This is a genomic window from Candidatus Methylacidiphilales bacterium, assembly GCA_033875315.1.
GTDB lineage: Bacteria > Verrucomicrobiota > Verrucomicrobiia > Methylacidiphilales > CAZTYG01 > JANRJG01.
Genome location: JANRJG010000001.1, coordinates 1 through 52,085, shown reverse-complemented (window position 1 = coordinate 52,085; position 52,085 = coordinate 1). Strand labels below are relative to the sequence as shown.

Here is a 52,085-nt window from a genome sequence, read left to right as displayed (position 1 = left end):
TTACGCCGGGCTTGTGCAAGAACCTACGAAGAACTCATGCGGGCGGTCGCAGACTGCTTGTCACTGTTCACTCCACAAGAATGTATCAACTACTTCACTCATGCACATTATGTGTCTATATGATCCGGAAATGCTCTAGTTTTCCGAGCAAGCTTTCAGTTGACCAAGGTATTTGTAATCCATTAACATATAAGCACATGGGTGAACCGGAAATCATCGCTGACTTGACTCAGACGGGTATTTTGCAATACATCGGCTACTCTGATCTGGAGGCGCTCAAGTTTTATGGTGCCTTTGGCGAGTACGGAGAGGGTGAAGTGATCATCACCCAAGACCAGCCCAACGACCGCCTCTACATTGTTGTCCATGGCGCCCTGGATGTCCTGGTTTCCCACCAAGGCAAGGACACCAAAGTCGGGGAGATCTCGACGGGCGACAGTATCGGTGAAGTGGCCATCTTGGAACCGGGTGAGGCGTCAGCCACCGTCGTGGTGCGCGAACGGGCCATTCTTTGGAGCATGGATGTCGAAGCGCTGCAGCAGTACTTCGAGGCCGTGCCCGTGGGAGGCGCTTATCTTTTGTTAGGTATCAGCCGCTTGCTTTGTCGCCGCTTGCGCCATGCCAACCAGACCATCATCGAAAACCGCATCATCCCGGGCCACCTCGGGGTCCGTTCCGGGCTCATCCGCGAACCGATCAAGGCGGACAACGTCAACTCCAAGGGTGGCAAAGGCCTGCTGGGCGGCCTGCTGGGCGGCAAAAAAGAAGAGCCCAAGTTCAACCCCAAGGTCAAAAGGTAGCGCATCACGCTTGTCCGCCCGCGGAAGGACAAGCCGGCTGACAGACTTCCGTTCATGGACGTGTTCCGGATCAAAATCTGCGGCATGACGCATCGCGACGACATTCGCATCGCCGTGGATGCCGGAGCCGATGCCATCGGGATCATTTTCCATCCGCACAGCCCGCGCTATGTGGCTCCCTCCGATGCCGGGAATCTTTTGCAGGCCGTGCCCGCCGGTGTGGCCCGGGTGGCAGTCGGGGTCGACTGGACGGAGGCGCGCATCCGCGAAATCGAATCCTACGGGACCTTCGACTACTGGCAGTTGCACGGCTCGGAGAGTCCCAGTCTGGCGCGCACTTTCCGGCCCCGCCGACTGATCAAGGCTTTCGGACTACCCCGGCCCGGGGTGGCTGAAGAAGCATCGAGCTACGACGTTGAAGCCTTCCTGCTCGACAAAGCGAGTGTGCGCCATGGGGGCACGGGCGAGGCCTTCGACTGGAATCTGGCGGTGGATTTTATCCGTTCCAACAAACGCCCCGTCCTCCTTTCCGGCGGCCTCCGGGCGGATAATGTTGAGCAGGCCCTCAAACTTGTGCAACCTTGGGGGGTCGATGTTTGCAGCGGGGTCGAGGTGCGGCCCGGCCGCAAAAATCCAGACACCCTCGCCACCTTCATCCGCTTATGCCGCCAACACTTCAAGTGAGCCTACCCGACGCTTCCGGTTATTTCGGTCCCTACGGCGGGAAGTATGTGCCCGAAACTCTCGTCCATCCGCTGGAAGAACTGGAAAAAGCCTACCATGAGGCCATGGCCGATCCGGAATTTGACCGCGAACTGAAGAATCTCCAGCGGGATTTCACCGGACGCCCGACGCCGCTCTACTTTGCCGAGCGCCTGACCCGGCACCTGGGAGGTGCGAGGATCTATCTCAAGCGCGAGGACCTGCTCCACACCGGAGCGCACAAGATCAACAACGCCCTCGGCCAGGCGCTGCTGGCGGTGCGAATGGGCAAAAAACGAGTCATCGCCGAAACCGGAGCTGGCCAGCATGGGGTGGCCACCGCCACTGTGGCCGCCCGGTTCGGGCTCGAATGTGTCATATACATGGGCGAGGTGGACATGGTCCGCCAATCGCTCAATGTCGCCCGCATGCGTTTCCTGGGGGCCCAGGTGGTCCCGGTCACGGCTGGGCAACGTACCCTCAAGGAGGCGGTCAATGAAGCCATGCGCGACTGGGTGACCCATGTCCGCGGAACACATTACATCCTCGGCACCGCATATGGTTCCCATCCCTATCCGATGATTGTGCGTAATTTTCACCGCATCATCGGGGAAGAAGCCCGCAGGCAGATTCTGGAGCGCGAGGAGAAACTGCCCGATCTCCTGGTGGCCTGTGTGGGAGGCGGGAGCAACGCCATCGGCCTGTTCCATGCCTTCCTGGAGGACAAGAACGTGCGCATGACCGGGGTCGAGGCCGGAGGCGAGGGGATCGAACCCGGGAAGCATGCCGCCCGTTTCCAAGGAGGGACGCTTGGGGTGTTGCAGGGGGCCAAGGCCTACATCCTGCAGAATGCGGACGGCCAGATCGAACTGACCCATTCCATTTCCGCCGGATTGGATTACGCCGCTGTCGGGCCGGAGCATTGCTACCTCAAGGATTCGGGGCGGGTGGCCTACACCTACGCCACCGACACCGAAGCCTTGGGTGCATTCCAGACGCTCGCCTCGATCGAGGGCATTATTCCCGCCCTCGAGTCAGCCCATGCCGTGGCCGAAGCCATCAAACAAGCGCCCAAGATGGCCCCGGATGAAATCGTGTTGATCAACCTTTCTGGCCGCGGGGACAAGGACGTCCAAGAAGCCAGCCGTTATTTGCTGGAAAAGAAATAGCGGGGCGAGAGCCCGACTTCGCCAAGCCTACGTCGCGGCAGCCTTCGGTTTCGGGTAAACCCTCAGCGAAGGCTGGAGGCGGCGGGGATCGAACCCGCGTCCTCAAGGCGGCTACGACGTGCCTCTACAAGTTTAGGAGCTGTTGGATTTTCGAGCCGCCCGTTGCCCAGCCCCGAGCCGGACGGCCTTAGTCACCGCGTTGATTCCCCCGGACAGGTCGGTGTCCCACCTGTCCAGTGACCCGGCTGATGGCGTTCCGGTCCCCCCAGCCGGGGTCAGGGGCGGAACGTCACGGCACTTTAGGCCGCGAGAGCCAACTCTTCGTTAGCAATTAATGTTTGGATACCCGGGGATTTAACGAGGCCAACAGGTCCAGTCCTCGACTTGCCACACGCCACAGAAACCAAGAGTCGAATCCAAATCGCCCCCAATCCTATGACCATTCTAATTTACCACGACCGGGACCCCGGGCAAGGGTCAATAATCCCCCCATAAGTCGGAGTTGTCAGTTGGGGGCAGCTTGCTACATTCCCCCGCTGACCATGGTCCGATTCCGTCATTTCTTGCAACGCGTCCTTCTGCGCACCGCGGATATGGTCTACCACCATCCCCGTGCCGTGGTGACGGTGTCCGCCATCCTTTTCGTCGCGGCCTCCTACGCCGCGGCTTTCCACCTCGGCGTCATCAACAACATCAACGACCTCATCCGCGCCGATTCACCCGTCCATAAATTCTACCTCGACTACAAGAAGGAATTCTCCGTCCGCGAGGAAATGGTGGTCATCATCACCTCCGACGACTTCGCCAAGAACGCCGCCGCCGCCGATGACATCGGTGCCATTCTGCAGCAACGCACGGGGGATTTCGACCGGGTCTACTACCGGCACGACTTCAGCAGGCTGCAGGACAAGTTGCTCAACTTCCAGACTCCCGAGGAGCTGGCAGGAATCCAGAAGGACCTGCTCACCCTGCGCGACGTGCTCAAGCGCAGGGGAAACAGGCTCAACCTCAACACCATGTTGGAGGAAGCCATCGCGGGCTTCGATGAAACCCGGTTGCGCAAAGAGGCCAACTGGAAGGATTTTGAATCGGAGATCAATGAGTTCGTGGCGCGCTTGGACAAGCTGGCCGATGTGCTGGAAAACCGTAGTACGACCGAGGCTCAACAAACCGGGGCCAAGCGCCAGGACTTGGCGGAAATGCGCCGGCAGTTGGCCCTCAACAGTTACCTCAGTTTTGATGAAGGCAAAATGATCCTGGTTCTCCTGACGCCAACGGAGGGCGACCGCAACTCATTCTCGCCTTACGGGGATAGCATCGGCCGTTTGCGCAAGGACCTGGAAGGTCTGCGGCTGCGCCATCCCGGGGTGGATATTGGCCTGACCGGGGAGCCGGTTTTGCTGGACGATGAAATGCGCCAGAGCACGCACGATTCCGCCGTCGCCTCGATCCTCACCCTCGTTTTGATCGCCGTGCTTTTCTTCTTTGCCTACCGCGAATTGGCTCGCCCGGCCCTGGCCATGATGGTCTTGATCGTGGTCATTGCCTGGACCATGGGGTTGACAGTCGTTTTCGTCGGGCATCTGAATGTCATCTCCCAGGCCTGTGTCATCATGATCATGGGATTGGGCATTGATTTCGGTGTGCAGATCCTCGGGCGTTATGAGGAGGAATTGGCCCATAAAACCGGGGTGCACCATGCGGTTCGCAGGACGCTGGAAAACACCGGATTGGCCGTGCTCACCGGTGGCAGTACCACGGCCATAGCCTTTTTCACCATGTGTTTCAATGACTTCATCGGTCTGGCCGAACTCGGCATCATCGCCGGGATGGGAATGGTCGCAGCTGTGGTGGCCTACATCATTCTCCTGCCCGCCTTGTTTGTGCTGCGTGACCGGCACCGCGAGGAGGTTTTTGCAGCCCGTCCGACCCCGACGCCGGGTTTCCGCTCGCGCTTGGATGAGAAGCTATTTGCCCGCCCCGGGCTGGCACTGGCAATGGCCGCCGTGTTGGTGGTGGTGGCCATAGTTGGCATGGGCCGTATCCGCTACGACTACAACCTGCTCAACCTCCAGAATCCAAAAATGGATTCTGTGCAATACACCTTGAAGCTGGTCAATTCCCCTGCCGCCACGGTGATATTCGGGGTCATTGTGGCCGATGATCTGGCCGATGCGCGGGTGAAAACGGCCAAACTCAAGGAACTGCCCACCGTGCGCAATGTGCGCAGCCTCGACCAAGCCCTTCCCCCGGACCAGGAAGCCAAACTTCCCCTGCTGCGCGACATCGGAAAAATCGTCGCCACCCTGGAATACAACCCGGATTTTTCCAATGAGATCGATGTGGCCAAGGCCCGCGCCCATATCCGCCAGCTTCTCGAAATGGCCAGGGAGGGGCGCATCCAGGCCGCCAAGTACAAGACCGCCGCCAAATTCGCCGGCAAGGGCAGCCTGGTCGAAAAGGCCATCGAAGTTTTCGACCGCATGATTCCTCCTCTGGAGCGGGCGGTGGCCAATTTCGACAAACTCAGCCAAGATGAAGTCAACGAACGTCTCAGACGTTACCAAGCGGCCACATTCGGCAACTTGGGCGAAGAAATCGCCTTCCTCCGCAGCCAGAAATTCGGCGATGTCATCACCCTGGATGACCTGCCTTTCCAAGTTCGCGAACGCTATCTTTCCCCCTCGGGGAAAGTGCTGATCGAGGTGGATCCCAAGGAAAATGTCTGGGAGGAGGAGCCCAACCGCCGTTTCGTTGAGGATATTCGAAAAGTTAGTGAGCGGGCGACCGGCACACCGGTGCAGAATTTCCAATACATCAACCTGCTCAGAGACAGTTACATCCAGGCCGGAGGGCTGGCCTTTATTGCCATCGTGTTGTTGGTGTTCCTGCACTTCCGCAGTCTGTTCAAACTGGGTCTGACCCTGCTGCCGCTCGGATTGGGCATCCTTTACACCTTTGGATTCATGGGCTGGTTTGATATTCCCTTCAACCCGGCCAACATCATCACGCTCCCGCTGGTCATCGGCATCGGCGTGGCTTTTGGCGTCTATGTGGTGGATCGCCATGATGAGGAAGGGCGGGTGGCCTTGTCCTCCTCGAGCACCGGCAAGGCTTTGTTTTTGTCCGCTGCCACGACCATCATCGGATTTTCCACCATGATGACGGGCGAATATCGGGGGCTGGCCAGTCTAGGTCTGGTCATGACCCTGGGGGTCCTGTTCTGCTTCCTGTGTTCGACCCTGATCCTTCCGCAGATCCTCACGCTGATGGACCGGCGCAAGGCGAAGAGGACATCCCAAAGCTGATCTTTTGCCCCACGCGAATTTGCGGGCGATTCTCCGCCATGCGACCTTTGCAAGGGGACGGCCTGTATATGGAACACCTGTTTCGTGTCGTGTCCTCCATCATTTATTAGCGGTATTCGTTGGATAAGATTGGGCTGATGACTTTGGCTTGACGCCATCCGGGGGCCTCCGAGGATGGACCCATGGCTGATTCCTCTTTTTTCCAGTCCGTGCGCGCTTTTTTCGGCAAATTTGCCGTCTTGTTCAAATTGGCGGTGATTGGCTTTTTGATCCTGATTCTGCTCATCCCGCTCTCCATGATCGGCTCGGTATTGCAGGAGCGCTTGGGGCGCCGCAATGAAGCGGTGGCTGAAATCACCTCCTCCTGGGGTGATTCCCAGAAAATCATCGGCCCGGTTCTCCAGATTCCCTACAAAGTCCGCAGCAAAGTCTGGCGCGACCAGCCCCAGAAGAATGGCACCAGCAAGCGGGTCGAGGTGGAAGTGGTCGAGATGGCCCTGGCCACTTTCCTGCCCAAGGAGTTGAAGGTGGATGGCGAGATCCTGACCCAAAAGCTCCACCGGGGAATTTATGATGCCGTGGTCTATTCGGGCAACATCACCCTTTCCGGAGCCTTTTCCCAACCGGACTGGCAGGCCCTGAAAATCGATCCCAAGGAGGCGGTCTATGAGGATGCGGTCGTCGTTGTCGGTGTGTCCGATCTCCGCGGCACGCGTGGGCGGTTGGTATTGGATTGGGGTGGCCGGGCCTGCCCGATGACCCCGGGTACCAACACCGATCTTCTCCCGGCCGGGGTATCCGCATCGGTGAAAGGTTGGCTGCCGACCGATCAGCCCACGTCTTTCTCCCTGCCGGTTACTTTCAATGGCAGTCAGCAGGTGCTCATCGCGCCCCTCGGGGTGGAGAGCAGGGTCCATCTCAGTTCGGACTGGCCCGACCCCGGATTCCGGGGGGCCTTTCTGCCCACCAGCCGGGAGATCAGTGCCCAGGGTTTCACCGCTGCCTGGGATGTTTCTTACTACGGGCGCAGCTTTCCCCAGCAATGGGCCCGTCAGAATGAAGTTTCCTCGGCCACGCTACACAAATCTCTATTCGGTGTGGAATTTGTTTCGCTGATCGACTTCTACCGAAATGTCGAACGCGCCATCAAATACGCCATGCTCTTCCTGGTTCTGGTCTTCACCGCATTCTTCCTCTTTGAAGTGATCTCCAAGCTGCGCATCCATCCCTTCCAATACATCTTGGTCGGCGCGGCACTCTGTCTCTTTTACCTCGGGTTGCTCTCCCTTTCGGAATTCCTGCGTTTTGGCTGGGCTTACCTGGTCGCGGCCGCGGCCTCGTGGGCCTTGGTCTCGCTGTACAGCCTGTCCGTCCTGCGATCTGGAAGCCGCACGCTCATCGTGGCCGGGCTGTTGGCGTTGATCCAGGGTCTCTTGTATGTCGTCCTCCAACTCCAGGATTACGCCCTGTTGGTGGGGACCATCGGGCTTTTCCTGGCCCTGGCCGCGGTGATGTTTGTCACCCGACGGGTCGACTGGTACGGTGGGCGTGAAGAACCCGTTGCGCCCGCTTCCCCGGCTCAGCCGCCCCCGCTTCCGTGACTGATCCGATAGGATCTAATCTGGAAACAACCTGCCCTGCAGTTGGACCGGAGGCTCGGGGCCTGCTTCCGGGATGACCCCGGGATAAAGCGGGGACTCGATCAATGGCAGGCGGTCGTGGCCAAAATGGGCCGCTTCTTCCGGGGTGGCGGCCCGTGTCACCACCTTGATCAGTTCCTTGCCGGGCCCTTTCGATGGGTCGATCAACGCGCGCAACACGGTCCCCGCAGGCACCTCGCCCCAGACAATCCGGCCATCGCGGCTCGATCGCTCGGCGAATTTCTCCGCATGCAGATCGGCCAGCAAGGCTCCACGTTTTTTCCACCACTCGAGGATTTCCCCGCGCGCACAGCCGGCCCATACATGGTCTTTCGGCCGCCCGTCCGCCACCACCCGGATGGGGCGGGCCGGCTTAAACGTCTGACCCTTGAATTGGAAGGCAATGCACATGGCAAACATAGACCTAGCACATCGGGTCTTGGAATCACATTCCAATTCCCGGTTGAAATGCCACGGATTTCGGGCATTTTCTCCCGATGGCCGCTGAAACATTTGACGTTCCCAACCTCGAAGCCCGCACCAAGCAGCTCCGGAGGTTTCTTTGACGTACCAAAATTGACCACCCAGCTCGGCGAGCTCGAGCAAAAGATGTCGGCCCCCGGATTCTGGGACAACACCGACGCGGCGCAAAAAGTCATGACCGAGGCCAATGCCTTGCGCAACCGCATCAACGGCCTCGATGCACTGGAAAAACGGGTGGCCGATCTTTCCGTGCTGCTGGAATTGACCGAGGAAGAAAACACGGCCCAGGCGCGTGCGGATTTTTCCGCGGAATACCAGGCCGCTGAAAAAGCCTTGGACGACCTGGAGATTTCCGTCCTGCTCAGCGGTGAACAAGACCCCAACAACGCCATCGTTTCCATCCACGCGGGTGCCGGGGGCACCGAGGCCTGTGACTGGGCCAATATGATGCTGCGCATGTACAACCGCTGGGCCGAGCGCCACGGCATGAAGGTCAACATCCTGGATTACCTCGGGGGCGAAGAAGCCGGGGTCAAAAGCGTCACGCTCATGGTGGAAGGACCGATGGCCTACGGACTGCTCAAGGCCGAACGCGGGGTGCACCGATTGGTCCGTATTTCACCCTTCAATTCCGCCGGGAAGCGGCAAACTTCCTTCGCTTCGCTCGATGTCCTGGCCGAGGTCGACGACACCATCGTGATTGAAATCCCGGACAAGGACATCCGTGTTGATGTCTACCGCGCCGGAGGCCACGGTGGGCAGGGGGTCAACACCACCGACTCGGCCGTCCGCATCACCCACATGCCTTCCGGTTTGGTCGTGACCTGTCAGAACGAACGTTCCCAGATCAAGAACAAGGCCACGGCGATGAAAGTCCTCCAATCACGCCTTTACGAAATCGAGATGGACAAGAAACGCGCCGAGCAGGAGAAGCACTACAGCGAGAAGGGGGAAATCGGATGGGGCCGCCAGATACGTTCCTACGTCCTCCAGCCCTACCAGATGGTGAAAGACCTGCGCACCGGCGAACAGACCAATGACGTCCAGGGGGTCCTTGACGGAAAGCTGGATGACTTCATCAGTGCCTTCCTCAAGGGCAAGAAGCGCACCGACAAAGATGAAGATGAGGAGGATGACGGTTGAGCACCTTCCACAACAAGCTGGCCGAGATCCTCGCCACCAAGCGCGACGAGGCAGCCCGTCTGGAACCCCTGGCCGCGGAGCTGCGCAAAGCCGCGCTCAAGCGGAATGATTTCCGCGGCTTCCGACGCGTGCTTTTCCAGCCGGGCGCGGCCACGCTCATCGCCGAGATCAAAAAAGCGTCGCCCTCGGTCGGGGTGATCACGGATGACTTCAATCCGGTCCAACAGGCCCGCGAATACATCCATGCCGGAGCCCATGCGCTGTCCGTGCTCACGGACGAGAAGTATTTCCAGGGAAACCTCGGCTACCTCCAGGACATCCGCGACCAAGTGGACGTGCCGCTCCTGCGCAAGGATTTCATGCTGACCGTGCCCCAGATTTATGAATCGGTCATCGCAGGGGCCGATGCGGTCTTGTTGATTGTCGCCGCCTTGGAGGATGACCAACTGGCCCGCCTGTACCACACCGCCCACGACCTTCAACTCGATGTCCTGGTTGAAGTACACAATCTGGCCGAAATGGACCGAGCGGTCGATCTCGGGGCCGACATCATCGGAATCAACAACCGGAATTTGAAAACGTTCGAGGTCAACCTCGCCGCCACCGAGGATCTGGCCCCGGAAATTCCGGCCGATGTCCTGGGCATCACCGAAAGCGGAATCAAGACCCCGGCCGATGTCGACTATTGCCGCGGGCAGGGGATCGATTGTTTCCTCATCGGCGAGACCCTCATGCGCTCGGCCAACGTGAAGCAGACCGTGGAAGAGCTTTTCGGCGAAGGCCTGCACCGGCCCTGAGTGGATTTTTTTGCAGCGGCGGTCACAGACCGCCGCTGCAGGAGGAGGGTCAGAGCATCTCGATTTTTACCCGGGTCACGCCCTGGTTGAGCATGCCGATCTTTTTGGCGGCGGCGTAGGAAATGTCGATTTCGCGACCCCTGATGAACGGGCCGCGGTCATTGATGCGGACAATGACGGATTTCCCGTTGGCGAGATTGGTGACGCGCACCCGGGAATGGAAGGGCAGGGTTTTGTGGGCCGCTGTCAGGGCGTATTGGTTGAACTTTTCTCCCGATGCGGTGGGTCCGCCGTGGGCCCTTCCTCCATACCACGAAGCCCTGCATTCAAGCTTTTTGGGAAAAGCCGGGGAATGGGGGGTGCTTTTGCTTTTTTCCGATTGGGGCTCACTCGCGGCGGGGCAGAGCGAAACCGAGAAGATCAAGATCAACAGAGAAAGCCAAGGTTTGAAGGGATTCATGTTCTCTAGCATGGGGGTTGAACCCAAGCCGTCTATGGGGAGAACACCCCTGCTGGAAGCCTTTTAGGCGGGACAGAATGCCAGAAGTCTGCTGACAGGAAACGGGGCGGACTTCAATAGCCCGCTCCACCCACTGATCCTTTGACGATGGCGACCCCGGCCGAGGTGCCGAGCCGGTTGGCCCCGGCGACCACCATGGCCTCGGCGGCGGCCAGATCCTTGATACCCCCGGAGGCTTTGACTCCCATGGAGGGGCCCACGGTTTTCCGCATCAAGGCAACGGCCTCGATGGTGGCCCCGCCGGAGCTGAATCCGGTGGAGGTTTTGACGAAATGGGCCCCGGCTTTCTGCGCGGCCTTGCAGCATTCGACGATCTCGTGGTCGGTCAGGAGGCAGGTTTCCAGGATAACCTTGACGGTTTTACCCTGCGCGGCCGAGACCACTTCGTGGATCTCATGTTCGATGAAGTTCCAGTGGGCTTCCTTGGCGGCGCCGATGTTTTGGACCACGTCGACTTCGTCGGCTCCTGCCTTGATGGCGTCCTGGGTGGCGTGCATTTTCGACTGGGGGAGTCCCGCGCCAAGGGGGAAACCGATGACGGTGCAAACCTTCACGCCGGAGCCGTTGAGGAGCTTCTTGGCGTCGCTGATCCAGTAGGGGTTGATGCAGACGGAAAAGAACCCGTGTTCGCGGGCTTCGGTGCAAAGCTGCTCGATTTGGGTGCGGGTGGCCTCGGGTTTGAGGAGGGTGTGGTCGATGAGGGTGGCGATTTCCATGGAAGCATTAACCCGCAAGCCCAACACTTTAGCAAGGTTGGAAATCTATCCCGGCGGGCGGGATCAGAAGTCGAAATGACTCCGCAATTCGTTCAGGTAGGAATGGCCATAGCTATCATGCTGGGGAGCAAGTTATCAGTCACGTCTTCGCATAGCTTTTGGGTTGCCCATCATGGCTGGGGAGCAGAGGTCCATTCACAGGCAGATCGAGGAGTCGCTTCATCCGGTTTTTGAAGGCCATGATGACGGCTCAAGAGTGGAAGGAACAGGATTGCCGAGAACGGCCGCTTCTCTAGATTACCACCATGTCCACGGAAGCCGTCAGCCAAGCCCAAGCCGCCAAAATTGCCCTCGGGCAGGAAGTCCTCGCCAAGGTGATGGATTTTGTCGTGAAGTATTTTTTCCAGATCCTCGGAGCCGCGGTGGTTCTGGCCCTGGGATGGTGGGCGGCGGGCAAGGTTGGGAACTTCGTCACCCGCTTCTGTGAGAAAAAGAATTTGGATGTATTGCTGGCGCGGTTCATCGGCAGCGGAGTGAGGTTCGCGCTCATTGCGTTCATCGTGCTGGCGGCGCTCGACCTGGTCGGCATCTCGGTCACGCCTTTGGTGGCCATCGTGGGCGCCGGCACCCTCGGCATCAGCCTGGCCCTGCAGGGACCCATTTCCAATTATGGCGCCGGGCTGATCATCATCCTGACCCGCCCGTTCACCTTGGGCGACCTGATCCGGGTGGGCGAGTATTCCGGGGTGGTCGAGGAGGTCAAGCTGGGGTTCACCCGCCTGCATACCGAGGACGGCGAAATCATCACCATCCCCAACAAGCAAATCGTGGGCGAGGTCCAGACGAATTCGAAGGGCAACCGGGTGGTGGAATCGGTGGTAGGGGTGGATTACGCCGCCGATATGGACCGCGCGGTTGAAGCGGTGCGGGCGGCGGTATGGTCCGTGCCCGAAGTCGTTCGTGAACCCGTGCCGCAGGTTGGCATCGACAACTTCGGCGACTCGGCCGTGGTGATTGGTTATCGCTACTGGGTGCCTAGCCGGAATTATTTCAATACACGTTATGCGGTCAACCGGGCGGTTTTTGCGGCGTTGAACCGGGCCGGAGTCGCCCTGCCTTTCCCGCAGCGGGTGGTTCACCTCAAGACTGGAAACCCGGGTCGGGAGCCCTTGTCCTTGTGAATCCGCGCCCGCATTCGGCTGGGGGTTGTTCATGCTGCCTGAGATCCTGAGTGGAATTCCCGGACCGCGTTCGCTGGATCTGGCGCGGCGCTTGCGCGCGCATGAGTCGCCCAATGTGACTTTTCTTTCACCGAAGTTCCCGGTTTTTTGGGAACGGGCCGAGGGGGCGAATGTCTGGGATGTGGACGGCAATCGATTCCTTGACGTGACCAGTGGCTTCGGCGTGGCCACGGCGGGCTATGGACGCACGGAGCTGGCGGCCGCTCTGGGCGGGCAGGCAGCCCAGCTGAACCACGGGATGGGCGATGTCCATCCGACCGAGCTCAAGGTGAGGGTTTGCGAGGGGTTGAGCCGGGTGACCTTCGAGCGTTGGGGGCTGGGTTCGGGGAAGGTTCTTTTGGGAAACTCGGGGTTTGAGGCGGTGGAGGCCGCGCTGAAGACAGCTGCGTTGGTGACCGGGCGTCCACGGGTCATTGCCTTCCGCTCGGGTTACCATGGGTTGGGGTTCGGATCACTGGCGGTGACCGGCTTGGAGGCATTCCAGTCGCCCTTCCGCCAGCAACTGGCTGATTTGGCGGAATGGGCACCGTTCCCCGCCAAAGCGGCGGAAATGCCCGACGCCATCCACGCCGTCGAGGCCCTGTCCCGACGACGGGATATTGGTGCGATCTTGGTGGAACCGATCCAGGGGCGGGGGGGCGAGATCATCCCGCCGAAGGGCTTTTTGCCCGAACTGCGCCGCATCGCCGACGCGGCGGGGATTCTGTTGATTTACGACGAGATATACACGGGCTTCTTTCGCACCGGGCGATTCTTTGCCTGCGAATATGAAAAGGTTTATCCGGACTTGATTTGTCTGGGAAAGGCTCTGACGGGATGTCTGCCGGTTTCTGCTTGTGTGGGCCGGGCGTCGGTGATGGATGCCTGGCCGGTTTCGACTGGAGAAGCCCTGCACACCAGCACTTTTCTGGGTTCGCCCCTGGGGATGCGGGCGGTGTTGGAATCACTGGCTTTCTGGGAACAACCGGGGCGGGATAACGAGGCCCGTCTGGCCGAGGCGCGGTGGTGTGAGGCCCTGGCCCCATTGATGGCTTCGGCCAAGGTGCGGGAAATCCGCGGACGGGGATTGCTTTGGGGGGTGGAATTGAAGCGGAAAGTTGCGGCGGGCAAGCTGATGGAGTCCTGCCTTGCCGAAGGGTTGATTGTGCTCGGTGGCGGTCCGCTGGGAAATGTCCTCAGTCTCTCGCCGCCGTTGGTGATGACGCCGGAGCAGGTGGCTTGGGCGGGCCAATGCTTGGGACGCAGTCTGCGCGTAGCCGGATAAATTCAGTCAACCCTCATTCCGGGCCGGCAAGTCCGGGAAAGTGTGTCCGGTCCGTTTTCCGTTCAGGAATAGGCCACGTCTTTGCCGGGATCCATTTCGTAGTCGAATTCGGTCAGGGTGGTGACATTGGGTTCGATGACCTGTTTTTCATACTGCACCCAGAGGGCGCTTGCCCGGGCGGTGTTCAACTTGGACATGTTTTCGAAATCCATCGAAACAAAGACGTCATGGGGGTTCTTTTTGACGTCGATCTTCTTGCCGCAGCGGAGGTTCATGACCTCGGCGATTTTCAGGAGGCGGATGCGAGTTTCGACCATGATGTTTTCGGTCTGAGCAGGGGTGACGTCGGACTTGAGTTTGAAGAGCATGAGGTGGTGGACCATGGCGGCAGGAAGCATGGACTCGCGGGCAGGGGGGGGTCAACCCGGATATTTGCCCGCAATCCCCATGCGAATCCGCTCGACTCCCCCGGTAAATGCGTTTGAATCCGCTCATGTTCACGGACGTGTTCAAGAAAGGCGCCGAATTGGCAGCCGAAGACAAACTCACCTTTCCCCCACTCAAAGGAGTCAAAGAAGCCATGGAACCCACCCGCAGCACCAAGTCCACCAACGCCCACATTTCCGAGGATGTCGAGTTCAAGGGCACTCTGTGTTTTTCATCGAGCATGGAGATCAACGGACGCTTTGAAGGCGAGATCATTGCCGACGGACCGCTGATCATCGGCGAGAGCGCGGTGGTCAAGGCGGATATCCAGGCCCAGTCCACCGTGGTCATCCGTGGCAAGATGCAGGGCAACATCGATGCCAAGGACAAAGTGGAGGTGGCGGCCAAGGCCCAGCTTTACGGCGATGTGGTGTCGCCGCGTTTCAGCCTGAGCGATGGGGCCACCTTTGTCGGCAATTCACGCACGACAGAAAAGACCGCGCCCCCGGCCGACTTTGGCAATCTCTTCAACCGGCTGGAAAAGCCGGCCCGCAATACCCCGTCCCCGATTGTCTGAAGATTCCTCCTCTTTAGGGGGTCCGGATCATCCATTCCGAACGAACCGCTGAACCAGAGTATGTTCCGACAAGGGATCATGTTCATGGCATGCGTCGCGGCGGTTCTGGCTGCTCCGGCAGGCGCGCAATCCCAGATTTTTGCCGACGTCCAGCTCACGGGCGGGGTGGTTGGGAACTTCACCATCACCTTGGAGCCCGTCAAGGCTCCGGTGGCCGTGGCCAATTTCATCGGATTGGCCACCGGTCGCAACGCCTGGATTGATCCGGCCACCGGCCGCCTGCGCAACGATCCTTTTTACCAAGGACTGACCTTCCATCGCGTCGTGGCCAACTTTGTCTCGCAAACCGGTTCCCGCAATGGCCAGGGCACCGACGGGCCCGGCTATTCCTTTGCCAACGAGATTGATCCCAGTCTCAGCCATGCCACACCCTACACCGTGGCCATGGCCAATTCCGGCGGCGCGTATTCCAACGGTTCCCAGTTTTACATCACCACGGGAAACGCCACGGCTGCACCGACGGGCCTCGATGGCAGTTACACCATCTTTGGCCGTGTCACCTCGGGGGCCGCTGTCTGCGATGCCCTGAATGCCGTGACGACGAACGCCACTTCCGTCCCGCTGACCCCGGTGACGATTGCTTCGGTCAACATTTACGGCCCGTCTTATTCCAGCTTCAACCTCCAGCCCAACGGACTTCCCAAGGTCGTGGGGGGGCGTCCCTCGCTGACCCGGAACGGCACGGCCACCACCCTGGGCTACGACCGGCAGCCCTATTCCTCATACTTCGGGTCCAACAGCACCGATCTGGTGAGTTGGACGCGGTTCGTCAATGATGTCTATTTCCACGGTGTTGCCCCCACGGGAGATGTCGATGTGACCGGCCAAGCCTCGGGTGCGAGGGCTTTTTTCCAGTATTCCCGGGTGGATTACAGCTTGGCCCGCAACCCCTTCATACCGGCTTCGGTCGCCAATAAAACCTTCACCTTCCCCGGGCTCTTCGGCACCCAACAGGTGCAGATGACCATCAACGCCGCCGGTACGGGTGGGAATTATAGTTACACTTTTGACGGCATCTCGAGCCAGGGCGGCAACCTAACCCAGGTCTTCTACGCGGTGGGCAATTCCACTTACAGCCTCCGCCCGGCCTATGCTCCCTATCTTTTTGTGCAGTGGGATGGGACCAACCCGGTTCAGATCGCCTTTGACCGCTTGGAATACTCCTCCTCCAGCAGCGGCAAACATTATGGCCGGAGCAATGTCGGGGGTTTTTCGAATCTCTCCGGCATTTTCAACTCTGTACCCTAGGTGCGGTAATGGCCGCATCAGCGGACTTCGGTCGCCGTCATGAGGGATTTGAGCGTCTTCGGAGCTGCGGATGATGCGGTTTTTTGGAAATGGGCATGGGCGGCCGGCGCGGTGGGGTGGGGATGGTAGCTGTGGCAGGTCTCACAACTGGCGACAATACCCCCCTGGGCGCTGTGGCACTTCTGGCAACTGACCATCGTGGGCATGAGGATGTCGCTCGTCAGATGGCTGGCTTCGGCCTGATGGCACTCGCTGCAGCTCACATGCTGGTGTTTGGCGTGATTGAAAAAGGCACGTCCCAGCCAGCGATCCGGGGTGGTTGGGGCTTTGACAACCGGCGTATTGGTGGCCTGGCCGCCAACCTGGTGGCAGTAGGCACAACCGGCAAAGCGGGCCCGGCCCTCCTCGGGCATACCCTTGATCGCACCGGTCGGACCTTTGTCGGCATCGCTGAAGAAAACTTTCTTGGTCAGGTCATCACCGGAACGCACATCCTGTCGTAGGGCTTCGATCTGGGCCATGACGTAGGCCCGGAGTTCGGCCTCGCCGGAAATGCCCCGGGCGCGGCCTTTCTTGGCATATTGGAGCGGTAGACTGGCCAGGTAGGCCTGCACGGCCTCGACACTGCCATGGGGGATGGCGAGGTCGGGATTGCGGGGGTCGAATTGGAGGGAGTGGCAGGCTTGGCAGTTTTTCTCGAAGACCATCGGTTGGAGGTAGGATCCGCTGGGGTCGGGTTGGTGGCAGTAGTTGCAATCCAGCTTCTTTCCCCCGACGAGGGGGATGCCGTCGCCCTTGAGGTGCAGGGCGTGGTTGAAGGCCAGGGAATTCGGGTCTTTGAGTTTTTCCCGGTGGATCTGCCACTCGGGGTGGCCTTTTTCAAAAGAGGTGAAAACGGCGGGCGGGGTGGCCGAACGGCCCGGTTGGAAATGGGTGTGTCCGTCGCGCGGGGTCAGATCAAGGGCCGAGGGTGGCAGGGATCGGGCTGTCGTTTCGGCTGCCCTCATGGTTTGGGTGTTGCCGTGGCAGGAAGCGCAATTGGCGTCGGCCACGGGTTTCATCGGCCCGGCGGTGAGGTGTTCGTGGTGGCAGGCGGTGCAGGAGTGGGTGCGGGGCGACTGGCTGGCGTGGAAGTCGTGCTGCTGGTGGCACTTCATGCAGGCGGTGTCGACGGGCGAATTTTCGACCGATACCTGGAAGATGGAATTGGGCCGACCGTGGCAGGCGGCACAGTCGTTGGCCAGATCGGCGTGGGCTTGCGAAACCGGGCCCGGATTGTAGATGCGGGATAAGAGGTATTTTCCGGAGACGGAGGATTCCCAAGTGGTGATGATGGTGGCCGCGAGCACGAGCAACAGGGCGGCCAGGGTGCTGTACAGGAAGAGATGCTTGCGCAGGGTGCGAAAGTAGTGGTTCTCCTTGAAATAGGACAGATTGCCGGCGTAGCGCTTGGCGATCTGTTTCAGGCTGGGTTTGGATGAAGACATATCGGACCACTAATAAATACGGATCAATGGGGGTATTCTTTGTTGTGGGGATTTTGTGGTTATGGACCGGTTCAGTAGGCGAAGAGGGCGACACCGATGTGCCAGACAGTCAGGATGATGAGGATGAAGGAAAAGGGGGCGTGGGCCAGAATCCAGCCGTGGAGCCAGTGTTGGAGTTTCGTCTGGAGGTCGAGTTTGCGACGTTCCACGCACAGGTCTTTCAATTCCTCCAGTTGCGGGTGCCAGTGGGCGTGGGTCTGAACGCGCAACTGGATGAAAAAATCCTCGGTTGACTGGACATTGCCGAGGGCGTGGCGGTCGCCGCGGTCCAGTTCCAGGTAGGGCAGGATCGATTCCCGGGTTCCCCGGAGCAGGATGTCTGGGGGTGTGCCGGTTTGGGCCGGCTCCGGGGTGGCGGTGGCTGATGTGGCTGCGGAATCAGCGTTCGGATCCGGTTCCTGAACCGTTTCAGCAGGCGCGGGCGGGTGGCAGGCCTCGGCAAGGGACTTTTCGATGGCCTGGGCCCGGCTGACGATTTGGCCGCGAAGGAAAGGGATTTGCTCGAAGACGACCTCATCCGGCAGGCGGTCGATCATCATGCGGGGAAGCACATGTTGGAGCAGGAGTCCATAGACACCACTGAGCATCACGGCTAGGTAGATGCCCATGAGGAGGGACGTTTGAAAACCACCGAAGCGGAACCCGCAGTGGAAGAGGATGAGCGGAACGGTGAGGAAAGTCAGCCAGATGTGGCCCTTCATCCAGAACTGCATCCGTCCGATGCGCCAGCTGGGGTGTTTGCGCCGCCAGCCCAAAAGCGCGGCGAAAAGGAAGATGAGAAAGGACACCATGCCAAAGAACAGACCCAGCAGACTGCCACCGAAACTTTCATGGAGCGAACCGGGGATGAGGCCCGAGTAAAAAGTCAGGTAATAGGCAAGCCCGGCCAGGAAGGTGGCGATGCCCGTGGTGACGGCCCAGATGCGGTGGCTTCGGTCGATGATCATGGGAGGGTCAATGGGTGGTGCGGAAATGGGCGCGTTGGATGGGTTTTTTCTCGCCCATCAGCAATCCGGACAGACCGGGCATTCTCCGGGAGAAGAAGTCGACCGGATTGACGCGCATGGCGGCGTCGTGCGGACAGGCATAGACGCAGCTCGGAGTGGCCAGGTCGGTGCAGAGGTCGCAGGTGGTGGCCTTGCTTGTGGCGGCGGGTTTCTTGGCCGCCGGGGTGGCTGTGGCCGGTGGTGTTTCCGGTTTTTTGTTTGCCGTTTCCGCTTTGTCCAGCTTCCACTCGATGGGATGCATGGTGATGTTGCCGTAGGGACAGAGCTCGGCGCACTTGGTGCAACCGATGCACCAGTCCTCAATGACGATTTCCAGGCTTTCCTTCCGGCGGATGGAACCGACCGGGCACTGGGTCATGCAGAGCGGGTCCTGGCAGGATCGGCAGGCGGTGGCCACGAGGTAATTCTGGTAGCGGGTGCCGTCGCGGAGGAGACGGGTGACCCCTTCATGGGCTTCGGCACAGGCCTGCACGCAAAGATCGCAACGGGTGCACTTTTCGAGATCGATGAGGAGGAGGTTTTGCGCCTGGAGGAGACCGAGGTCGAGGGCTTCCCGCAGAGTGGAACTCGCGGGGAGCGAAGCCGGGCGCTCCCGGCTGGAAGGAGCCAGACGCTGGTCGACGACGGCCTCGATCGTTTGCGCCACCGAGGGATAGGCGGCCAGCATGGCATGGAAGTCGTCGGCGCCGATGACCACGAGGTCGACCGTGTCGGTGGCGGTGCAGGTGGCGGTGCGGGGGAGACGGCGGACCAGCCCGATTTCCCCGAAGTAGTCGCCACGGGAAAGATAGGTGAGGACCATTTCGCCCCCGGGCATGCCCTGGCTCACCTTTACCATCCCCTGGCGGATGAGGTAGAAGCGGTCGGCGGGGTCGTTCTCACGACAGATGACCTGGCCCTTGTAGAAGGTTTGCAGTCCGGCCCGGGCGCAGAGCTGTTGGACGAAGGATTCATCGAGCGATTCAAAGATCGGGACGTTGCGGATGTGGTTGAGCAGGGCGCGCTCGCGGTATTTTTTGTCGAGTTCGGCTTTGAAGGAGGTGCCCTTGAAGGTGGGGGCTTTGACCTTGGTGGTCGATTTGATCTCCTCCATGATATCGCGCGTGCCCACGAGCATATCGAGGACGACCCGGAGCATCTCGACCATGACGCAATCCTCGCGTGCGCGCACCGTGGCGGACCGGGGTTGGAAGGTACGGCAGGTCATCTCCCCGAAAAGTTCCCCCGCACCCAGTTGGGCGATGGGGGAGCCGACGGCGAGGTCGACACTGGCATCGACGGGGATCCAGCGGCGACGGGGAGGGGTGTCCTTGCGGCCATCGTTGGTTTCAGGCCGGAGCGCACTCTTCATGCGGGCGATGGTGCGGCCGAAGAATCCGCCGGTTTGCAGGGAAGTGGTGATGTGGGCCTGGGGTGAGGCGATGAAGATGTCCACACTGCCCGAGACGATGTAAAAGGCGGTGGAACCGAAGTCACCCTCGCGGCAGACGAGGTCGCCGGCCTTGAAATGGCGGACGGAGGCGGCGCCTTCGGCGAATTTGGTGAAGACTCCCTTGGGAACCTCGCCGAGGGCGGGAAGGAAGCCGAGCAGCCGATCGCAGCTCAGGGCCTCTCCCTGACCAAGTTTGCTTTCCATTGGAACGGTGACCATCTATGACTTTGGTAACAGAGTACATGCCAATCTCAAGGACGCTTGTGTGAGAATTTCAAAAAATTGCCCGGACCTGAACATCGGCCATAAGCGCCCACCAAAGCTGGAAATGAAGGCGTTCGTCCTGTTTTCATCGGCGTTTGCGTTTGGGCCGTTGCTGTTGGCAGCAGCCCCCGACTTTGTCGGCTCCAAGAATTGTTCGACGAGCGGATGCCACGGCGGTGCGGGGGACCTCTCCAAGCAATACACCGTGTGGTTCCGGGCTGATCCGCACTCGCGTGGCCACAGCACACTGACCACGGCACGTTCGGCCCGGATGGCCGAGGCGTTGGGCATGGCCGATGCGGCCCGGGATGCGCGTTGCACCACTTGTCATGCCCCATTTGCCGCAGTGGCACCGGAGAGGCTGGCGGCCTCGGCCCGGATTGAGGAGGGGATATCCTGCGAGTCGTGCCACGGAGCTGCGGAGGGTTGGTGGCGCTCGCACACCCGGAAAGACTACAGCCGGGGGCAGCGGGTGGCGGCAGGGATGCGTGATTTGCAGGATCTCTATCTCCGGGCCAATACCTGCGTGGCCTGCCACCAAGTGATTGATCCGGAACTGGTCAGGGCCGGACACCCCCGGTTGCATTTTGAATTGGAGTCGCACCAGGAACGCGAGCCGCGGCATTGGAAAGAAATCTGGGGCGGACCCCAGGCATGGATCACCGGTCAATTGGCGGTGCTGCGTGAATTGGCCCATCGCCGCAAGACTGCGGAGGATGACGTGGTGCGCGAGGACTGGGAATCCACCCTGTGGGTTTTGAAGGAAATCCTGCCAGCGGCAGAATTCGCACGTGTCTTGCCTGAGCAGCCCGACGCGGTTGTCTGTGATGATTTTGCCCGCCAGTTGGCCGGGGGAAAATGGAATGACAACCAGACCGAGGCGGTTTTCAAACGGTTGGGCCAGTTGGCCGGCGGGATGGCATCCCGGCCGGCATGGACGGCGATGGATGCCGCCCGCTGGCGCAAGCTTGCCGGTGGTCTGGCAGCGGTCGGGGCCTCGATGCCCGGAGCCAAAGAAGAACGGTTCCGCGAGGCCCTGGAACGCTTGCGTAAACCTCTCGACCCCGGAGCCAAAGGACCGAGGGTCTCGTTGGCGGATGATTTGAAGATTGTGGCGGGGCGTTGACTTCACTCAGCAGCTGAAAACCCTTGATCTGGCCAATGGGAGAGGGGCAGGCGGTGCCGAGCGGCAAAACTCCCCAAAAAATCTTCTGGAAGTGCTTGCCTCTGTCGGGCATCCCTATTCGATGCGCGTCTTGTCGGGAATCCAGCCTTCGGGGGCAGCCCATCTCGGGAATTACTTCGGGATGATGCGGCCGGCCATCGAGCTCCAGGCCCGGCACGAGGGGTGCTTTTATTTTATCGCGGACTACCACGCCCTGACCTCGGCCGGAGAATCCGGTGGATTGGAACAGAGGGTGCAGGATCTGGCCGTGGACTTCCTTGCCTGCGGTTTGGACCCTTCGCGGACGGTTTTTTACCGCCAGAGCGCCGTGCCCGAGGTGCATGAACTCGCCTGGTATCTTTCACAGGTCACCCCGGTGGGCTTGCTCGAGCGTTGTCACAGCTACAAAGACAAAACATCCCGGGGCCTGGCCGCCAATCACGGTCTCTTTGCCTACCCGGTCCTGATGGCCGCGGACATCCTCTTATACGACGCCGACCTCGTCCCGGTGGGAAAGGACCAAAAACAACACCTCGAAGTCACCCGCGACATCGCCCAGAAGTTCAACGAAGCCTTCGGTCCGGTGTTCAAGCTGCCCGAGCCATCGATCCGCGAAGAAACCGCAACGCTTCCGGGATTGGATGGCCAGAAGATGTCCAAGTCCTATCATAACACGCTCGACTTGTTCGCCCCGGAAAAGGAATTCCGCAAAAAGATCATGTCGCTCAAGACCGACTCGACTCCGGTCGAAGCGCCCAAACCCATCGAGGGTTCGCTCCTGCTGGCCTTGGCCAAACCAGCCGCCTCGGACGAACAGTTTGCGGCCTTGGTTTCCAGCATGCAGGCGGGAGGCAGGGGCTACGGCGACTACAAAAAGGAACTGTTTGAACTGCTCTGGGAATTCCTGCGTCCGATGCGGGAAAAACGCGCCGAACTGGCCGCCGACCCCGGCTGGGTCGCGGGGGTTCTCCAGCAGGGCGGTGAGAAAGCACGCGTGGTCGCGGCCACCACCCTCGAACGTGTGCGGAAAGCGGTCGGTATCCAACCATGAGTGAAATCACCGATCTGCCGACAGACCCCTGGCGTGTCTCCCTGCCCTCATTCGAGGGCCCCCTCGACCTTTTGCTGTACCTCATCAAGAAAACCGAGGTCGACATCTACGACATCGAGATTGCCAGCATCACCGACCAGTACCTTTCTTATCTCGATCACATGGTGAAACAGGATCTGGAAGTTGCGGGCGAGTTCCTGGTCGTCGCGGCCAACCTGATCTATATCAAAAGCCGCACCCTTCTGCCCGAAGACCAGCAACCGCCCGAGGAGGATGCCGAGGAGGAAGACCCGCGCTGGGAGCTGATCAAGCAATTGGTCGAATACAAGAAATTCAAGGATGCGGCGGGTAACTTGGGCGAACGGGAGCGGCTCCGGGAGCTCATCTTCCACCGCGAAGCCAAACCGGTCCTTGCCGTCAGCCAGGAACCCGCGGCCAAGCCGGGGCTCGGGCGGGTCGGGGTCATTGACCTGGTCAAGGCCTTCCAGACCGTGCTCCAGCGGGCGCGTGAGCGCGACGGCTTCAAGGAAATCTACGAGGACAAATACACCGTCAGCGACAAGATCCAGTCCATCCTGGCCCTGATCGAGAAGCAGGCGCGGCTTCGTTTCTTCGAACTCTTCCATGACATGACCTCACGCACCGAAATTGCCGTGACCTTTCTTGCCTTGCTGGAGCTGATCCGGCTAAAACAACTCAAGTGCGTCCAGTCGGATGTCTTTGGAGACATCGACATCCTGCGCGCTTGAACGCATCCCGTCTTTCCCATGGAACTGCCCACACTCCTCGAAGCCATCCTTTTTGTTGCCGACAAGCCGGTCCCGGTGGGCGACCTCCTCGAACTCGTCCGCAAGAATGGGAGGGAAGGGGAGCCCTCGCCATTTGCCTCGGCCGTGGAATCGGACATCCGTTCGGCCCTGGCGGTGCTGGATTCCTCGCTGGCCCCCCGGGCCATCCAGCTGGAGGAAGTCGCGGGTGGATTCCGACTGGCCACCCGACCGGACTACGGTCCCTGGTTGGGTCATCTTTTCGCACACGAATCCAAGCCACCCAAACTCAGCCAGCCCGCGCTTGAGACCCTGGCGGTCATCGCCTACCGCCAGCCCATTTCGCGGGCGGAAATCGAAGCGGTGCGCGGCGTGGCCGTGGGGGGTGTGTTGGAAACCCTGTGCGACCGCGAAGTGGTCCGTGTGGCCGGGCGTGCGGATGTTCCCGGTCGGCCCTTGCTTTACGAAACCACCCCGTATTTCCTTGAACACTTCGGCCTGCGCGACATCAACGACCTACCGAACGTGGAAGAACTCAAGCGCGTCAAGCTGCCGGACCCGCCTGAGCCGACCTCCGAGGTACAACAGGACCTGATCCATGAACCTTCAGAAATTGCGCCTGCAGATCGACAAGATTGACGCCCGGCTGCTCGCCCTGCTGAATGCCCGCACCCGGCTGGCTGAACGGGTGGGCAAGCTCAAGCGTTCGTCCGGACAGGCTGTCTTCGCACCCGAACGCGAGGAAATCCTCCTGCGCAGCCTGGCCAAATCCAATCCGGGTCCCCTGACCAACGATTCCCTTCGTGCCATCTACCGGGAGATCCTCTCCGCCTCCCGCAGCCGCCAGAAGCCACTCACGGTGGGCTATTTTGGTTCCGAGGGCAGCTACTGCCACCAGGCGGCCCTCAGTCGTTTTGGGGCGGGAGACAGCTATGTTTCGGCCCCGACCATTCCGGAAGTCTTCGCCCTGCTCGATCGCGACGAAATCGACACCTGCGTGGTTCCGGTGGAAAATTCGATCGAAGGCGGGGTCAATGCCACTTTGGACATGCTGGTGCAGACCGACCTGAAGATCTGCGGTGAAATCTGCATCCGCATCCGCCATGTTTTGATGGCCCGTCCGGGCACGCAAAAGATCAACAAGATTTACTCCCATCCCCAGGCCTTTGGACAGTGCCGCCAATGGTTGCTCCGCCATTACCCGGGCGTGCGCTTGGTCGAAAGTTCCAGCACATCCCACGGGGCCGAATTGGCCGCAAACGAAGCAGGCAGCGCCGCCATCGCCAGCCAGTTCGCCGCCCGCCGGTGCGGACTCGAAGTGCTCCACACCAACATCCAGGACGCACGCCGCAACATGACCCGGTTCCTCGTCCTCAACCGTACGCCCGCCGGACCCAGCGGCGACGACAAAACCAGCCTCCTTTTTTCCGTCTCGCATGAAGTGGGGGCACTCGGTAAGATTCTACGTGTCTTCTCGGATCGCGAAATCAACTTGGAAAAAATCGAATCTCGGCCGGCTATGCAGAAGGAATGGGAATATCTTTTTTTCGTGGATGTCTGCGGTCACAGCCAGGATGCGGACTTGGCGGCCACCTTGGATGCCATCCGACCCAAGACCCTTTGGTTGAAAGTGCTCGGTTCATATCCCAGGGCGCACCGACATGACTGACGAAACCAATAAACCCCCGGGCCAGCCATCGGTGGTTCCCGATCCCTTTACCGCGGATGGAGCTGCTCCGGCCAAGCCCTCTTCTTCACCGACGGCAGTTCCGATTCCTCCGCCCTCCGCCAAAAGCAAAGAGACTTCGGGCAAAGGGGAGTCCCGTTTCCTGCGCAACTATCAATCCAAGGGTGTCGGAGGAGAGGCCTTGCCTCCTGCACCTGTTGACGATCTGTTCAATGGAACAGCCGCCACGGACCAAGTCCCCAAATCCCAACCATCTGGGACTCCCGTGCCGCAAGCCCCGGCCTCTTCCAGAGCTAAAGTTGCTCCCGCGACCGAATCAGTTGCACATGATGCGGGCCCTCCTTCATCGCCTGCAAGCCCTGCCGAGGCGCGCTTGCGCTCTACGGTGTGGATTCCCTCTTCCGAGCTCCCGCCTCCACCCCCCCCCGTTCCGACCCTTGTGGTTCCCACGGGGGTTATCACTGGATCCCAAATAACCCCCACTGTAGAGCCCGAATCCAAGGCCCAAGTCCAATTGGAGAAGTCCGCGCCTGAACCGGATACGGCACGCGTCGCTACCACTCCTCCGGAAGCGGGACGCTCAAGCGGTGTGGTTCCCCCGCCGCCCCCCGCTGTTCCGCAGATTCCTCCGCTCTCCGCCCCCCCGCAAGAAAAAGTCCCGCTTCCTCCGCTTCCAGTAGTAACTAACGAGTCAGTTGAAACAAAAGTCCCCCCTCCGACTCCAAAGTTGCCCGCCACTCCACCCCCGCCGGTGGCTCCGCGTGTGGCCGCGCCCGAAGCCGGACGCCCGGTTTCAGCATTGCCGCCCCCCCCTCCAGGTTCAAAATCTGTCGCTGCCCCTATCCCGGGACCATCCGCCAAGCCCAAGGCGTCCGTGGCCTCTGAGACCCCGGCTGCAAAAGAAGCGAAACCAGGCCCGGGCAATGAGACTGCCGCATCCCGGCCGACCCCGGTCCGTGATTTGCGCCGTCCGCGGGTCACCCTCAAGCCGGTGCCCGTGGGACAGAACCGGGCCAGTTGGAAAACCCCGGCAGCCATCGTTGGCATTCTTGCCTTCCTCGTGATCAGCGCGGTAAGCATTTACCTGCTCAACCGCGAGACGATCCTTGATATCAACGTCGAGCCCGGACAATACCAACTCCAGCCAAAAGCATTCGTTGTCTTCAACTTCGCCGGAAAAACCAGCATGTTGAAACGGGATTTCCTGGCCCGCCAGGCCCCCTTGCTTGAACAGCTCGACCAACAACGCGAACAACTGGCCTCGGCCAAGAGCGACCTCGCTTCCCGCCAACAACGCCGCGACCTGCTCAGCGAGTCCAGCGACCAACTGCAGAAGGAAATCCCCCAGATCCTGGAGCGAAGCCAGAAAGAATTGGACCAATTCTGGGAAAAGCAGGGCATGGCCCTCAAGGAGGAGTACAATTCCTTCCGCGACAGCCTCCACCAGGAAATCCAGGACCGGGCCAAACAGCTCGGTCTGAAGTATCAGAAAAACCTCGAACTCGATGCCATCGAGGTCGCCGCGAACGCCTTCAGGCTTTCCCTTTACAACGCGCCAACGGGCGTGGCGGTTGACGAGCAGCGCAAATGGTCCGAAGCCCTGTTGAAACGATGGAACGAATTCGAGAAAAAGTGGAACGACAAGCAACTGGAACTGAAGAACAAGGCCATAGCGATCAAACAGGAGCCCGGTCCGCAGGTCGCCGCCGCCCAGGAGCGCATCGAACAACTCCGCTCGGAAATTGCGGCCCTTGATATCGAATTGGGCGCCCTGCGTGATGAGGTCGCCACCTATGAGCAACGACTTCAAGAAGCCCGTCAGGCTTTGGAGGACACGGTGGCTCCTTTCCTGCGCGAATTGCTCAATGTTCCGGGTGACTTCGAGAAGATGACCCTTGATCTTCCCGCGGATGGCCATCTTCTCGTGCGTGACGTGCAAGAGCGCACCGAACTGCCGCCGGGTGAGTACACCCTGTTGGTGCGCGGATTGCTCCAAGACGATGAATACTGGGCCGTGCGCGACTTCACCGTGTTGGAGTACAAAAAGAACGACATCCAGGTTTTGTCCACGGATTTCAAGCCCGCCCGCGATTACCTGATTCCCAAGGACAAGTGACCCGGCGGCACATCTCCCAACACCGGATCCCAGACCGCAAAACAACCGGCACTGTCCACCAATGGCGCCGGTTCATCCCGGTTGGAAGGGTGGAGGCTTGGCTGGACGATCTGGCGGTATTTCCTGATTTGACCCCGGTGGTGACCGAGAAGCCTGGTGCCCGCAGGGCCCTGCTGACGGTTTGCGCGGCACAAGCCTCCATCTTGCATCCGCTCCTTGCTGCTATGGGCGGCTCTGTCCGGGCTTTGCAACCGAACGACTGGCTCCAGCGGCAAAAAAGAAATTTTGTCCTCAGGGTGGGCAGGCAACTGGCGGTCGTCTCCGAATCCGGCCCGGCTCCAGATGGGGTTCCGGTTCTGCGCATACCCGCCGGCATGGCCTTTGGCACAGGAGAACACACCACCACCGCATTGTGCCTCCGCCAGGTGGCGGAGGTCATCCGGAGACGCAAACGTTCCGGCGACTCCTGTCTGCGCTTGATCGATGCTGGTACGGGCAGCGGCATTCTCGCACTGGCCGCGGCCCTCTTGGGCGCAAGGGTCGAGGCCTTCGATGCCGATCCCATTTGCCTGAAGGAGTGCCGGGCCAATGCCTCCCGTCATCCCCAGGTGCCCAAGGTGGAATGGAGACGGGGCGATGTGCTCACTTACCGTCCCCGGCATCAGGCGGATGTGGTGGTGGCCAATCTCTTCGCCGACCTTCTGCGGGCAGCCCTGCCAAGAATGCTCCGGTGGGTCAGACCGGGTGGACTCTTGATCATGTCCGGCATTCTGCGCACGCAGGAAACGGACATCCGGAACGCGCTGGCCCACGGCGGTTACCGGGTGACACGCACCCTGCGACGCGGCAAATGGGTCTGTCTGGTTGCCTCCAAGTGAGCTACGGCAAAACGAGTATTCCTTGGGCCGGTTTCAACCCCGGGCATTTCTGCTCGACGCAAGCCGTCGCATCCTGATGATGTCCGTTGCACGCCAGACGAACGATCCCATTAAACCTATGTCCGATTCCGAAATGCCCTTGGCCAATGCCTACGACTCGGTAATCCAATTTCCCGAACTGAAGGGATTGGGGGGGGGTGAGAAGTCGGCAACTGATGGCGAAAGCAGTGTCCTGCATTGCCGTGGCCTCCATCATTATCTGGGGGAGGGGGAAAGCCGGGTGCATGTCCTCAAGGACGTCAGCATGACCCTTTATCCTGGGAAGATCTATTCGGTCATGGGGCCTTCCGGTTGCGGAAAAAGCACCCTTCTCTACCTTCTCGGGCTGCTGGACCGGCCCTCAGAGGGGAATGTTTGGATAGGTGAACGAGAAACTTCGGCTCTCAACGACGAGGAAATGTCGAACCTGCGCAACCTCCACATCGGCTTTGTCTTCCAGTTCCATTTTCTCCTCCGCGAGTTCAGCGCGCTGGAAAACATCATGATCCCGATGCGCCGGGCCGGACTGTTGGATGAACCGGAGATGCGCAAGCGTGCCGCCCATCTGCTGGACTTGGTCGGACTGGGCGACAAGACCCACCGCCACCCCCATCAGTTGTCCGGTGGGGAGCAGCAACGGGTGGCCATCGCCCGCTCACTGGCCAACAACCCGCGAGTGGTCCTGGCCGACGAACCCACCGGCAATCTGGATACGGCCAACTCCAAAAAAGTTTTTTCCATGATGCGCAAGCTGGCGCATGAGACGCGCCTGAGTATGTTGATTGTCACCCACAACGCCCAGATCGCCGAATCTTCCGACCACACCTACGAGATGCGCGACGGCGTCATGCACTGAACGCAGGCGGCTCAACGGGCCACTCCTCGTCGGAGAACCTTGATGATCCGTTCCTGAATCGATGGGTATGGACGATAACCCGGTGCCCGCGCAACTGCCAATCCGCCCAAAAACAGCAAGACCCAATGGGTGGGAGTTGATTGAAACTCAAAGGGTTTTTTTCATGGAGAAGCCACAATCGCATCGCATGACGGCTCTTGCACATGTTGACAATACCCCGATTTCCAGCAGCCTGAGCCACGGTAACCCGGGCAAACGGACCATTCCGATGACATGAAACTGGTGATCGATTTGCAGTCTGCCCAGGGGCAGAGCGGCCAGAGGGGTATCGGTCGACAGTCGGTTTCCTTGGCCAAAGCCCTGGCGGCGGACTCCCGCGGCCACGAGGTTTGGATACTGCTCTCAGGACTTTTTCCAGATACGATCGAACCGCTGCGAAACAAACTGCAGCCTTGGATCTCCCCGGAACGGATCGTGGTCATGGATCTCACAGGACCCGTGGCCTGGAGGCATCCAGCTAGCGCGCGCATGCGGTTGCAGGCAGAAAATGAACGGCAAAAGATCCTTTCCTCGCTCCGTCCCGACGCGGTGCTCCTGAGCAGTCTCTTTGAGGGATTGGCGGATGAATCCGTGACGTCATTGGCGGCAGGGGACCCTGGTTATCTCCAGGTGGTGAGTCTTCACGACCTCATGCCCCTCATCCACCCGCAAATTTTTTTGAACAGCCCTTTGCTGAGGGCGTGGTACGCAGAAAAACTGGGGCATCTGTCGCATGCCGGCCTTTTTTTGGCGATTTCGGAATCTTCGCGCAACGAAGGTATCCAACAGATGAATCTTCCCCCAGGGCGTGTGGTTTCGATTTCCTGTGCTGCCGATGCACTCTTCCGCCCCCGTTCCTATACGGAAAGGGAGCGCTGCTGTCTCTTGGGCAAATTCGGGATCACCCGGCCCTATGTGATGTTCTGTGGGGGGGACAGTCCCCAGAAAAACATCGAAACACTATTGAGAGCCTACGCCTCACTGCCTCCGGAACTGAGGAAGCAATTCCAATTGGCTGTCGTGTGCGGTATCGAATCCAGACGGCGTTCCGCTCTGCAACAACTCGCCACCCAACTGGGTTTGGAAGACGCCAATGTGGTCTTCACCGGTTATGTCAGGGATGAGGAACTTGCGGCCTTTTACCAGTTTTCCAGCCTGTTTGTTTTTCCCTCGTGGCACGAGGGCTTTGGGCTTCCTGTGCTGGAAGCCATGTCGTGCGGCGCGGCCGTGATTGGCTCGAACACCACCAGCATCCCGGAGGTGCTCGGCCTGTCGGATGCCATGTTCGATCCCCACGATGTGCCCTCGCTGAGTCTCTTGCTGCAGCGTGCCTTGCAGGACCCGGCATTCCGCGAACGCTTGGTGGCCCATGGTTTGGCCCGGGCCGCGCAATTCAGCTGGGCTGCCTCCGCCCTCCTGGCCTGGCAGGCACTGGAATCGGCCACCGGTATGCCTGCTGCCCCATCCGCCTCCTCTGGACCGGCTGTTCCGCCCCACCCCGGGGAGAAATCTGCTTTGATTGCCGCCCCCCTCGTGCCTGAGGTGAATTATCAGCTCCGCACGCCCCATTCGTTTGGCCCCTATTTGGGCCCAGGCTGGTCCGCCCGTGAATCCTGGGGAGCTTGGACTGATGGACCTGAGGCCTCGTTGTTCTTTGAAGTGACCGCCCCCGATGGACAGTCCATCGTTCTGAAGCTTCGGGGGCGGGCATTCGTCAATCCAAGGCTGCTCTGGAAGCGGATCAAGATCAGTGTGAACGGCCGGCAGGTCCGGGACTTTTTATTTTTTTTCCCGTGCCCAGTTCGAAATCTTAGTGTGCCACTGGGCCCCGCGGATGCAGAGGGTTTTTACCGTGTCGCTTTGTCGATCCACCCGGTGTGTTCTCCCGCCTCGATCGGACAAAATGCGGATGACCACCGGCAGTTGGGTTTCGCTCTGAAGGGGCTGAGGTTGGATCATCCGGTGCGCAGTGTTTCGCTGGCCGGGATCTGGCACTGGTTACTGCACCGCAGGGGACCCACCGCCAGATTGGTTGCCTCGATGGCTCTTCCCGAAGCGATGCGAGACGATTTGCGCCAATTGGCCCTTCGTGGAACCCGCACCTGTACAAGTCCATCCCGGCCAAAGGTCCGAACGGGTGCCGTGAGCGTGGTGATTTGCACCCTCAACCGCGCGGCCATGCTCGAGCAAACCCTCCGTGGCCTGGAACAGCTGACCGGTCCGGAATTCGAAGTGGTGGTGGTCAATGGACCATCCAGGGACGGTACCGCCGGTGTTCTGGAGGGCAGGCGGGGCAGGATCAAGGTTGCCCAAACCGACCTGGCCAACCTCTCGGTCTCCCGCAACATCGGATGGTCGATGGCAGCCGGCGAATTCATTGCCTATCTCGACGACGATGCGGTGCCGGACCCATTATGGTTGATCCAAGTATTGCAGGGCTTTGATCATGCCGGTGTGGGTGCTGCTGGAGGCAAGGTGCTCGACCGGACAGGCAAATCCTTCCAATACGAGTATGCCTCCTCTGACCGCCTAGGTAGAAGCAATTGGCTGTTGAAGGCGGCCTGCTCCGAACGCAATTACCCGGGCAGTTACCGATTCCCCTACCTCCAGGGCACGAATGCCGTGTTCCGCCGTTCGGTGTTGTCGGAATTGGGTGGATTTGACGAAAATTACGCCTACTACCTCGATGAGACCGAGCTTTGTCTCCGGGTCAATGATGCGGGGTTTGTGATCCGCCAGTTGCCGGGGGCTTGGGTGACCCACCACAACGCGTCCTCGGATTTGCGCCAGGATGATGTAATCGTGGATCATGGCCCGATTCTTTTTTCGAAAATATACTTTGCCAACCGCCATGGCCGGTTCTTCCACAGCCAGTCGGAGATTGACGAGGAATGCCGCAGGTTCGTCACGGATCATCGCAACGGGATCGCCCATCATTTGCAGGCGGGGCGCGTGGATGCCCGCCTTGCCCGTGAGTTCGATACTCGCGCGGAGCTTTGCTGGCGCAAGGCATTGGAAGCCGCCGACCTGCCGCCCCGCCTGGCTGTCCGTTCCGGACCGGTTCTGGAGCCCGCACCGTTCCTCAACTATCGGCTTTGATGGTTCATTGAGGGGCCACGGTCAGGCGTCCTCTTTGCGCGGGTAATCCAGCGCGGTAGCCACCCTGGCGCGTGCCTGTTCCATAAGCTTGGAGGCATACACCATCTCATCAGGTGTTTTTTCCGGGAATAGGGGAGGGTGGATGACGACTTCCACATTTCCGCGCAGTCTGGGAAGGCGGTCCAGCTCCTTGAACAGTGGCTGCACTCCCCGGAGAGTGATGGGAACCAGGGGTGACCCCGTGCGGATGGCGACAATGCCCGCGCCCGGTTGGAATGTTCCCAGGACGTCGCCCCTTCGTCCTTCAGGCAAAATCAGCAGATGGCGTCCCGCTTGGATCTGCTCGATCATGCCACGCAGATGGATGGAGCGCTGGCTCATGAAATCGGCCTCATGGCTGATCGGGACGGCGCGCAGGCATCTCAAGATGGGTCCGACGATGGGATACTCCAGCATGCGGAACCAGACCACCGGCACCACCCCCCTGTCACAGATTCGGAGCAGCACGGCAAAGAGAAAAAAACCGTCGTAATGGGAGCCGTGATTCGAAATGAAAATACAAGGGCGATCCACAGGCAGGTGCCCGGCACCGGTTAGGCGCATACGAAAAAGCATCGTGACAAACGCCGAATACAGGCGCTGCAGGGGCAGGCAGAGGCTCACATGCCTCCAGAAATGCGATACCCCGGGAATGTGTTTGGAGTCCACATGGTCGGGATGCCAAAACCATGCGTTCATGCCGGGAAAAAATGCGGGGCAATGGCTTCTGGGACAAGTATATTCCGCGCGACGATAAGCGTTGCGCCCGGACGGTGGTCCCCATAGATTTGACTGCTTCGTCCCATGGATTGGAAGCGTTATTGGAACATCATCCTTTACCGGGCCTACGCTGAAATCAAAGCGGAGGCCCAGATCAATTACATGGGCTACGTCTGGTGGTTCTTGGAGCCTTTGGTCAACACCATACTGTTTTACGCCATTTTGATCCTGGTCATGCAGCAATCGAATGTGGGGGCTGTCTCTTTCCTTCTCGTGGGCACCATTGTTTGGCAATGGTTCAGCGCATCCGTGGTCAGTTCCTCCCAGTCCATTTTTGAGGCCAGCATGATGCTGAAGTTGGTTTACCTTCCCAAAATCGTATTACCCCTTATTTCCATCCTGGCCGGTATCTGGCGGTTCATGTTTTTGTTCGGACTGCTGCTCCTGTGGTGTTTTTTCTCGGGCAACCCCCCGAATATCCATTATCTCGCCCTTCCCTGTCTCTTCGTCACCCAGTTGATTCTGATCCTCGGCTTCAGTCTCCCTGTGGCCGCCCTGATCCCTTATTTCCCGGATGGGAGGTTCGCCGTCGATGCGGTTCTTCGTTCGATCATGCTGGTGTCGGGAATATTCTTCTCGGCCGACCAGGTGCCGGTGCAGTATCACTCCTTGCTTTATTTGAACCCCATGGCGGTTTTGGTGGAATCCTACCGCTCCATTCTTCTTCACGACTCGTGGCCGAATTTTCTCCGCTTGGGATGGGCCTGCGCGTTCGGTTTGCTCCTCGTGGTTGGATCGTTCTCCATTTACCGCAAAATCGACCGCTCCATTGTGAAATCCATCCACCGCTGATCTCATGGAAAGCATCATCCGATTGGAACAGGCGGGCGTTTGCTACCGCAAAGCCCAGGGTTTTTTCAAAGGGTCCCGATCCGATTTCTGGGCCCTCAAAAGCATTTCCTTCGAATTGCATGCCGGTGAAACACTCGGTGTCATTGGACGCAACGGGGCGGGCAAAAGCACGCTCCTCAGGTTGTTGTCCGGCATCATCGAGCCCGACCGCGGGAAGATTTGGATACGACCCAAGCTTTGCAGCACCCTGCTTTCCATCGGTGTGGGTTCGCATTCCACACTTTCGGGCAGGGAAAACGCCATACTCAACGGCATGATTCTCGGGGCGACCAAGGAACACATGGTGGCCAGCTTGGAGCGGATCAAGGATTTTTCCGAACTGGGCGATTTCTTCGAGCAGCCGATTTACACCTATTCGAGCGGGATGCATGCCCGCCTCGGTTTTGCCACGGCACTGGAAGTCGCCCCTGATGTGCTCCTGATCGATGAAATGCTGTCCGTGGGAGACCGGACTTTCCGGGTCAAGTCGGGGGCCGCTGTCCGGGAAAGGCTGAAATCCGGAAAGGCCGCCGTCATGGTTTCACACGACACCGAAACCATCAGGGATTTGTGCAGCAGGGCCATATGGATCGAACACGGGGAATTGCTGGCCGACGGGACCCCGGAGGTGGTCATGGCCAAATACGATCAAGCCATGAGCGGGCCGCACAATGCCATCGGTTGAGTATCCCGGCGTCATGATTTACATGGATGTAACCAGCGCCTCCGCCTCCCCGATCAATATGGGAGTCCAGAGGACTGTTAGGGGTCTTCATCGTTTGCTCGCCTCGGGCATGGGTGCCGCGGTCACTCCGGTCCGCTGGGATTTCTTCCGCCGGAACTATGCCCTGCTTTCCAAACGGGAAAGGGATTTCCTCGAAAACCCATTCGCCTCCTACCAGTCAGGCCAGGCCGTTCCGGGGCGCTGGCAGTGGAAAAGCTGGCTGGCATCCTGTTGGGACTCGGCAACACGGGGCGCCCGCCTGATTGATCTGTCCTCGGTCATGGGAAAGAATGATGTGCTTTTCATTCCCGACCTTTGCTGGGATCTGCGCATCTACTCCTGGAAAAGACTGGCCAGCTGGCCGGGGCGAAAGGTCGCGGTCTTCCATGATGCCATGCCGCTCAACATTCCCGGGCAGGCCGAGAGCAACGATACGGTTTTCCGGCACTATGTTGCGGCTCTCGGACGCCTCGACCAGGTGATCTGCATTTCAAAAGAGGTGCGCGACGATCTTCTGCGTTATTGGGCGGAAATGGGTGTGGAGGCCAAGCCCACTCCGTTGCTGGTTTGGCCGGTTCCTTTTTCGGGTCCGCGTCCGGACAACCGCCCCAACCAGACCGCCCGCCACCTTATCTACGTGGCCCGACTTAAACTGCGAAAGAACCACCTGGTGTTGTTGGAGGCCTGCGAGAGCCTTTGGAGCCGGGGGATAGAATTCAGTCTGGACCTCATTGGAGTCGAGGATTCGGTGACGGACACCTGGCGCATCTGTCAGCGGGTGGACGAACTGGCGGCCAAGGGTCGCCCGGTCCGCTGGCGCAAGCACATCAGCGACGAGGAATTGAACCAGGCCTACCAGGCGGCCTCGTTCACGGTGTTCCCCTCCAGGATGGAGGGATTCGGTTTGCCCATTTTGGAAAGTCTCTGGCACGGGCGTCCGGTGATCTGTGGTCGCAATGGGGCCATCGGAGAGGTGGCTTCAGATGGAGGGGGATGCTTACAGATCGACCAGAATGATCCGTCCCAACTGGCGGCGGCCATGGAAAAGCTTCTTAGTGATCCCGACTTTTACCAATCCCTATGCGCGGAAGCAGGCAGACGTCATTTCCGCACTTGGGAGGAATACGGGCGTGACCTCGGTCCCGTACTGGGGTTGCAGCCCGCGGGCTGATTCCTGGAACACTTCACCAGTCAGTCTGCGCTATGATTTACCTCGATGTGACCAGTTCCTGTAAAACGGTGCTGAACACCGGGGTCAAGCGCATGCAAAGGGGGCTGCATGCCTGGCTTGGCCAAGGCTCCGACTACCGCCCGGTTTGCTGGCAATCCGTCCGGCGGAATTACCGTTCCCTCACAAAAGAGGACCTTGCCATCCTCGAACAAGTGGGAGATCGCAAAGCGCGCGGCTGGGAGTCGATTGACGCCTACGGCGGACCCAGCCTCACCGACATTTGGCACTTGAACCGGGATCGACAGCTGGCCATGGACTTCCCGCGTGAACTCCGCAGCGGGGACATTCTCCTGGTTCCGGATATGCTCTGGGACAGCCGCGGGACTTTTTTCAGCGGGTTGGAGGCTTGTCCGGCCCAAATGGTTGGTGTTTTCCATGATGCCATTCCTCTCAAGCGAAGCACCAAATCGGCGATCGACAGTTTTTTGTGCAGACGCGGCATCCGTTTCCTCTCCCATTTCGACCTTGTCGTCTGTGTTTCGCGGGAAGCGGAGGAAGACCTGCACTTTTACTGGAAACAAATGGGCATCAAGCCAACACGCACCCATGCCGCGCTTTGGCCTGTGCCATTTGGCGGCAGGCAGCCGGAACACCGGCCCGCGTTTCCGGCCAAAAGTCTCCTTACGGTGGCCCGCCTGCAAGCCTACAAGAACCAGCTCGCGCTGCTCGATGCCTGTGAACGACTCTGGAACCAAGGTTTGGATTTCCGGCTCCGGCTCATCGGCTGCAACAGTTATCCGGGTTATGTTTGGAAGGTACGCCGCAAGATTGCTTCCCTGCGGGCTGCGGGGAGGGATGTGCAACTGCGTTCGCAGGTGACCGAGAGGGAATTGCACGAGGCGTATGCCTCGTGCTCGTTTACGGTTTTTCCCTCGCTGCATGAGGGGTTCGGGTTGCCGGTCGTTGAGAGCCTATGGCATGGACGTCCGGTGGTGTGTTCCGATCAGGGAGCCATCGGGGAGGCGGCCCGGGGTGGGGGATGCCAGCCGATGAATCCGGGTGACACGGGTTCGATGGTGGAGGCGATCGGCCGATTGCTCACCGATGAGGGGCACTACCTCAAGCTTTATCGGGAAATTCAAGCCCGGACATTCCGCCATTGGCCGGATTATTGGCAGGATGTTTCCTCAGCCATCCGTGAGCTTCCTTCCAAGGGCAGGGGAATGTGATATGAAGCGGGAGGGCATCAAGACGAACGTTTTCCTGACTGGGGCGTCCTCCGGCATCGGACGGGCGATTGCCTCCGCACTGCTGGATGAGGGATATGAGGTCTGGGGTACGGCCCGGGACTTGCGCCACTTGTCCGAACTCCGGGGCCTCCATCCGCTGGAAATGGATTTCTTGGTGCCGGGTTCGGTGGAAAAGGCCTGGGCACGGGCCCTGGAGGAGGCGGGTTCGATAGATGTCGTGATCCAAAATGCCGGCTGGGGCCATTTTGGTTCGATCGAAGAAACGGATTCCGCGGCAGCACAACGCCAGTGGGTCGTATTGGTCGACGGCCCGTTGACTCTTCTCCGGCTCGCAGCCGCCCACTTGCGTCAGAGGAAGCGTGGGTGGATCATCGGGATCAGCTCGCTGGCCGGGGAAATGCCGATGCCGTTTTTCGCCCACTACAGTGCGGGCAAGGCGGCCCTGAGCGCGTTGCTGGCGGGCTTGTGGATGGAACTCCACCCTTTCGGGGTGCGGGTGGTTGATTTGCGTCCGGGGGACATCCGGACGCCTTTCAATGAAGTCGCTGGAAAGACAATACCAGACCAGTCACCCTACCAACCCTGGATTCGCAGGGCGTGGGACGAAAACTGCCGCCTGCTCTCCCTGGCACCGGGGCCCGAATTGGTTGCGAAGCTGATCCTGCGCATGCTGCGCAAGGGAGATGCCCCGGCGATGAAGCGTTGCGGCTCTTTTTTCCAGGCTGTGATCGGTCCACTCGGTTCCGTGTTCCTGTCCAGGACGGGGTTGCTCGACAGCATCCGAAAGTATTACCAACTGGACGCGAAGCCATGAGCGGACAGACGCGACCCAAGCGGCTTCTGATCCTGACATCGGCCACCGGTGCCGGTCACGACACCCATGCCGGCGCCGCGGCCGAATGGTGTGGCCGGATGTATGGCAGTGCGGTGGATGTGCGCATCGAACACATTCTGGAGGACTCGCATGCCCTGTGTCGTCTGGGGGTGGATTTTTACAACCAGATCCAGCGCCGGGCCCCCTGGTTCCACCACCTTTATTACAATCTGCTCGAGCTTCCTGGCTACCTGGACTCCCGGTCGGTTTTTCCAGGCGAAGGCTATTGCGCCCGTTTGTTCCGGGAGGTGGCCCCGGATGCCATCATCAGCATGCACGACTGCCTGAACAGGGGCTACTTCGAGCTCGCCCGCAGCATCTTGGGGTCCGCAGTGCGATGCGCGACATTTTGCGCGGAGTTTGAAGGAGGCTATGGATTCAGCCGGAATTGGGTCAATCCGCGGGCGGATTACTTTTTCGCCCGCACGGACGAGGCCGGGGAGGCGGCTCGCCGGCTCCATCTGCCTGCTGATCGGGCGGTGGTTTCGGGACACTGGGCCCCCGCCGCCTTCTATGCGCCGCCCATGGAAGAAGCGGCACGAACCGCCTACTTGACCGAAAGGCTGGGGTTGGAGAAAGATCGGTTCACCTTGCTGCTTTCGACGGGTGGGGCAGGGGCACAAAACCATGCCGATCTGCTGGGCGCGCTCAAGCCGCTCGGCCGGTTCGTGCAAGTGGTGGCCTTGGCCGGACGCCAGGAAGCTGCCCGGGTGTGGCTGGAGGACTGGGCGAGACGGCAGGTGCAATTCCCTGTGCGGGTGCTGTCGTTCACCGATCAAATGCCCCGGTTGTTGCAGGCATGTTCCGCAGTGGTGGCGCGCGCCGGTGCGACCACCGCAGGGGAAGCGCTCTTGAGCGGCTGCCCGGTCATTTTCAACACCATGGGTGGCATCATGCCGCAGGAAATGCCGACATGGCGTTATTTCCAAAAAAGGGAGATCGGCTTCCGGTTGTCTTCACCGGATGGATTGGCATTGACCGTCAAGGGATGGATGGATGATCCCGCGTCTTTTACAAGACTCAAAACGCGGATGGCGGCTTGTCGCGATGCCACCACCCCGGAAAAGGCCCTGCGTCTCGTCTTGGATTGATAACCCTGTATAGGGGTAGCGCATCAGGCCGTGGCCTGCCACTTGCGGAGAATAACCGAAACATTACTGCCGCCAAATCCGCTGGAATTGGTCATCGCCGTGTGCGGCGCCGCGTCAACCGGCTTGGTCAGGATGGGTACTCCCTCGAACTCGGGATCGAGCCGCGAAATTTTGGCTGAAACCGGCATGAAGCCTTCTTTCAGGGATAAAACACAAAAGGCCGCTTCCATTGCGCCCGCGAGGCAGAGCCCGTGTCCGGTCAGGGCTTTGGTGCTGCTGATCCAGGGAAGCCTGCCGGTGGTGAAAACCCGTTGGATGGCGCGGATTTCCGCCGTGTCGCCCACGGTGGTGCCGGTGGCGTGGGCGTTGAGGTAGTCGATCCCGTTTGTGTCCAGTCCGGCGGATTGCAATGCGTTGTTCATCGCGCGGCCCAATCCCTCACCATGGGGTTCCGGGGCCATGACGTTGAAACCGTCGGCAGCCTCGCCCCATCCCAAAACTTCCGCCAGCGGCTTGGCCCCACGTTTCTGGGCGGAGGTCTCAGATTCAAGAACCAACACCGTCGCCCCGCCGGTGGCGACAAATCCATCGCGCTGGGCATCAAAGGGACATGGGACTGTCTGGGGATCGTTCCTGGTGCTGAGGGCCCGCACTGCGGCAAAGGGTAGGATGCTGGTCCGGTTGCAGTCCTCGGCCCCGACGACAAACACGATATCCTGCCTGCCCAGCATGATCTGGTCGTAGGCATAACCGAGGGCATGGGCGGACGAGGCACAGGCACTGGCGAAGCCCAGCACGGCGCCCTTGAGCTTGTATTTGGCGGCCAGATTGGAATTCAGTGTCCCGGGAATCCCGGCCGGCAGTGCCAACGGGTAGCAGCGGTGCACGCCCCTGGTCTCCATGACCTGCAGGTTTTCGTAGACCGTCGACATGGATCCGCCGGAGGCACACATGGCCCCGGTGCGTGGATGGCTGACCTGATCCGCGGTCAATCCCGATTCGGCGATGGCCTGGTCCATGGCGTGGCACGCGCACACGACATGGGGGCTCATGGAGCGCAGATGATTGCGGTCGATCACCAGGCCGGGTGGCAATGTCCAATCCTCACATCGTGCTCCCGAAAATGAGAAACCCTTGAGGGTGCCGGCCAGTCCGCAGATTCCGACATCCTGGGGCAGTTCGGGAAAGACCTCGATCCCGTGGCGGGCATGGCGCAGGCTGTCGGTGACCGAGGCGCGGTCGTTCCCGATGCTGGTGACAAAGCCGGTACCGGTGATCAGGACGCGTGGGTGGGGCATGCCGGGTACCGCGGTCAGGTGGCTTGGGGGACGACGGAAGCGGCGGGTTCCGGAAACTCGGCAAAGGCGAGGGTGAGGGCATCGTAGCGAGCCACCACCTCCGACTTGAGATGGACCGTGCCTTGGAAAACGGCCAGAGGGGCCCGGAACCGGGTCAAACGGAAATCGATCAGGATTTCATCGCCGGGAACGCAAAGGTGGCTGAAACGCGTGCCTTCCATGGAGACAAAGAGGAATTCACTCAGGAGTTTTTCCCCGGGGTTGAGGCGGGCTTGGGCGTTCTGGTGCAGCCAGAGCGAGGCCGCCTGCCCCACCGCCTCACTGACAATCGAGGCGGGCACCACGGGACGGGTTTTGAAATGGCCTTTGAAGAAAAACTCGTCGCCACGGAAGAGGTACTTCGCCCGCACGGTTTCTCCGCGTGTCTCGGCGCTGTCCAGGAAAAAGAAAGGATCCTGCTGGGGCAGATGACCGAGGATATCCTCCCGGGTGAAGATGCGGGTTTCGGCCAGTTGGGTCGGACGGTTGTGCACGCGGTCATCGACGTAGCGGCGCACATCACCGATGGTGCGGATGTTGCGCGCATCATTGTCGTCGATGCGGAAATTGAAGGCTTCTTCGACCGACATGACGATTTCCAACATGGTGAGCGAGTCGATCCCGAGATCCTCAATCAGGCGGGCGGAATCCGGGCATTCGGACAGATTCTTGCGTTCCTCGACCGTGATGTACTTTTCAATGATCCCGTGGATGGCGGTCACCACCCCGGAGGCATCACCTTCTTTGCGGAAGCGGATGATGGATTCGACTGTTTCGGGTGAGTGGCGCTTGAAGGATTCCCGGAGAACCTGTTCTTGTTCGGCGGTCAGGGACATGATGGCGGAGGATGACATAAAGAAGTGGTTCGACGGTTAACCTGGAATCTGGGCTGGCTCTGCCGTGGCGGCGGGTTCGGCATCGCGGACCGTCTCGAGGGCCCGGGCGAGGGCGGCGAGGAATCGGTCGATCTGGTCGCGGCTGTGCTGGGCGGTCATGGCGGTGCGGATCAGGTCCCGGCCGGCGGCCACCCCCGGACTGGTGACCATCACGGTGAAGAACCCCTGTTCCCAAAGGCTGTGCCAGACACGGTAGCAGCGTTCGCGCGAACCGATGACGATCGGGAAGCCGGCCGTGGCGCTCTGCCAAAAATCGATGCCGAGGGACTCGAGCCCCTGGCGGTAATAGTGGCAGTTGTCCTTCATTTTTGCGAGGTGGCCGGGCTCGCTGCGGAGGATGCGGAGGGATGTCAAGGCGGCGGCGGACTGGGCCGGGGGCAGGGCGGCACTGAAAATGATTTGGCGGCAGTGGGTGCGTAGGTAACTGATGGTGTCGCGGCTGGCCGCGATGAACCCCCCGGTGCTGGCGAGGGATTTGGAGAAGCTCCCCACCTGGACATCGACCTCGGCCCCCAGCCCGTAATGATTGACCGTTCCCCGGCCTTCGTGCCCGAGCACGCCGAGTCCGTGTGCGTCGTCGACGATGACCAGGGCCTGGAACAGGTTGCCCAGGCGTGTGATGTGGGGGAGGGAAGCGATGTGTCCCTCGATGGAATAGACGCCATCGACGACAATGGCCTTGGCGCGCGAGGGGGGGGCGGCGGCCAACATCTGTTCCAATTCGGGCAAATTTTCGTGGCGGAACCGCCGCAGATGGGCCCGGCTCAGCAGGCTGCCGTCCACGAGCGAGGAATGGATGCTCTTGTCCACAAAAAGGGAATCGCCGTGATGAACCAGGGTGCTGATCGAGGCCATGCAGGCCAGATAGCCGGCGGAAGTCACATGGCAGGCTTCGGTGCCGAGGAAGTCGGCCAGTTCTTCCTCCAACTCGATGTGGTAGCTGCGCGTGCCGTTGGCCAGTCGGGAGCCGCAGGGACTGGTGCCCCAGGTTTTCAGCGCCTGGGTGGCGGACTCGACCACAAGCGGGTGCTGGCTCAGGCCGAGGTATTCATTGCTGCACATCATCACCATTTTGCGGCCGTTCGACACGACTTCGGAACCGGAAGTCTGTTCGACCACATGGTAGTAGGGCTGGTAATGCCTCAGGTATAGGCTGTCAGGATCATCCCGGAACCGATTCAAGAGGGGTTTTCCCTCAACGGATTGGGATTGGGGTGCGTGCATAGGGCCGTTCGGTAGGGAGGCGAAGAAGTCGGGTAGTGATTAAATCCTTGGCTGGCACACTACTGATGGGCCATATTCGCAACAATATCGCCATGTCTTTATCCCTTCGACCAGCATTTTTTTGGGCAAAGCGCTTCAACTGGGTTGTTTTTGCCCTGTTCTTCCCTTTGGCGGCCCAACTTCAGGCTATCCCGCAACTTCCCACCAAAAATGGCGCCACGGTGGTCTATACCCTGAAGGATTGCCTCGAACTCGGGCTGTCCCGGAATACCGATATTCTCCGGGCGGAACAGGACATCGAACGCAGCCAGGGGTTGGTCATCACCGCCAAATCGCTCGTTTATCCCAAATTGACCCTCAACGGCAGGGCTGAAGAACGCAACGATGACCTCTTTGCCAACGGGGACTCCGCCGAGCGCCAGAAGTTCCGGGAGTATTGGACGGTTTCCGTGATGGCCACCCAGAGCCTGTATTCGGGGGGGGCCAACCGTCAGAAAATCGCCATTTCCAAGTTGGAGAACGCCGCCGCCCTGGCCCAGATGCGCTCAGTGACCAACCGGGTGTTGCGCGACATCCAACACGCGGTCTACGAAGCCGTGGTGCAGGAAGCGCTCATTGAAGCACGCAAGAAGACGGTGGCCCTGCTGGCCGATGAATTGCAGCGTCAAAAACAATACTTCGATGCCGGCAAAACCACGCGCTTCAACGTCCTGCGCACCCAGGTCAGCCTTTCCAACCAGCAGGTCTTGCTGCTGGAGGCCCAGTCCGAACTCTTGTCCTCGCGCGTCCGATTGTCCCAATTGTTGCAAATCGAATGGCCCGGGGACGGTGCCAGCCGTCCGCCTTTCCTTCTTAAGGAAGCCATGGATTGCCCCCAGGTGACGGAGTCCGAGGATCAACTGGTGGCCATGGCGCTTTCCCGGCGTCCGGAACTTGAGGTCCTGCGGCATGAGATCGAAAAATCCCAGCGCCAGGTCAAAGTGGAAAAGGCCGCCAACCTCCCGAACATCGACGCCTTCGCAGGCTACGAACTCCGTCGCGACCAGAATGGCTCGGGATTGGGGGACCATGTCAGTGCGGGCGCGTTCGGACTCCTCGGCACTTGGAATATCTTCGACGGCTTCAGCGGCAAGGGCAAGGCGATCTCGGCCGAAGCCGCCCTCCAGGGACGCAGGGTCTCCTTGGACAAAACCACCCTCCAAGTACAGAGCGAAGTCCGGGACGCCTATGCCCGGTTGCGGACCGCTGGCGAGTCGGTCGTGATCCAAAAGGGCAACATCCTGACCGCCGAGGAATCGGTCAAACTTTCCCGCAATTCACTGGATGCCGGTTATGCCACGTTGCTGGACGTGCTTCAGGCCACCCTCGATTTGTCGACCGCGCGCTTGGAATCGGTCCGGGCCCGTCAGCGCTACATGAACGCGTTGTCCGACCTGCAATACGCCGTTTCCCTTCAGTTCCAGGACGACCCCGCCGCGCGGACCCCGAAAAGCCCCGCGGAAGACACCCCAGTGCCCGCACCGTCGCCATGATCAGGATCCGCAGCTGGCGCAAATGGCTTATCCTGGCCTTTGGTTTGATCTGGGGCGGCAACGCCCTTTGGTCGCAAGAAGTGCGCTTGGATTGGAAGGCCTGCCTGGAGCGGATGCTTCAGAACAATCCCGAGGTCCGCGCGGCATCTACCGGGTATCTGAATGCCGAGGGACGGGCCATCGGCCTGCGCGCCATCCTTTATCCCACCCTCCAGGCGCAGGCACTGACCTTCCCGGCCATCGCCTATTTCAAGATCGAGCAAACCCTTTACGACCGGGCCCAGGCACCACAACTCCAGTTGGCCCGTCTTTCGCAGGGCCAGGCCGAGGCCAATTTCCGCGCAACGTTGGTGGAAGCGGTGTACCAAACCCGCCTGGCTTACATCCAGGTTCTGGCCGCCTCGGAAGTCTCCCGCCTGCGTGCGGCCCAGACCGTCATTTGCGGCAAGGCGATCACGGATGGCAATTCCCTCTTTGAGGCCGGACGTATCCGCAAGTCGGACCTGCAGCGGCTTGAGGTCCGACGCTCACTCGCCCGCGATGCTGAAGTGCAGGCTGGGGCCGACCAGGCGGCCGCCATCAAGCAATTGGAGCGCGTCCTGGGGGCTGCCTTCGAGCCCGGCAGCCTGCTCGAGGGGGGGGTGGGCAATGAGGCCCTGCCCGAACTCGATGTGGCGACATTGGTTCGTGAAGCGATGGAGAACCGGCCGGACTACTTGATGTTGAAAGGCATGAAAAAAGCCGACGAGGCCCGTCTCCAGCTTTCCACCCGGCCTCTCTTCCCGGTGCTGTCTGCGTCCAATGTTTCGGCCTTCCAGGCCTTCTCCTCCGGCTTGGGCAATTTCGATCCGCAGCGCAACGACAATGAGCCCAACATCCAGCGCCGCGATGGCGATTCCCAATCCGCTTTCCAACTGCGCCTGTCCTGGATGTTCTTCGACGGGGGCATTTCCGAGGGACAGAAAAATGTCGCCCGGGCGGACCTTGTCGACCGCGCCACCGCACTGGCGGCCATGGAAAAAGCCATCCCGGCGGAAATCGCCCTCTCGGTCGAGGGCGTCCGGACCGCCCGGGTCACGCTCGAAACCCTGGCCGCCCAGCCCCGTCCCGAGGACATCCGCGCCATGGGCGATCAGGACCTGTCGCAGAAAAAAATCACGTACCTCTCCCGTTGTCTCCTCGAGGATGAATTGCTGGCCACACGACTGCGCGAACTCCAGGCACGCACCAAAATTAGTCTTTATGCGGCCGCGCTCGCCCATAGCTTGGGTCGGGTGGCCGCCTTTGACAGTCCTTGAACCCATGTCTTCTTCCCTCCAATGCCCATGAAAGCATCTCCTATCGCCCTCCTCATGTCCTCCCTCCAGGCCGTCCGTACCTTCGCCCTCCGTTTCTGGAAGGGAGGCAACGCCCGGAGATACCAGGCGGGTGCGGCGGTCATTCTCGCCCTGGCCGGACTCGGCTTTTTTCTCTACAACCGCAACAGCGTCGAATTTGCCGAAATCGCCGTGGTCCGGCGTGGCACCGCGGTGGCCGGGGTTTACGGAACGGTCAATGTCGAGCCCGTCAATCAGTTGATCGTCCGCACCCGCCAATACGGCCAGGTCACCCAGCTCAACATCAAGGAGGGTCGCAAGGTCAAGAACGGCGATGTCCTGGCCCAGATTTCCGACGACAGCTTCCAGCGCCAGTTCGAGGCCAACCAGTCGGCCCTTGATAACGCCAAGGCCCGGCTGAAGATGGGGCCTGCCTCCAACGCGGCACTGCGCAACAAGGAAATCGAGGTGGAGAAGTTGAAAAAACTCCTCGATGCCGGCAACATCGCGCCGATTGAATATGAAAAGGCGGTCAACGAACTGACCAGCCTGCGAGAGATCGTCCAAAAGGAGCAGATGAACCTCGACATGGAGGTGGAGAACCTGACCCGTGCCACCGATCAGACCCGTTCCAAATTGGATCAAATGCAGGTCATTTCTCCGCTCGATGGCGTGGTGCTGAACATTTACTGCCACCTCGGTGAATTCGTCCCCCCACAGGCCGAACTTTGCCGCATCGGCAGTTCCGACAACCAGATCGTCGCCCAGATCAACGAGGAGGACGTCGGTTACCTGCGCCCCGGACTGAAAGCCAAGATCCGCCTCTATTCCCACCGCGACCGCGACCTGACGGGGGTGCTCAAGGAAATCCTTCCCCAGGCGGAAAATCAATCCTACCGCGTGGTCTTCAGCCTGGAAGATCCGCCCGATATCCTCCTTCCGGGCATGACGGGCGAGATGAATATCATCATCAGCGAACACAACAATGTCCTGACCATCCCGACCCGTGCCATCCGCAAGGGCAACATCGTCTACCGGATCAAGAACGGCGTTGTCGGCCAGGTGGTGGTGAAATCCGGTTTCCGCACCATGGAAAAGACCGAGATCCTGCAGGGCTTGGACGAGGGTGACCGCGTCATCCTGTCCAACCATGACCTCTATCCCGAAGGGGTGCGCGTTCGTTCCGTGGTGGTCAAGGACAATTGACCTTCGCCGGACCGTGAACACCTCTTCCTACCACATCGCCGCCGGCTTTCTCTGGGCCCACAAGCGCTCCATGGGCATGACCGTTCTGGGCGTGGCCGTCGGTGTGGGATTGTTCATCGCCGCCCTCGCCCAGGCACAGGGATTCGAGGCTTTTTTCATCAAAACCCTCCTGGGTTGCGAGGGCAGCGTGGTCATCACCGACCGCTTCCAGAGTTACAACAGCCGCATCCTCGCCGGGGATTCGAACAAGCAGGTCATGGTTTCCAGCCAGCAGCAGCGTAAATACTATCCCGGCATTGCCGATGCCTATCACATCATCGACGTGCTCAGCCATATCCCGGATGTCGTCGGCTGTTCGCCCGTTGTCGAGGGCAATGCCATCCTCCGTTCGGGATTTGCCTCGGACGTGGTCCTCCTCCGCGGGGTGGATCTCGAACTCCACCTCCGCACCACGGAATTCCGCAACCAGATCATCAAGGGTTCACTGGATGACTTCCGCGCCAACCCCTCCGGAATCTGCGTCGGATCGGTTTTGGCCGAGCGCCTCCGCCTCTCGGTCGGCCAGAACGTTTACTTGTCCGGTTCGGACCACTCCAGCCGCCGCTACCGCATTGATGCCATTTATGAGACCGGCGTTTGGATGATGGACACGCGCAATGTCTTCGTACACATGCGCTCGGCCCAGACGCTTCTCCGCAAGCCGTACTACACTTCGTTGATGTATGTGAAACTTCGCGACCCCATGCGGGCCGGGGCTCTGGCCGAGGCATTCGAGGATTTGTTGTCCCACAGCGCCGCCTCCTGGCAGGAAAGGCAGAGGGGCAATCTGCAGATCTTCAAGCTCCTCCGCATATCCGCCGGTTTGGTGGTTTCGATGGTCATCCTTCTTTCCGGCTTCGGCATCTACAACGTCCTCTCCATTTCCGTCATGCAGAGGTCCAAGGAAATCGCCATCCTTCGTTCGATGGGTTTTCGTAAAAATGACATCACCATGATCTTCCTTTGGCAGGGGGTCTGGGTCGCGGTGGTGGGGATCGTCGGTGGATGGATTTTCGGCGCCTGCATGACCTACGGCATATCCAAGATTCCCGTGAACATCACCGGCATCATGCGCACCCGCTACTTCCTGGTCGAATGGTCCATGGACCATTATCTCATGGCTGCCGTGCTCGCGTTGGTCTCGGTCACCCTCGCTGCTTACATCCCGGCCCGCCGGGCCTCGCGCATCGAGCCCGCCGGCATCCTCCGCGGCACCGGCCAATAGGAGCTCCGGCCCCTTTTTTCACAAAATCCTCTGGGCAGCCCGCACCCGCCGGTTATCGTCTTCCGATGCGCGTCGTTTTTCTGGGGGATGTCGTCGGCGAGCCCGGTCGTGAGGCCGTGCGCCAGGCCGTCCCCATTCTCAAGGAACGGTTCCAGCCGGATTTTGTCATCGTGAACGGGGAGAACTCCGCCGGTGGCCACGGCATCACCCCGCGCCTGGCCTACGAAATCATGCGGGCCAAGGTCGATGTCATCACCCTCGGCGACCACTGCTGGGACCAGCGGGAGATCTACCCCTTCTTCGAGGAAGAACCCCGCCTCATCCGCCCGTTCAACCTCCCGGACGGCGTCCCCGGTCGGGGCTTCGTCGTCGTCTCGGGCAACGGAAAAAAACTGGCCGTCGTCAACGCCCTCGGCCGCACCTTCATGCCCGTCCACGCGGACAACCCATTCCTAGGCATCGATGACCTCCTGGCCGACATTTACGGCGAAACCCACTGCATCTTCATCGATTTCCACGCCGAAACCACCTCCGAGAAGATCGCCTTCGGTCATGCCGTCGATGGGAAAGTCTCGGCCGTCGTCGGTACCCACACCCATGTCCAGACGGCCGACGAGAAGATCCTTCCCGGAGGGACCGCCTACCTGACCGACGCCGGATTCTGCGGCGGCCATGACGGGGTCATCGGCCGCGACAAGGGACCGATCCTGGAACGCTCGCGCACACTCATGCCCGTGCGCATGACCGTCACCTCCGGCCAGTGCCAGGCCGACGGGGTCTTCATCGAGATTGACGACGCCAGCGGCCAGGCCCGGCGGATCGAGCGTTTCCAGATCCCCACCCCGGTGCCCGGCCCTTCCGGCATGGCCTGCTGAAACCGTCCTTTTTATTGTAGAGCGGCAGTCCCTTCCCACCGATCAGATCGAACCCTGGCGAGACCCGCCCCCGCACAGAAACGTGATGCCTGACGAACTCTTTGAGACAAAGCCCGGGCCGGTCAGCGTCAGTGAGCTGACCGAATCCGTCCGCGCCCTGCTCGAATCCGGCATCGGGACCGTCCGCGTCCAGGGGGAGATATCCAACCTCCGTCGCCAGCCCTCCGGGCACATGTATTTCACCCTCAAAGACGCCCAATCCCAGATCCGGGCCGTGTTCTTCCGTGGGGATGCCCGCAGCCTGCGATTCCAACCCAAGGACGGCGACCAAGTGGTGGCCGGTGGCGAGATCACCGTCTATGTGCCCCGGGGGGAGTACCAAATCCGGGTCACCAGCCTGCAACCCGTGGGACGCGGCAGCCTTCAGGAACGCTTCGAGGCTCTGAAACTCAAGCTTCGGGAGGAGGGACTCTTCGAGGAAGCACGCAAGCGCCCCCTGCCGGAGTTCCCCCGCACCGTGGCCATCGTCACCTCCGCGTCCGGCGCGGCGGTGCGGGATTTCATCAACGTCCTCCAACGACGCTGCCCACGCATCCGCATCCAGGTTTACGGTGTGCGGGTGCAGGGGGAGGGGGCCCACCGGGAAATCATCGATGCCCTCGAAGCCATCGGGCGTGCGGCACGGGCCGACATTGCGGTGGTGGCCCGCGGAGGAGGCAGCCTGGAGGACCTCTGGGAATTCAACGAGGAAGCACTGGCACGGGCCGTGGCCGCCTGCCCGGTGCCGGTCATTTCCGGGGTCGGACACGAAACCGACTTCACCATCTGCGACTTCGTCGCCGATCTACGGGCCCCCACACCCTCGGCCGCCGCGGAATTGCTGTCCCGAGCCGATGCCGACTGGTTCGACGACCTGGCCGACCTGCGGGAAGGGATGGACCGCGCCCTGCAGCAACGCCTGGACGATGAACACACACGCTTGGACGCCTTCCGCAACCATTACGTCTTCCGCGAACCCGTCCGCCTGGTCCACCAGTGGTCGCAGCGGATGGACGAACACCGCGACCGGCTGCGCACGGCGCTCCTGACCCAGCACCGGCAGCGGAGCGGCCGGCTGGCCGGCTTGCGGCAAACCTGGCAGGTCCTCGATCCGCTGCAGAAAATTGCGCGCTGGCGGGAGGTTCTTGCCTCACGTGAGCACCAATTGCGCCTGCTTTCACCGGAGGCCACCCTGCGGCGAGGTTATACCATGGTCCTGGATGAAAAAGGGGCGATCGTGCGTGAGGCCAAGCGGGCCCGAGCCCTGGAGACACTCCGGGTGCGCTTCGCCGATGGTGAGGTGGGTGCCCGTCCCTTCAAAGGACCTTCACTGGACACTTGAAAAAGACAACTGAAATAGCCGGAGCATTTTGGGTTCAGCTGCGTGTTTCCACACGCCAGCGACAAAGATTTCGATTTTTATCGTGTGTTTGGAATGGCCACGATGACATCATAACGGCGGCACCAACCCGCGAATATCAGCAGCATCCACCATCGTAAACCACGCGGTCTGCTCGCTTCTGTTCTCCCTCGTAAACCAACATGAAACCGAAAAAAAAACGGAAAGCTGGAAGTGTGTTGACCCTTGACAAATGCAGCCATATCAACGTCACGCATCAGCCGCGCGCGTCAGCGCGTTGGCTGGATGCGATTGTTCGATTCTTTTATGTGATATCAAACACCCGATGTTTTCCATTTCGCTCCCCGCAGTAAATACAGACAGGGCGTTTAGAGCTAATAGGTTTGCCACATGTTGGACAAGTGAGGACCACGGCCGATATTTTCCCATCTTTTATGCCATCTCTCATGTCGATCTGTTCCACTCTTTTCCTGATATCTGCGTCGGTTAATTGTGTCTGCTCCCGAATAAGCTCCCACATGGCTTGGCTGGCCAATGTCAATCGGTCTAGACGAAAGGTAATCTGCTGCAATTCGCTCCGGAAATCGGAAATTTTTCCGATGCTTTTCTAGCTTGGGAGTCTGCCGCATTTATTCGGCCTTGCTGGTAGACATCAAAGATTAGGTCAATCATAACTTTATCGAACGTCCCCGCATCAGCCGCCCGCGTTGCGCGGGTTGGCTGCATGCGATTGTTGGATTTTTGCTTCGTTTTTTTCCGAAGATCAGTTCAGCCGGGTCGTTAGCTGTCTAGAATCTGTTCAATTGGTTGGACGCGAGCTTTCCAAAGTTGTGAATGTGCCTTTCGTTCTTCAGAAATCTTTTTGTATTCCCTCTGAACATTTGGGGGCAACTGGGGAAGAGTTGAAATGAACTCATATAGACAGGCTGTATCCCACATCAATGAGCCAGCCACTTCAAATAGATCGCGATTATTTCTAAGAAGAAATTTTTCTAAGTCTGTAAGCATAGGAAACCTTGGTAACACATTGTGAACGAATCTAAAGAAAATCTTTTATCCAACGTCCGTCATGACCAACGCGCGAAGCGCGTTGGGTCAATGACATGGTTCGGCCTCTTCATTTTTTGACCACTCAAATGGACTTTCTGGAGCCAATAATTCTGTGACCTGAGAGTAGGACGCAATCCTTGGGCCATATCTATCTAGAAGTGCAGTCAGCTCGGCTTCTAAACGGAGTCTGAACGCGCCACAAACCTCAAATAACCAATCTGCTAAATCAGGACGAGGAAAATAGCGTCGCATAACGGCATAGTCAAAATTGGATGACGTTGACTGTTTCACAGGGTGTAATACTCCAGGGGGAACGATAAATACTCGGGTTCCTTCGATACTGCTGTGAGCCACAAATTTGTTGCGGAGATCCTGCATACGTAGGTGTCTCGCATTCATTTCAGGATCTGAATAGTCCGGGTAGTTGGGAAAGTTAGCCAAGATACAGCCAACCCCGTGGTTCTGCGTAAAAGGTCTATAATACGCAATCACCATGGATTCAAAGAAATAGTGTTGCAAAAGAGAAGGGGACTGCTTGAAACTTTGATATGCCTGTCGACTTTCCTCCATGTCAGCGATCGCGCTCATGAGGCGAAGCATGCATTTCAGAATTTTTTGAGGAACGGGCCGAGGCATATTTTTTCACCGAACGTCAACCGTGTGCCACGCGCGTCTCGCGCGTTGGCTCAACGGTCTGGTTCGGTTTTTTTCATTCTTCGGTTTCTAGCCGGATGTTGAATTTTCCATCCGCATTATCAACAGTAACAAAACTTCCCTCAATAATGCTCAGTTTCTGGGCTAGCCAATCCTTGATCTCGATACAAAGAAAGCCATCCTGAATCTCGCTGATTCCTTTGGAGCAATCTGCAAGCTTGTCTCCGCCCGCATCAAGTGGAATACGCAGCATCAAAACTTCTCCGAATTTCTCTACTGGCCCGCATAATGAGGTGACATCAGACATATTTGTATTCCGAACGTCCCCGCGTCAGCCACCCCCGGAGCCGGGCACCCGAGGCTGCTCCGCAGCCGAAGTGCCGGGCGGAGTGGGGTTGGCTGGACGCGATTGTTCGGATTTTTTATTCGACATATGGACTAAAGTGTAAGTCACAAGAAATTCCGATGGTTAGTAGTAAAATTACTGCCAGTAATGTAATCAGACCAACTCTGACTAATTTTGGTTCTGTC

45 protein-coding genes and 1 other RNA gene are annotated in these 52,085 nt (G+C 59.8%); 32 read left to right on the top strand and 14 right to left on the bottom strand.

The annotated features are described in order from the left end of the window. Nucleotides 1-197: 197 nt before the first annotated feature. From SFU85_00230 to trpB, 3 genes are all read left to right on the top strand, one after another. Nucleotides 198-800 carry a cyclic nucleotide-binding domain-containing protein gene (locus SFU85_00230; protein ID MDX6765195.1) on the top strand — a complete coding sequence of 201 codons (603 nt, stop codon included), beginning with the start codon at nt 198-200 and terminating at the stop codon, nt 798-800. Nucleotides 801-884: 84 nt separating this feature from the next. Beyond that, complete coding sequence (locus SFU85_00225; GenBank protein MDX6765194.1) at nt 885-1,484, top strand: phosphoribosylanthranilate isomerase; 600 nt, start codon at nt 885-887, stop codon at nt 1,482-1,484. Next, nucleotides 1,463-2,671, top strand: a complete 1,209-nt coding sequence (gene trpB / locus SFU85_00220) for a tryptophan synthase subunit beta (protein ID MDX6765193.1) — start codon at nt 1,463-1,465, stop codon at nt 2,669-2,671. Before SFU85_00225 ends, trpB begins: the two co-directional genes overlap by 22 nt. 70 nt (nt 2,672-2,741) lie before the next feature. On the opposite strand, the gene ssrA is transcribed toward trpB, so the two are convergent. Beyond that, nucleotides 2,742-3,100: a transfer-messenger RNA gene (gene ssrA / locus SFU85_00215) on the bottom strand. A 113-nt stretch (nt 3,101-3,213) separates the two neighbouring features. Here ssrA and SFU85_00210 point away from each other — a divergent pair. Continuing rightward, a complete protein-coding gene (locus tag SFU85_00210; protein MDX6765192.1) occupies nt 3,214-5,979 on the top strand; it encodes an MMPL family transporter in 2,766 nt (921 codons plus the stop codon). Between the two features lie 182 nt (nt 5,980-6,161). Next, a complete protein-coding gene (gene creD, locus SFU85_00205) occupies nt 6,162-7,580 on the top strand; it encodes a cell envelope integrity protein CreD (GenBank protein ID MDX6765191.1) in 1,419 nt (472 codons plus the stop codon). Nucleotides 7,581-7,595: 15 nt separating this feature from the next. Here the strand turns inward: creD and SFU85_00200 are convergent, their stop codons facing one another. Then, complete coding sequence (locus SFU85_00200) at nt 7,596-8,039, bottom strand: hypothetical protein (GenBank protein ID MDX6765190.1); 444 nt, start codon at nt 8,037-8,039, stop codon at nt 7,596-7,598. An 84-nt stretch (nt 8,040-8,123) separates the two neighbouring features. On the opposite strand from SFU85_00200, the gene prfB reads away from it, so the two are divergent. Next, nucleotides 8,124-9,245, top strand: a complete 1,122-nt coding sequence (gene prfB / locus SFU85_00195) for a peptide chain release factor 2 (GenBank protein MDX6765189.1) — start codon at nt 8,124-8,126, stop codon at nt 9,243-9,245. After that, nucleotides 9,242-10,042: an indole-3-glycerol phosphate synthase TrpC gene (trpC, locus tag SFU85_00190; protein MDX6765188.1), complete on the top strand. Its 801-nt coding sequence runs from the start codon at nt 9,242-9,244 to the stop codon at nt 10,040-10,042. Before prfB ends, trpC begins: the two co-directional genes overlap by 4 nt. Nucleotides 10,043-10,091: 49 nt before the next feature. Here trpC and SFU85_00185 read toward each other — a convergent pair whose 3' ends face one another. Further along, a complete protein-coding gene (locus SFU85_00185) occupies nt 10,092-10,502 on the bottom strand; it encodes a septal ring lytic transglycosylase RlpA family protein (GenBank protein MDX6765187.1) in 411 nt (136 codons plus the stop codon). A 113-nt stretch (nt 10,503-10,615) separates the two neighbouring features. Beyond that, nucleotides 10,616-11,278, bottom strand: coding sequence for a deoxyribose-phosphate aldolase (gene deoC, locus SFU85_00180; protein MDX6765186.1), 663 nt, complete (start codon nt 11,276-11,278; stop codon nt 10,616-10,618). A 305-nt stretch (nt 11,279-11,583) separates the two neighbouring features. On the opposite strand from deoC, the gene SFU85_00175 reads away from it, so the two are divergent. After that, nucleotides 11,584-12,459, top strand: coding sequence for a mechanosensitive ion channel (locus SFU85_00175; GenBank protein MDX6765185.1), 876 nt, complete (start codon nt 11,584-11,586; stop codon nt 12,457-12,459). Nucleotides 12,460-12,490: 31 nt separating this feature from the next. Continuing rightward, nucleotides 12,491-13,783: an aspartate aminotransferase family protein gene (locus tag SFU85_00170; GenBank protein ID MDX6765184.1), complete on the top strand. Its 1,293-nt coding sequence runs from the start codon at nt 12,491-12,493 to the stop codon at nt 13,781-13,783. Nucleotides 13,784-13,845: 62 nt separating this feature from the next. Here SFU85_00170 and SFU85_00165 read toward each other — a convergent pair whose 3' ends face one another. Then, entirely contained in the window at nt 13,846-14,181 is a 336-nt protein-coding gene (locus tag SFU85_00165) for a Dabb family protein (GenBank protein MDX6765183.1), read from the bottom strand. A 95-nt stretch (nt 14,182-14,276) separates the two neighbouring features. On the opposite strand from SFU85_00165, the gene SFU85_00160 reads away from it, so the two are divergent. Next, on the top strand, nt 14,277-14,786 hold the full coding sequence (locus SFU85_00160) for a polymer-forming cytoskeletal protein (GenBank protein MDX6765182.1): 510 nt from the start codon (nt 14,277-14,279) through the stop codon (nt 14,784-14,786). 78 nt (nt 14,787-14,864) lie between these two features. Further along, on the top strand, nt 14,865-16,094 hold the full coding sequence (locus tag SFU85_00155; protein MDX6765181.1) for a peptidylprolyl isomerase: 1,230 nt from the start codon (nt 14,865-14,867) through the stop codon (nt 16,092-16,094). A gap of 17 nt (nt 16,095-16,111) precedes the next feature. On the opposite strand, the gene SFU85_00150 is transcribed toward SFU85_00155, so the two are convergent. From SFU85_00150 to SFU85_00140, 3 genes are all read right to left on the bottom strand, one after another. Further along, complete coding sequence (locus SFU85_00150; protein MDX6765180.1) at nt 16,112-17,581, bottom strand: hypothetical protein; 1,470 nt, start codon at nt 17,579-17,581, stop codon at nt 16,112-16,114. Between the two features lie 71 nt (nt 17,582-17,652). Then, a complete protein-coding gene (locus SFU85_00145) occupies nt 17,653-18,588 on the bottom strand; it encodes a hypothetical protein (GenBank protein MDX6765179.1) in 936 nt (311 codons plus the stop codon). Between the two features lie 7 nt (nt 18,589-18,595). Further along, nucleotides 18,596-20,299 carry a cyclic nucleotide-binding domain-containing protein gene (locus tag SFU85_00140; GenBank protein MDX6765178.1) on the bottom strand — a complete coding sequence of 568 codons (1,704 nt, stop codon included), beginning with the start codon at nt 20,297-20,299 and terminating at the stop codon, nt 18,596-18,598. Nucleotides 20,300-20,408: 109 nt separating this feature from the next. Here SFU85_00140 and SFU85_00135 point away from each other — a divergent pair, with 109 nt between their 5' ends. From SFU85_00135 to SFU85_00095, 9 genes are all read left to right on the top strand, one after another. Then, entirely contained in the window at nt 20,409-21,470 is a 1,062-nt protein-coding gene (locus SFU85_00135) for a multiheme c-type cytochrome (GenBank protein ID MDX6765177.1), read from the top strand. A gap of 91 nt (nt 21,471-21,561) precedes the next feature. Continuing rightward, nucleotides 21,562-22,560 (top strand): tryptophan--tRNA ligase, encoded by a 999-nt coding sequence (gene trpS / locus SFU85_00130; protein ID MDX6765176.1) that lies wholly within the window; start codon nt 21,562-21,564, stop codon nt 22,558-22,560. Then, complete coding sequence (locus SFU85_00125) at nt 22,557-23,309, top strand: segregation/condensation protein A (GenBank protein MDX6765175.1); 753 nt, start codon at nt 22,557-22,559, stop codon at nt 23,307-23,309. The genes trpS and SFU85_00125 overlap by 4 nt, the downstream gene beginning before the upstream one ends. Nucleotides 23,310-23,327: 18 nt before the next feature. Then, entirely contained in the window at nt 23,328-23,966 is a 639-nt protein-coding gene (gene scpB / locus SFU85_00120) for an SMC-Scp complex subunit ScpB (GenBank protein MDX6765174.1), read from the top strand. Then, nucleotides 23,926-24,996 carry a prephenate dehydratase gene (gene pheA, locus SFU85_00115; protein MDX6765173.1) on the top strand — a complete coding sequence of 357 codons (1,071 nt, stop codon included), beginning with the start codon at nt 23,926-23,928 and terminating at the stop codon, nt 24,994-24,996. Before scpB ends, pheA begins: the two co-directional genes overlap by 41 nt. Nucleotides 24,997-25,888: 892 nt before the next feature. Then, a complete protein-coding gene (locus SFU85_00110; protein MDX6765172.1) occupies nt 25,889-27,130 on the top strand; it encodes a hypothetical protein in 1,242 nt (413 codons plus the stop codon). An 89-nt stretch (nt 27,131-27,219) separates the two neighbouring features. Then, nucleotides 27,220-28,008: a 50S ribosomal protein L11 methyltransferase gene (locus SFU85_00105; protein ID MDX6765171.1), complete on the top strand. Its 789-nt coding sequence runs from the start codon at nt 27,220-27,222 to the stop codon at nt 28,006-28,008. 118 nt (nt 28,009-28,126) lie between these two features. Continuing rightward, nucleotides 28,127-28,903: an ABC transporter ATP-binding protein gene (locus tag SFU85_00100; GenBank protein MDX6765170.1), complete on the top strand. Its 777-nt coding sequence runs from the start codon at nt 28,127-28,129 to the stop codon at nt 28,901-28,903. 273 nt (nt 28,904-29,176) lie between these two features. Further along, complete coding sequence (locus tag SFU85_00095; protein ID MDX6765169.1) at nt 29,177-32,041, top strand: glycosyltransferase; 2,865 nt, start codon at nt 29,177-29,179, stop codon at nt 32,039-32,041. Between the two features lie 21 nt (nt 32,042-32,062). Here SFU85_00095 and SFU85_00090 read toward each other — a convergent pair whose 3' ends face one another. After that, nucleotides 32,063-32,779 (bottom strand): lysophospholipid acyltransferase family protein, encoded by a 717-nt coding sequence (locus SFU85_00090; protein ID MDX6765168.1) that lies wholly within the window; start codon nt 32,777-32,779, stop codon nt 32,063-32,065. Between the two features lie 105 nt (nt 32,780-32,884). Here SFU85_00090 and SFU85_00085 point away from each other — a divergent pair, with 105 nt between their 5' ends. From SFU85_00085 to SFU85_00060, 6 genes are read left to right on the top strand one after another with little or no spacing between them, the layout of a single operon-like run. After that, nucleotides 32,885-33,652 (top strand): ABC transporter permease, encoded by a 768-nt coding sequence (locus SFU85_00085; GenBank protein ID MDX6765167.1) that lies wholly within the window; start codon nt 32,885-32,887, stop codon nt 33,650-33,652. 4 nt (nt 33,653-33,656) lie between these two features. Then, nucleotides 33,657-34,376, top strand: a complete 720-nt coding sequence (locus SFU85_00080) for an ABC transporter ATP-binding protein (protein MDX6765166.1) — start codon at nt 33,657-33,659, stop codon at nt 34,374-34,376. Between the two features lie 13 nt (nt 34,377-34,389). After that, complete coding sequence (locus SFU85_00075; GenBank protein MDX6765165.1) at nt 34,390-35,586, top strand: glycosyltransferase family 1 protein; 1,197 nt, start codon at nt 34,390-34,392, stop codon at nt 35,584-35,586. Nucleotides 35,587-35,618: 32 nt separating this feature from the next. After that, a complete protein-coding gene (locus SFU85_00070) occupies nt 35,619-36,815 on the top strand; it encodes a glycosyltransferase (GenBank protein MDX6765164.1) in 1,197 nt (398 codons plus the stop codon). 1 nt (nt 36,816) lies between these two features. Further along, complete coding sequence (locus tag SFU85_00065) at nt 36,817-37,650, top strand: SDR family NAD(P)-dependent oxidoreductase (protein MDX6765163.1); 834 nt, start codon at nt 36,817-36,819, stop codon at nt 37,648-37,650. Beyond that, the gene (locus SFU85_00060) at nt 37,647-38,801 is read left to right on the top strand and encodes a glycosyltransferase (GenBank protein MDX6765162.1); all 1,155 of its coding nucleotides are present in this window, start codon (nt 37,647-37,649) and stop codon (nt 38,799-38,801) included. Before SFU85_00065 ends, SFU85_00060 begins: the two co-directional genes overlap by 4 nt. A gap of 23 nt (nt 38,802-38,824) precedes the next feature. On the opposite strand, the gene SFU85_00055 is transcribed toward SFU85_00060, so the two are convergent. The 3 genes from SFU85_00055 to SFU85_00045 are packed head-to-tail and all read right to left on the bottom strand — an operon-like array spanning nt 38,825 to nt 42,216. Continuing rightward, the gene (locus SFU85_00055) at nt 38,825-40,099 is read right to left on the bottom strand and encodes a beta-ketoacyl-[acyl-carrier-protein] synthase family protein (protein MDX6765161.1); all 1,275 of its coding nucleotides are present in this window, start codon (nt 40,097-40,099) and stop codon (nt 38,825-38,827) included. Between the two features lie 14 nt (nt 40,100-40,113). Further along, entirely contained in the window at nt 40,114-40,974 is an 861-nt protein-coding gene (locus SFU85_00050) for a phosphopantetheine-binding protein (GenBank protein MDX6765160.1), read from the bottom strand. 36 nt (nt 40,975-41,010) lie between these two features. After that, a complete protein-coding gene (locus SFU85_00045) occupies nt 41,011-42,216 on the bottom strand; it encodes an aminotransferase class I/II-fold pyridoxal phosphate-dependent enzyme (GenBank protein ID MDX6765159.1) in 1,206 nt (401 codons plus the stop codon). 134 nt (nt 42,217-42,350) lie between these two features. On the opposite strand from SFU85_00045, the gene SFU85_00040 reads away from it, so the two are divergent. From SFU85_00040 to xseA, 6 genes are all read left to right on the top strand, one after another. After that, nucleotides 42,351-43,790, top strand: a complete 1,440-nt coding sequence (locus tag SFU85_00040) for a TolC family protein (protein ID MDX6765158.1) — start codon at nt 42,351-42,353, stop codon at nt 43,788-43,790. Further along, a complete protein-coding gene (locus SFU85_00035) occupies nt 43,787-45,088 on the top strand; it encodes a TolC family protein (protein MDX6765157.1) in 1,302 nt (433 codons plus the stop codon). Before SFU85_00040 ends, SFU85_00035 begins: the two co-directional genes overlap by 4 nt. 27 nt (nt 45,089-45,115) lie before the next feature. Further along, nucleotides 45,116-46,312, top strand: coding sequence for an efflux RND transporter periplasmic adaptor subunit (locus SFU85_00030; GenBank protein ID MDX6765156.1), 1,197 nt, complete (start codon nt 45,116-45,118; stop codon nt 46,310-46,312). A gap of 13 nt (nt 46,313-46,325) precedes the next feature. Further along, entirely contained in the window at nt 46,326-47,576 is a 1,251-nt protein-coding gene (locus SFU85_00025) for an FtsX-like permease family protein (protein ID MDX6765155.1), read from the top strand. Between the two features lie 65 nt (nt 47,577-47,641). Continuing rightward, complete coding sequence (locus tag SFU85_00020; protein MDX6765154.1) at nt 47,642-48,451, top strand: TIGR00282 family metallophosphoesterase; 810 nt, start codon at nt 47,642-47,644, stop codon at nt 48,449-48,451. Between the two features lie 85 nt (nt 48,452-48,536). Then, nucleotides 48,537-49,832, top strand: coding sequence for an exodeoxyribonuclease VII large subunit (gene xseA / locus SFU85_00015; GenBank protein ID MDX6765153.1), 1,296 nt, complete (start codon nt 48,537-48,539; stop codon nt 49,830-49,832). Between the two features lie 1,113 nt (nt 49,833-50,945). Here xseA and SFU85_00010 read toward each other — a convergent pair. Together SFU85_00010 and SFU85_00005 are read right to left on the bottom strand one after the other, a co-directional pair. Further along, nucleotides 50,946-51,488, bottom strand: coding sequence for a hypothetical protein (locus SFU85_00010; GenBank protein ID MDX6765152.1), 543 nt, complete (start codon nt 51,486-51,488; stop codon nt 50,946-50,948). A 121-nt stretch (nt 51,489-51,609) separates the two neighbouring features. Then, on the bottom strand, nt 51,610-51,861 hold the full coding sequence (locus SFU85_00005; protein ID MDX6765151.1) for a hypothetical protein: 252 nt from the start codon (nt 51,859-51,861) through the stop codon (nt 51,610-51,612). Nucleotides 51,862-52,085 lie beyond the last annotated feature (224 nt).

What these genes read in the sequence shown, in the direction of transcription:
- SFU85_00175 (MDX6765185.1), top strand. Translation starts at nt 11,584, where the DNA reads ATGTCCACGGAAGCCGTCAGCCAAGCCCAAGCCGCCAAAATTGCCCTC.
- SFU85_00010 (MDX6765152.1), bottom strand. Translation starts at nt 51,488, where the DNA reads ATGAGCGCGATCGCTGACATGGAGGAAAGTCGACAGGCATATCAAAGT.
- SFU85_00140 (MDX6765178.1), bottom strand. Translation starts at nt 20,299, where the DNA reads ATGGTCACCGTTCCAATGGAAAGCAAACTTGGTCAGGGAGAGGCCCTG.
- SFU85_00030 (MDX6765156.1), top strand. Translation starts at nt 45,116, where the DNA reads ATGAAAGCATCTCCTATCGCCCTCCTCATGTCCTCCCTCCAGGCCGTC.
- SFU85_00200 (MDX6765190.1), bottom strand. Translation starts at nt 8,039, where the DNA reads ATGTTTGCCATGTGCATTGCCTTCCAATTCAAGGGTCAGACGTTTAAG.
- SFU85_00055 (MDX6765161.1), bottom strand. Translation starts at nt 40,099, where the DNA reads ATGCCCCACCCACGCGTCCTGATCACCGGTACCGGCTTTGTCACCAGC.
- SFU85_00225 (MDX6765194.1), top strand. Translation starts at nt 885, where the DNA reads ATGACGCATCGCGACGACATTCGCATCGCCGTGGATGCCGGAGCCGAT.
- SFU85_00145 (MDX6765179.1), bottom strand. Translation starts at nt 18,588, where the DNA reads ATGATCATCGACCGAAGCCACCGCATCTGGGCCGTCACCACGGGCATC.
- SFU85_00090 (MDX6765168.1), bottom strand. Translation starts at nt 32,779, where the DNA reads ATGAACGCATGGTTTTGGCATCCCGACCATGTGGACTCCAAACACATT.
- SFU85_00165 (MDX6765183.1), bottom strand. Translation starts at nt 14,181, where the DNA reads ATGCTTCCTGCCGCCATGGTCCACCACCTCATGCTCTTCAAACTCAAG.
- SFU85_00170 (MDX6765184.1), top strand. Translation starts at nt 12,491, where the DNA reads ATGCTGCCTGAGATCCTGAGTGGAATTCCCGGACCGCGTTCGCTGGAT.
- SFU85_00065 (MDX6765163.1), top strand. Translation starts at nt 36,817, where the DNA reads ATGAAGCGGGAGGGCATCAAGACGAACGTTTTCCTGACTGGGGCGTCC.
- SFU85_00135 (MDX6765177.1), top strand. Translation starts at nt 20,409, where the DNA reads ATGAAGGCGTTCGTCCTGTTTTCATCGGCGTTTGCGTTTGGGCCGTTG.
- trpB (MDX6765193.1), top strand. Translation starts at nt 1,463, where the DNA reads ATGCCGCCAACACTTCAAGTGAGCCTACCCGACGCTTCCGGTTATTTC.
- SFU85_00035 (MDX6765157.1), top strand. Translation starts at nt 43,787, where the DNA reads ATGATCAGGATCCGCAGCTGGCGCAAATGGCTTATCCTGGCCTTTGGT.
- SFU85_00040 (MDX6765158.1), top strand. Translation starts at nt 42,351, where the DNA reads ATGTCTTTATCCCTTCGACCAGCATTTTTTTGGGCAAAGCGCTTCAAC.
- SFU85_00075 (MDX6765165.1), top strand. Translation starts at nt 34,390, where the DNA reads ATGATTTACATGGATGTAACCAGCGCCTCCGCCTCCCCGATCAATATG.
- SFU85_00080 (MDX6765166.1), top strand. Translation starts at nt 33,657, where the DNA reads ATGGAAAGCATCATCCGATTGGAACAGGCGGGCGTTTGCTACCGCAAA.
- SFU85_00005 (MDX6765151.1), bottom strand. Translation starts at nt 51,861, where the DNA reads ATGTCTGATGTCACCTCATTATGCGGGCCAGTAGAGAAATTCGGAGAA.
- SFU85_00125 (MDX6765175.1), top strand. Translation starts at nt 22,557, where the DNA reads ATGAGTGAAATCACCGATCTGCCGACAGACCCCTGGCGTGTCTCCCTG.
- deoC (MDX6765186.1), bottom strand. Translation starts at nt 11,278, where the DNA reads ATGGAAATCGCCACCCTCATCGACCACACCCTCCTCAAACCCGAGGCC.
- SFU85_00230 (MDX6765195.1), top strand. Translation starts at nt 198, where the DNA reads ATGGGTGAACCGGAAATCATCGCTGACTTGACTCAGACGGGTATTTTG.
- xseA (MDX6765153.1), top strand. Translation starts at nt 48,537, where the DNA reads ATGCCTGACGAACTCTTTGAGACAAAGCCCGGGCCGGTCAGCGTCAGT.
- SFU85_00100 (MDX6765170.1), top strand. Translation starts at nt 28,127, where the DNA reads ATGTCCGATTCCGAAATGCCCTTGGCCAATGCCTACGACTCGGTAATC.
- SFU85_00150 (MDX6765180.1), bottom strand. Translation starts at nt 17,581, where the DNA reads ATGTCTTCATCCAAACCCAGCCTGAAACAGATCGCCAAGCGCTACGCC.
- SFU85_00050 (MDX6765160.1), bottom strand. Translation starts at nt 40,974, where the DNA reads ATGTCCCTGACCGCCGAACAAGAACAGGTTCTCCGGGAATCCTTCAAG.
- SFU85_00085 (MDX6765167.1), top strand. Translation starts at nt 32,885, where the DNA reads ATGGATTGGAAGCGTTATTGGAACATCATCCTTTACCGGGCCTACGCT.
- SFU85_00210 (MDX6765192.1), top strand. Translation starts at nt 3,214, where the DNA reads ATGGTCCGATTCCGTCATTTCTTGCAACGCGTCCTTCTGCGCACCGCG.
- SFU85_00095 (MDX6765169.1), top strand. Translation starts at nt 29,177, where the DNA reads ATGAAACTGGTGATCGATTTGCAGTCTGCCCAGGGGCAGAGCGGCCAG.
- SFU85_00160 (MDX6765182.1), top strand. Translation starts at nt 14,277, where the DNA reads ATGTTCACGGACGTGTTCAAGAAAGGCGCCGAATTGGCAGCCGAAGAC.
- creD (MDX6765191.1), top strand. Translation starts at nt 6,162, where the DNA reads ATGGCTGATTCCTCTTTTTTCCAGTCCGTGCGCGCTTTTTTCGGCAAA.
- SFU85_00060 (MDX6765162.1), top strand. Translation starts at nt 37,647, where the DNA reads ATGAGCGGACAGACGCGACCCAAGCGGCTTCTGATCCTGACATCGGCC.
- SFU85_00155 (MDX6765181.1), top strand. Translation starts at nt 14,865, where the DNA reads ATGTTCATGGCATGCGTCGCGGCGGTTCTGGCTGCTCCGGCAGGCGCG.
- scpB (MDX6765174.1), top strand. Translation starts at nt 23,328, where the DNA reads ATGGAACTGCCCACACTCCTCGAAGCCATCCTTTTTGTTGCCGACAAG.
- SFU85_00185 (MDX6765187.1), bottom strand. Translation starts at nt 10,502, where the DNA reads ATGAATCCCTTCAAACCTTGGCTTTCTCTGTTGATCTTGATCTTCTCG.
- SFU85_00020 (MDX6765154.1), top strand. Translation starts at nt 47,642, where the DNA reads ATGCGCGTCGTTTTTCTGGGGGATGTCGTCGGCGAGCCCGGTCGTGAG.
- pheA (MDX6765173.1), top strand. Translation starts at nt 23,926, where the DNA reads ATGAACCTTCAGAAATTGCGCCTGCAGATCGACAAGATTGACGCCCGG.
- SFU85_00070 (MDX6765164.1), top strand. Translation starts at nt 35,619, where the DNA reads ATGATTTACCTCGATGTGACCAGTTCCTGTAAAACGGTGCTGAACACC.